Origin of the sequence: Photorhabdus khanii NC19, assembly GCF_000517265.1 — a bacterium.
Classification (GTDB): Bacteria; Pseudomonadota; Gammaproteobacteria; order Enterobacterales; family Enterobacteriaceae; genus Photorhabdus; species Photorhabdus khanii.
In genome coordinates, this window is the sequence record NZ_AYSJ01000015.1 from 1 (window position 1) to 51,205 (window position 51,205).

The following is a 51,205-nucleotide window of genomic DNA, read 5'->3' on the forward strand; positions in this document are numbered from 1 at the left end:
AGAAAGTAGGGCAAAATCGCAGAGGGTGATTTTGAACGTCGCGAAAAGCGGCGGTCCGAAGGGCGAATGGCAGAAGGGCCATTTGTAAACTGCCCTGATTGGCATTGAAATTTTATGTTGTGGTAACGACATAGAGGACAAGAAATTCGGTGGTGCGGTAGTTCAGTTGGTTAGAATACCGGCCTGTCACGCCGGGGGTCGCGGGTTCGAGCCCCGTCCGCACCGCCACTTAATTTCTAGAGAAACCCTGAGAGAAATCTCAGGGTTTTTTCTGTTTAATAAATATTAAAATCAATAATTCCCTCATTATATTTGATAGAATCAGATGGTTTTAATATTACGTTCTGCATTGAAGAGGTTTTTCACGTGATAAAGAAAACCTATGCAATAAGATATGTCGCAGGGCAACCTGTTGAACGTGTCTTTCCGATGTCAACTCATCAGCTTGGACGGTCATTACCTGTAGGTATCCCTTTGATTACTGATACAAATGAGCTTAGGGTTGTTGTATGGAATATTTATAAACAGCAGCGCCCTTCATGGAGAAAGGTTTTGAAGGAGCTTACTAATGAAAGCCAGTTAATTTTATTGCAAGAAGCGCAGACAACTCCTGATTTAGTTGAATTTGCTACTTCAAATTATCTGACAGCTGATCAAGTTCCTGCATTTTTATTGCCTCAACATCCCTCTGGTGTAATGACGCTAGCAACTTCTCATCCTATCTATTGTTGCCCATTGAGAGAGAAAGAGCCTCTTTTACGCTTATCTAAATCAGCTCTCATCACTGTTTATTCTTTACAGGATAATCGCCAGCTGATGGTTATTAATGTACATGCGATAAATTTCAGTTTTGGTGTGGATGTGTATAGCCGTCAGTTGAATAATATTGGTGCTCATGTTCGTTTACATAATGGCCCAGTAATTATGGCTGGTGACTTTAATGCATGGAGTAAGCAACGATTAAATGCTCTTAAGCGTTTTACCGGACATTTACATCTTAAAGAAGTATCTTTTGCTGATGATTGTCGAACAATTGTATTTGGAAGACCTTTAGATTTTATTTTTTATCGAGAGTTAAATGTAGCTAATGCTATTGTTATGCCTACGGATGCTTCTGATCATAATCCTCTTATTGCAAATTTTTATTAATATTTTAAAAATATGTTTATCTATTTTTTATGAAAGATCATTATTTGATTTTTCATTTAACTTATTGAAAGTAAATATAATTAATTTTTTGTTATGTGTAAATGGATTTATATTTCAAAAATAAAAAATCACTCTTATTAAAGTAATATATATCATCATTCCAATTTTGAAAATTTAATAATATAAATAGATTAAAATTATTTAATTTATACTGCTTAACAAAATGATATTAAAATATTAGTTATATCATACTCAAACAGATGAAAATAAATGCCAGATTATTCTGGCATTTATAAGGATGAATTATTTAATTTGGCGGGTTTGGGAAGTGTTTTTCTTTATGCCTAAGAAATAGGTAATTGACAATAAGGCTACCCATGCAATTCCCACAATTAATGCAATACGGGTTTTCTCAAAATAGCCCAGTAATATAATAACAAATACCATAAAGATAATTGTTAATATTGGTGCTATTGGCCACATAGGAACAGGGAATTTTAATGTTTTAACTTCTTCTTTACTCATTTTGCGGCGCATAGCTACCTGAGAAAGCAGGATCATCAGCCATACCCACACAGTGGCAAATGTTGCGATAGAAGCAATGATAACGAAAATTTCATTCGGAAGCAGATAGTTAAGAACAACGCCAATCAGCAGGACGGCTGACATAACTACCACCGTCATCCACGGTACACCATTACGGCTCAGTTTGGTGAATAATTTAGGTGCCTGTCCTTCTTGGGCCATACCATACATCATGCGGCCAGCACCAAAAATATCGCTGTTAATCGCAGAAACTGCGGCAGTAATAACCACAATGTTAAGAATATTAGCCGCAGAATTGATACCTAAACTGGAAAAAATCTGTACGAATGGGCTCCCTTCTTGACCAATTTGATTCCACGGATAGATACACATCAGAATAAACAGGGTCAAGACGTAGAACAGCAAAATACGGAAAGGAACAGCATTGATTGCTTTTGGAATAGTTTTTTCAGGATTTTTAGCTTCGCTGGCAGTGATACCAATGACTTCAATACCACCAAAAGCAAACATCACAATGGCAAGTGAAGCTATTACACCACTAATGCCATTAGGCATAAAACCGCCATATTCCCATAAACTGGAAATTCCGGTTACATGGTCTGTTTCCTGACCGAATCCATATACCATGATAGCCATGCCGCCGATAATCATAGCGATAATTGCGGTAACTTTTACAATAGACAGCCAGAATTCCATTTCACCAAAAATCTTCACATGGCAAAGATTAATTGCGCCAATGAAGCAGACAATACTCAGCACCCAAATCCACTGTTCTACATGAGGGAACCAGAGTTTCATATAAAAGCCGAATGCAGTAACGTCAGCCAGGCAGACAATCAGCATTTCGAATATATAATTCCATCCGGTTAGAAATCCGGCCAAAGGGCCAAGGTAATGGCTGGCATAGTGAGAAAAAGAACCGGCTACTGGGTGGTGAACAGCCATTTCACCTAATGCACGCATCACCATAAATACGGCGGCCCCGCCGATTAAATAGGCGAGTAATACGGCTGGGCCAGCTTGCTGGATAGCAGCTGCGGAGCCATAGAACAGCCCTGTTCCTATTGCGGAGCCTAATGCCATAAAGCGGATGTGCCGCCCGGTTAGACCCCGTTTCAGCTGAGTTTCATTATTCTGCATTATTTATTCCTGTCACTTTCTCAGTGCTAGATATATTTTAAGCACACAATGCCCCGATGAGCTTCATATTAGCCGAGCGAAGCAAACCCTGTACCTTACCATAAAGATTGATGTCCGCGGGATAGATATCTGTAATAATGCATTCCTATCTAATGAAACCAGAGATTTTTATGTTTTACCCGATTAACGAAATATTCCAGACATTGCAGGGAGAAGGTTTTTTTACGGGAGTCCCGGCAATTTTTATTCGTCTGCAAGGGTGTCCGATCGGTTGTAGCTGGTGTGATACTAAACACACCTGGGAAAAAGAAGCCGAAAAGCAACGGGCATTGGAAACAATCTTACTGAAGACGAGTGAAAGCGATAAATGGGGTGAAGCATCACCTAAGCAAATTGCAGCACTGTTTGTTCAACAGGGATATACCGCGCGTCATGTTGTTATTACTGGTGGTGAGCCTTGCCTTTATGATCTTACTCCTTTGACTGAAGAGTTAGAAAGCCTTGGCTATCAATGCCAGATAGAAACCAGTGGTACGTATCATGTTAAATGTTCTGCTGCCACTTGGGTGACAGTTTCGCCAAAAGTTAAAATGCGTGGTGGTTATCAGGTATTGCAGCAAGCTTTGCAGAGAGCTAATGAAATAAAACATCCAGTTGCACGTGAAAGAGACATTGAAGCACTGGATGAGTTATTAGCGATATTGGATGACAACTCATCGCGTATTATTGCATTGCAACCGATTAGCCAGAAAGAAGACGCTACCCGTTTATGTATTGAAACTTGTATTGCGCGCAATTGGCGGCTTTCTATGCAAACACATAAGTATTTGAATATTGCCTGAGAGATTACTGCACTGGAGGTTTCCTGGTGCAGTAATTTGTTTCACTTTCCGCGGAAAATACATCCTGCGTTACAGGTTTCTTTCACCATAACGGCACTGAGTTGTGGAATTGAGGGTTTAACTTTAGCCCAAATCCAGGCTGCCAGTACCTCGCTGGTTGGATTTTCCAGCCCAGGGATATCATTCAGGTAGTGGTGATCTAGCTGTTCCCAAATGGGTTTAAATACAGTTTTTAGATCAGCAAAGTCCATAATCCAACCACTATGAGGATCGACCTCCCCGGTAATTTCCAGTCGAACCATAAATGAGTGCCCATGCAGGCGTCCGCATTTATGACCTTCTGGAACATGTGGCAGGTGGTGGGCGGCTTCAAACTGAAAATCTTTAAAAATAGTTGTGCGCATAGTGGTTCTCCCTGACTTCAAAAAACCCGCTATTCTACCTGATCCTCTGAATTAAACCCGGTTTTTTCCTTTTTTTGCCATTGCCCTTATTAACTGTTTTATAGATATATTAAATCTGTAAATATGGTTAGGCGTTTTGGTTATTTGATATTGCGATAGTTTCTTTAAATAGTGACAAGTCGCTGAGATAACCTTACTAACTACCCCTATTTATTTTCTTGACTAAAGATAACAGACATTGGTAATCGTAAAGGGCAGCACAGGATAATGAGCATAAAACCACCTTCAATTTCATTTCTGCCGGTTTCGCCTGAACAGCTAGCGCGTTTGCAATCGGCAATTGGGGATTTTTCACCGAATCAGTTAGCTTGGCTGTCTGGTTATTTTTGGGGAATGACGAATCAACAGCCAAAGGTTCAGTCTGTGGCTCCAGCGATTCCGGCACAGGAGACGATTACATTAATCTCAGCTTCACAAACAGGTAATGCCCGTCGTTTAGCTGAACAGCTTCGTGATGATCTGTTGGCAGAGAAGCTCAATGTTAATCTGTTCAATGCCGGTGATTATAAATTCAAACAAATTGCTCAAGAGAAAATGCTCATCGTTGTTGCTTCCACGCAAGGTGAAGGAGAACCCGCCGAAGAAGCGATTGCATTATATAAATATCTCTATTCTAAAAAGGCGCCGAAGCTGAGTGATACTGAGTTTGCTGTTTTTGGTCTGGGTGATACTTCTTATGAGAAATTCTGTCAGGCAGGAAAAGATTTTGATAATCGTCTGAATGAATTGGGGGCTAAACGGCTTCTGGATCGTGTCGATAGTGATGTGGAATATCAGGAGGCGGCGGCTCAGTGGCGTAAGCGATTAACTGAAATCTTGAAACAGCGTATTCCTGCGCAGACAAATACAGCGATTACTTCTGTACAGAGCGAATCGGTACATGAAGTTTTTTCAACTTCGTATACTAAGCAGGCACCATTGACAGCGGCCTTAGCAACCCGTCAGAAAATAACGGGCCGTGGTTCTGATAAAGATGTTCGCCATATTGAAATTGATCTGGGAGATTCAGGTCTGCGTTATCAACCGGGTGATGCTTTGGGGGTCTGGTTTAAAAATGATCCGGCTCTGGTGGATGAATTGTTGAATCTACTCTGGTTGGCAGGAACCGAGCAGGTTGAAGTTAATGGTCAGACATTACCATTAAGGGAAGCACTGATCAGCCATGTTGAGCTAACCCAAAACACCAGCTTGATTGTAGAAAAATATGCTGTGCTGGCAAAAAATGAAAAATTACTGTCTCTGATTGCCGATAAACAGGCATTACAGCAATACGCTCACAATAAACCTATTGCCGATATGGTCAGAGAGGCTGCTTCTCAGCCAGAAGCTCAGCAGGTTATTGATTTATTGCGGCCTTTAACGCCAAGGCTTTATTCAATTTCTTCCTCTCAGGCTGAAGTAGAAAATGAAGTTCATATTACCGTCGGTGTTGTTCGTTATGAAATTGATGGCCGGGCCCGCACCGGTGGCGCATCCGGCTATTTGGCAGATCGCTTACAGGAAGAGGGTGAAATTCGTATTTTTATCGAGCATAACGACAATTTTCGTCTGCCTGTTGATCCGCAAACACCTGTCATCATGATTGGGCCGGGAACTGGAATTGCGCCATTCCGGGCATTTATGCAGCAAAGAGATGCAGATGGTGCTGAGGGGAAAAATTGGCTGTTCTTTGGTAATCCACATTTTACGGAAGATTTTCTCTATCAAGTGGAGTGGCAGCGTTATGTCAAAGATGGCCTGTTGACTCGTATTGATCTGGCGTGGTCCCGTGATCAGCAGCATAAAGTTTATGTTCAGGACAAATTGCGTGAGCAGGGCGAAGAAGTGTGGCGTTGGATAAAGGAAGGGGCACATCTGTATGTATGTGGTGATGCAAACCGCATGGCGAAAGATGTGGAACATGCGTTGCTGGATATTATTTCTGAGTATGGTGGCATGGATACCGAACAGGCAGATGAATTCTTAAGTGAACTGCGCCTTGAGCGCCGTTATCAGAGGGATGTGTACTAATGAGTGATAAACAACATGGTCCTTTGATTGTCGAAGGTAAACTGGCTGATAGTGAGCGTATGAAGCAGGCGAGTAACTTCCTGCGAGGTACAATTAGTGAAGATTTAACCAATGGCTTAACGGGCGGTTTTGCAGGGGATAATTTCCTGCTGATTCGTTTTCATGGCATGTATCAGCAGGATGATCGTGATATCCGTGCTGAACGGGCAGAGCAAAAACTGGAGCCACGCCATGCGATGATGTTGCGCTGTCGTCTGCCGGGTGGCGTGATTACGCCACAGCAATGGTTGGGTATTGATAAGTTTGCTGAAGAGAACACTCTGTATGGCAGCATCCGGTTGACTAACCGTCAGACATTTCAATTTCATGGTATTTTGAAAGGGGATGTAAAACCTGCACATCAATTACTGAATCAGGTTGGTCTGGATTCGCTTGCGACAGCGAATGACGTTAACCGAAATGTGCTTTGTACTTCGAATCCTATTCAATCAGAGCTGCATCAGCAAGCCTACGAATGGGCAAAGAAAATTTCAGAACATTTGCTGCCACGCACCCGAGCTTATGCTGAACTCTGGCTGGATAAAGAAAAAGTCGCAACTACTGATGAAGAGCCGATTCTTGGTGCTACTTATTTGCCTCGTAAATTTAAAACCACGGTTGTTATCCCTCCCCAGAATGATGTTGATCTACATGCTAACGATCTGAACTTCGTTGCCATTTCAGAAGGTGGCAGACTGATTGGTTTTAACGTGCTGGTGGGTGGTGGTTTGGCGATGACTCACGGCGATAAAAATACCTATCCACGAATGGCGAGTGAATTTGGTTATATTCCGCTTGAGCATACATTGGCGATTGCTGAATCTGTGGTGACCACTCAGCGTGACTGGGGTAACCGGACCGAGCGTAAAAACGCTAAAACCAAGTATACGTTGGAGCGGGTTGGCGTTGACACTTTTAAAGAGGAAGTGGAAAAACGTGCGGGCGTGAAATTTGAAGCAATCCGGCCTTATGAATTTACTGGCCGTGGTGATCAAATTGGCTGGCTAAAAGGAATCGATGATAAATGGCATTTGACGCTGTTTATTGAGAATGGTCGCCTTTTGGACTATCCGGGCAGGCCACTGAAAAGTGGCGTTGCCGAAATTGCAAAAATCCACAAAGGGGATTTTCGCCTGACAGCCAACCAAAACTTAGTTATTGCTGGTATTCCTGAAAGTGAAAAACAGCGCATTGAAACTATCGCCCGAGAACATGGGCTGATTGATGATAAAACCACCGTTCAGCGTGAAAACTCAATGGCTTGTGTCTCTTTCCCAACTTGTCCATTGGCAATGGCTGAGGCTGAACGTTTTTTGCCGGAGTTTGTCACTCATGTTGAACAACTGATGAATAAACACGGTATTGATGATGAACATATTGTTTTGCGGGTGACGGGTTGCCCGAATGGTTGTGGCAGAGCTATGTTGGCGGAAGTGGGGTTGGTGGGTAAAGCGCTTGATCGCTATAACCTTCATCTTGGTGGAAACCGGATCGGCACTCGTATTCCACGAATGTATAAAGAAAATATCAGTTCTGAAGCGATCTTATCCATCATGGATGAACTTATCGGGCGCTGGGCGATAGGGAGGCAACTAAATGAAGGCTTTGGCGATTTCCTGATCCGTACCGATATTATCAAACCGGTATTGGATGCGGCCCGCGATTTTTACGATTGGCAGGAGGCGGTATGAGCCAACTCAGCTTATCACAATTGGTTGGAGTGGCGACAGAACAGCAGGAGGCATCACTGGTTGAAATTAATCAGCGACTTGAAATTATGGATGCTCATCAGCGGGTAAATTGGGCATTGGAGAATTTGCCGGGGGAGTTTGTTCTTTCTTCCAGTTTTGGCATTCAGGCGGCGGTATGTCTTCACTTAGTGGCACAGGAATACCCGGATATTCCTGTCATTCTTACTGATACCGGCTATTTGTTCCCTGAAACTTATCAATTCATAGATAAATTAACAATGCAACTGAAACTGAATCTGCAAGTATTCAGTGCTGAACACTCTCCAGCCTGGCAAGAAGCTCGTTATGGAAAATTGTGGGAACAAGGTGTAGAGGGAATAGAACGTTACAATCAGATTAATAAAGTTGAACCGATGAATCGGGCTTTGAAAAATCTGAGAGCACAAAGTTGGTTTGCTGGTTTACGCCGCCAGCAATCTGAAAGCCGATCAAAATTACCGGTTTTGTCTGTACAGCGTGGCGTATTTAAGATCTTGCCGATTATCGACTGGGATAACAAACATGTGCATCAATATCTTACAAAGCATGGCTTGGAATATCATCCATTATGGGAACAGGGTTATCTCTCTGTTGGTGACATCCATACAACCCAAAAATGGGAACCGGGCATGAGTGAAGAACAAACCCGTTTCTTTGGCTTGAAGCGAGAATGTGGGTTACATGAAAATTAAAAAACCGGATATTTCCTAAGTGGAATTAATGATAAAGCCCTCGCTTTGTTTTAGGGCGAGGGTGATTATTAATATAAATAACAGCCGGTTGCCCCGCTACTGTCATTATATTTTGTTCTTTCATTTTCATCCTCATGCAATCTAATGAAAAGTTATTCTAGAGAGGTTACCTATATTCCATTACAGAACAATTAATTCCTTTTTGTCATTTTATAACTTTACCACCGACTCATATATTCATTCGAAACAGTTTCAGTACTTATAAATATTTCACTGGATACCAAGGGCAATTGTGGATTACTTACCGATATTTGTTGAGTTAAAAGGGCGGCTTGTATTACTTGTCGGTGGTGGAGAGGTGGCCGCACGTAAGGCGACTCTACTACTACGGGCAGGTGCATTATTACAGGTTGTAGCGCCTGAATTATGCTCTGAATTACAACAGCGTTATCAAGCTGGTGAACTGGAATGGTATAAGAGAGCGTTCCAGCCTGAATATCTTGATGGCATTTTTCTGGTGATTGCAGCGACTGATGATTACGGTCTAAATCATCAGGTTTTTACCGAGGCGGATAAGCGCGGTATTTTGGTCAATGTCGTTGATGATCAATCTCATTGCTCATTTATTTTTCCATCAATTATCGATCGTTCTCCTGTTTTAGTGGCGATTTCATCGGCAGGAAAAGCGCCGGTATTAGCGCGTTTAATCCGCGAGAAACTGGAAGCATTACTGCCTTCCAGCCTTGGTATGATGGCAAACATTGCCGGGAAGTGGCGCGAGCGGGTGAAACAGCGATTAACTTCCATGCGCCAGCGTCGTTCTTTTTGGGAACAGGCTTTTAATGGTCGTTTCGCTATGTTGGTTGCAAACGGTCAGATCCAACAGGCGGAAGAGCAACTTGAGCAACAGCTGGAACAGCCTGATTCACCGGGAGAATTGGCTCTGGTCGGTGCAGGTCCAGGTGATCCGGGATTACTGACGTTAAAGGGATTACAGGTTATTCAGCAGGCTGATGTGGTGCTTTATGATCATCTGGTCAGCAGTGAAGTGCTGGATCTGGTTCGCCGGGATGCAGATAAAATTTGCGTTGGTAAAAGAGCGGGTAATCACTCGGTTTCTCAGGAAGAAACTAACCAATTGATAATGAAATTTGCCAGACAGGGGAAAAAAGTGGTTCGCCTTAAAGGTGGTGATCCCTTTATTTTTGGCCGTGGTGGTGAGGAGTTACAGGTTGCGGCATCAGCAGGGATTCCTTTTCAGGTTGTACCGGGAATTACCGCCGCTATTGGAGCGACTGCTTACGCGGGAATTCCGCTGACTCACCGGGAGCACTCGCAGAGTATCACTTTTATTACAGGTCATTGCCGGGAAAATGGTAATGAGCTGGATTGGCAGGCTTTGGCCAAAGGCAATCAGACTCTGGCGATTTATATGGGGACGGTGAAATCCGCCTTGATAAGTCATCAATTAATTTTACATGGGCGGGCGGAAGATACACCCGTAGCTGTTATCGGTTGTGGTACTCGTCCAGAGCAGCAAGTGTTGACAGGCACTTTGCTGGAACTGGAACAGTTAGCACAGCAGGCACCGTCACCGGCGTTACTGGTAGTGGGGGAGGTAGTTCAACTCCACCATCAGATAGCCTGGTTTGGGCAACAACCTATTGCCAAGATAAGCCGTCCGACAGTAGTCGATTTTGCATAAGGAGTGGTAATGGACGAGAAAAGATTGACACACTTGCAGCAACTTGAAGCTGAAAGTATCCATATTATACGAGAAGTGGCCGCAGAGTTTGAAAACCCAGTGATGCTTTACTCTATTGGTAAAGATTCTTCGGTCATGCTTCATCTTGCACGCAAGGCGTTCTATCCGGGAACCTTACCATTTCCTTTGCTGCACGTGGATACGGGCTGGAAATTCCGCGAAATGTACGAGTTTCGTGATCGTACCGCGAAGAATTACGGCTTTGAACTATTGGTGTATCGCAACCCGCAAGGGGAAGCAATGGGAATCAATCCATTTGTGCATGGTAGCGCCAAACATACCGACATCATGAAAACGGAAGGGTTAAAACAGGCACTGGATAAATATGGTTTTGATGCGGCTTTCGGTGGTGCCCGGCGTGATGAAGAAAAATCACGTGCTAAAGAGCGTATTTATTCATTCCGTGATCGCTCACATCGTTGGGATCCTAAAAACCAGCGTCCTGAATTGTGGCGCAATTACAACGGCCAGATTAACAAAGGTGAAAGCATTCGCGTATTCCCACTTTCCAACTGGACTGAACTGGATGTTTGGCAATATATCTATCTGGAACAAATTGATATCGTTCCTCTTTATTTTGCTAAACCGCGTCCGGTAATAGAGCGTGATGGCACGTTGATTATGGTTGATGACGACCGGATCAATTTGAAACCTGGCGAAGTTATCAGTCAACGCAAAGTTCGTTTCCGCACTCTTGGTTGCTGGCCGCTGACGGGGGCCGTGAAATCTGATGCTGAAACATTGCCGGAAATTATTGAAGAGATGCTGATATCCACGACCAGTGAGCGGCAAGGGCGGCTGATTGACAGTGATCAATCTGCTTCTATGGAACTGAAAAAACGTCAAGGTTATTTCTAAGGAGAACAACCATGCCTGCACTTGCACAAAATGAAGTTATTGCTGATCAAATTAAACAACAGGGTGGTGTGGAGGCCTATCTGCGTGCTCAACAGGATAAGGGATTATTGCGTTTCCTGACTTGTGGCAGTGTGGATGATGGCAAAAGTACCCTGATTGGCCGTCTGTTACATGATACCCGTCAGATCTACGAAGATCAGCTTTCAACCTTGCAGAATGACAGTAAACGAATCGGTACTCAGGGTGAAAAATTGGATTTGGCTTTGCTGGTGGATGGTCTCGCCGCGGAGCGCGAACAGGGCATCACCATTGATGTCGCTTATCGCTACTTTTCCACCGAAAAACGCAAATTTATTATTGCCGACACGCCGGGACATGAACAATACACCCGCAATATGGCGACAGGTGCATCGACCTGTGATCTTTCGATTCTGTTGATTGATGCCCGTAAAGGTGTTCAGGAGCAGACCCGTCGTCACAGTTTTATCAGTACCTTGCTGGGGATCCGCCACTTGGTGGTTGCGGTGAATAAAATGGATCTGATGGAATACAGGCAGGAGGTTTTTGACCTGATAAAACAAGATTATTTGAACTTTGCCGCGCAGTTGCCGACAGATTTGAAAATTTATTTTGTTCCGATCTCTGCACTTGATGGCGATAACATTGTCACCAGAAGTACCAATATGGTCTGGTATGAAGGACCCGCATTGCTGGATATTCTCGAAACCGCAGATGTAAAGAAAGAAGCTTCGAAGCAGTTACTGCGCTTCCCGGTACAGTATGTCAGCCGGCCTGATCTCGATTTTCGTGGTTACAGCGGTACACTTTCATCTGGGATTTTACGCAAAGGGCAGAGGATTAAAGTCATGCCATCTGGTGTCACCTCGCAAGTAGAGCGGATCGTGACTTTTGATGGTGATTTGGATTTTGCTGTCCCTGGTGAAGCAATTACCGTGGTGCTGAAAGATGAAATTGATATCAGCCGGGGCGATCTCCTGATTTATGCTGATGATGAGATGACGGTTACCCGGCATGCGTTGGTGGATGTCGTGTGGATGTCTGAACAGCCTTTGGTGCAAGGACAAAATCTTGATATCAAAGTGGCGGGTAAAAAGAGCCGTGGGAAAGTTGAGAATATCCAGTATCAGGTGGATATTACGAACCTGACACAACGGGTGGCTGTTGATTTACCATTGAATGCCATCGGATCAGTAGAGTTTTCTTTTGAAGAGCTATTAATGCTCGATAGTTATCAGCAAAATAGTGACACTGGCGGCATTATCTTTATTGATCGGCTGACTAATGTCACGGTTGGTGCTGGTTTGGTGCGTGAAATTCAGACAGATGTTTATGAAGGGCCAAAAGAATTCAGCGAATTTGAACTGGAGTTGAATCGGTTAATTCGCCGCCATTTCCCCCATTGGGGGGCCAGAGATTTACTGGGAGGTAAATAAATTGGCAGAAGGAATTGAAAATTTGGCGTCAGAAAATGTTGTCTGGCATCCATATCAACTGACCAGAGAGCGACGGGAAGCAGAAAATGGGCATCCCGCATTGGTTATTTGGTTCACTGGCTTATCGGGTTCAGGTAAATCCACGGTGGCTGGGGCTTTAGAGCAAGCCCTGTTTCAACGGGGAATAAAAACGTATCTGCTTGATGGTGATAACTTGCGTCATGGTCTTTGCAGTGATTTAGGTTTTTCAGAACAGGACAGGCAGGAGAATATTCGCCGTGTGGGTGAAGTCGCCAATCTGATGGTAGATGCGGGTTTAGTCGTACTGACCGCTTTTATTTCTCCTCATAAAGCAGAAAGGCAAAAGGTTCGTGAATTGCTGGAACCGGGGCAATTTATTGAAGTTTTTGTCGATACACCATTGGAAATTTGCGAATCCCGTGATCCTAAGGGATTGTACAAAAAAGCCCGTGCGGGTGAAATCCGTCATTTCACAGGGATTGATTCAGCCTATGAGATTCCCGATAACCCGGAAATTTATCTTTCAGGCCAACAACCTATTGAAGTATCAGTGGAGCAGTTGCTGGTGGAGTTGAAAAAGAACGGCATTATACGTTCAGGGGTTAATGGCGTATAACATCAACATAAGCACATTATTGAATCTTCGGTGATGTGCTTATGTCATAACTTTACTCTCAACTATTTTTCCCCCATCCTGTTTTGTGATAGTAGCGTCGCTCTTTGAGTTATGGGATGATTGACGGATATTTCAGGGGGCGGAAATGGGTAAGCTGACGCTACTATTAGTGGTTTTACTCGGATGGTTACAGTATTCACTGTGGCTTGGTAAAAATGGTATTCATGATTATGTACGGGTTAAGAATGATGTTGCTATGGAAGAGAGCAAAAACAGCAAACTTAAAGTGCGTAACGATCAGTTATCGGCGGAAATTGACGATCTTACTGGTGGACAGGAAGCCATTGAAGAGCGATCCCGTAATGAATTGGGTATGATCAAACCAGGTGAAACTTTCTATCGTTTAGTCACTGATAAATCTAAAGAAAATAATTCACGTCCCTCGACTCCAAATAATACTCAATAATTAAAATGAACGATCTATTATTGCATTCCTGTGCTGATATTATTGCTTTGGTACCCGCAGCGGGCATTGGTAGCCGAATGAATTCGGATTGCCCAAAGCAATATCTGTCTATTGCCGGAAAAACTGTTATTGAACATACTCTGGCTGCATTACTTGATCATCCCCGCATTCAACGCGTTGTGGTTGTTTTAAATCCGGCTGATACACTGTTTCAATCTCTTGAGGTTGCATCAAATCCGCGCATTACGACGGTAATCGGTGGGAAGCAGCGGGCAGATTCTGTATTGGCTGGTTTAAATTATCTGGCTAATTTGGCCGGGAATGATAATCGCTGGGTTTTAGTGCATGATGCGGCCCGTCCTTGTTTACACCGTGACGATCTTGAACGTTTGCTACAATTGGCAGAAGCGGATGAACAGGGAAATAGGGCATGTGGTGGTATTCTGGCATCTCCGGTCAGCGATACGATGAAACGTGGACGTGTTGGTCAGGTTATTGACCATACGGTAGAGCGCCAAGATCTCTGGCATGCGCTAACACCGCAGTTTTTTCCACTGGTGTTACTGAGGGATAGCTTATCAAAAGCACTGTCACAACACGCTAATATCACTGACGAAGCTTCTGCACTGGAATATTGTGGCTATCAACCGGTATTGGTTAACGGGCGTTCTGACAATATAAAAGTTACGCGACCCGAGGATTTGGTATTGGCAGAATTTTATCTGTCCAGAAAATGAAGGAACAGACATCATGAGAATCGGACACGGTTTCGATGTGCATAAATTTGGTGGTGAAGGGCCGATTATTATCGGTGGTGTCCGTATCCCTTATGAACAAGGGCTATTGGCGCACTCTGATGGTGATGTTGCTCTCCATGCAGCGACTGACGCCTTGTTAGGGGCGGCGGCATTAGGTGATATCGGGAAATTATTTCCGGATACTGATCCGGCATTTAAAGGTGTGGATAGCCGTAAGTTATTGCGTGAAGCTTATCGTCGTATCAGAGAAAAGGGTTATCGGATCGGTAATTTGGATATTACGATTATTGCTCAGGCACCAAAAATGCTGCCCCATGTCCCACAAATGAGAGTCAATCTGGCGGAAGATCTGCAATGCCACATTGATGATATCAATGTTAAAGCTACAACGACCGAAAAATTGGGATTTGTTGGACGTAAAGAAGGTATTGCTTGCGAAGCGGTGGCTTTGCTGGTTAAGGAATAATTGATGGCATTAGCTGAATTAAATTGGCTGTATGGGCAACCGGAAGCGACGGGGATATTAAAAGCTTCACCGGATGATTTTATCGTCCGTGAAGATTTAGGTTTTTCTCCTGATGGGGAAGGTGAGCACTTGATGGTGCATGTCCGTAAAACGGGTTGTAATACCCAATTTGTTGCAGATAATCTCGCCCGTTTCGCGGGTATACCGCCTAGATCGGTCAGTTATGCAGGTTTAAAAGACCGTAACGCAGTAACAGAACAATGGTTTTGCTTACACTTACCGGGTAAACAGGATCCTGATTTTGCATCGTTTCAGCTTGAAGGATGTGAGGTTCTGGTGACAGATCGTCAGAAACGTAAACTACGTATTGGAGCGTTGAAAGGAAATTCATTTACTCTGATCTTGCGGGAAATCAATCATCACCAGTTTGTTGAAAACAGATTACAACTGATTCAACAAGGTGGGGTTGCTAACTATTTTGGTGAACAGCGTTTTGGGCGGGATGGACAGAATCTGGTTCAGGCGCAACGCTGGGCGGATAATGAAATCCGGGTAAAAGAGAGAAATAAACGCAGCTTTTATCTTTCAGCCAGTCGCAGTGCTATGTTTAATGCGGTGGCGAGTGTGCGGATTGCTCTTGGACAGCAGCAGCAGGTCATTAATGGTGACGCCTTACAATTAACGGGGCGTGGTAGTTGGTTTGTTGCTGACGAAGCCGAGTTGCCTTTATTGCAGCAGCGGGTCACCGACGGAGAGCTACAGATAACCGCGCCACTGCCTGGCAGTGGTGAATTGGGAACACTGCATCAATCTGCGGATTTTGAACGGCAATATTTACAGCCTTATGAATCATTGTGGGAACTTATCAAACGGGAAAGAGTGGATTGCACCCGTAGGGCTATTCTGGTTCGGCCTCAGGATCTGTGTTGGGAATGGCTGGATAATAGCACGGTAAAGATCAGTTTCTGGTTGCCTGCCGGCAGTTTTGCTACCAGTGTGGTCAGGGAAATCATCAATCAGGATCAAAATAATGTTACGAATATTGCTGAGTAATGATGACGGTGTAACTGCACCAGGTATTCAGGTTTTAGCGACAGCATTGCGGGAAAGCTATCATGTACAGATTGTTGCGCCTGATCGTAACCGGAGCGGTGCATCTAATGCACTGACACTTGATCGTTCATTAAGAATTCATACGCTGGCGAATGGGGATATCTCGGTGCTGGATGGCACGCCAACAGATTGTGTTTATCTCGGTGTTAATCGCTTAGTCCTTCCGCGTCCGGAAATTGTTGTTTCTGGTATTAACCGTGGACCCAACCTTGGGGATGATGTGATTTATTCAGGTACTGTTGCTGCCGCGATGGAAGGCCGCCACCTGGGTTTGCCGGCATTGGCCATTTCACTTGATGGCCAATCGCATTATGAAACGGCGGCAGAAATCACATGCCGTTTGCTGCAAATGTTACAAACAACACCTTTGAGAGCGGGTAATATTCTGAATGTGAATGTGCCTGATCTGCCTCTTGAGCAAATTAAAGGTTTCCGGGTGACGCGTTGTGGTAGCCGTCATGCAGCGGAAGAAGTCTACTCTATGCAAGATCCGAAAGGAAACATGCTTTACTGGCTGGGGCCGCCGGGAGATAAACATGATGCGGGGCCTGAAACAGATTTTGCGGCTGTAGAACAGGGATATGTCTCTATTACGCCATTGCAGGTCGATCTGACTGCGTATAAAGCGCAGGGGTTAGTCAGAGACTGGTTAGCTAAAGCTGAGGTTGATGGAGCATGCTAAGTCGGGCAATGAAAAATTTGCTGACACAATTACGCCAGCAGGGAATAGAAGATGAACGTTTACTGGCCGCCATTTCTGCTGTGCCCAGAGAACGTTTTGTCGATGAAGCACTGGCACATAAAGCGTATGAAAATACAGCTTTGCCTATTGGTTATGGGCAAACGATTTCTCAGCCTTATATTGTCGCCCGTATGACTGAACTGCTTCAGTTAACACCTGATGCTAAGGTACTGGAAATTGGTACAGGCTCTGGTTATCAGACGGCAATATTAGCGCATTTAGTCAAACATGTTTTTTCGGTAGAACGGATAAAAGGTTTACAGTGGCAGGCTAAGCGCAGATTAAAACAACTTGATTTGCATAATGTCTCAACCCGTCATGGGGATGGTTGGCAAGGATGGCCATCGCGTGGGTTATTTGATGCGATTATCGTGACTGCGGCTCCTCCATATATCCCACAAGAACTGATGCTCCAGCTTGCTGATGGTGGTGTTATGGTTTTGCCCGTTGGTGAACATACACAAATTCTTAAATCTGTGAAACGTCATGGCAATGGTTTTCATAGTGAAGTGATCGAAGCTGTACGTTTTGTGCCTCTTGTGCAAGGGGAACTGGCTTAAATTCGTAGTCTATTGCAACTATTTTTCAATTAATGGTTATATGCGCTTTAATAAGCGAAATTATTTTCGTTTGGAAATTTTTATGGTTATGTATAACCTTTAAGAGTTATTGATTTTTACGCTTATTATTTGCCGTTATGGGGGAAGAAAGTATGAATTCGGGAAGCCCAATGAAGAAAATACAGCGGATTGTAATTTGTTCATTGATGGGAATCTGGTTAGTCGGTTGTACAAATCCGCCAACTCGCCCAGCGCCTATCACCAGTATTAATCAGGAACAAAGCAGGGGGATCAGTCGCCCGGTAATCTCTTCAGACAGCTCTGCTATATCTACACCAATGCCATCTTCACCTTCGTCAATGAGTGCTACCGGCAGCAATTCACAAGGGAGAATTATTTATGACCGTGATTATGAAAGTATTCCTAAAGGTAGCTATAACGGCAACACTTATACCGTAAGGCACGGTGATACTCTGTTTTATATTGCTTGGATCACGGGGAGTGATTTTCGTGATCTTGCGAGCAAAAATAATATTTCAGAACCTTATAGCCTGACTGTGGGACAGACTTTGAGGACCGGCAGCGGCAGGATGTTAACCACTTATAGCCATAATCAAATTCAAACAACGCTGGTTGATTCTCAATCAACTAATGCGTATCCTGCAAATTCAGGAAAACAGAAAAGTGTAAAAATGTTGCCACAGGCAACTACGTCAACCGTAAACAATACGTATGTAAAATCACCGACGACAACCGCAAGCAGTGGAAACAGCGCTGTCAGCAGTTGGATGTGGCCTGCAGAAGGCAAAGTGATTGAAAATTTCTCTGATACCCAAGGGGGTAACAAAGGGATTGATATTGCTGGTAGCAGTGGTCAGTCAGTATTTGCAACAGCAGGTGGTCGAGTTGTTTACGCCGGAAGCGCCTTACGTGGATATGGAAATCTGATAATTATAAAACATAACGATGACTACCTGAGTGCCTATGCTCATAACGATACAATGCTGGTTCGTGAGCAACAGGACATTAAGGCGGGGCAAAAAATCGCCACTATGGGTAGCACGGGTACCAGCTCTGTAAGATTACACTTTGAAATTCGTTACAAGGGAAAATCCGTAAACCCGCTGCGTTATCTTCCGCAGCGATAAACTGGGCAGAATGCTGAATTCTGCCTGCATTATCATGGGTAGGGGCAGCTTATGAGCCAAAATACGCTGAAAGTTAACGAGTTGTATGATGATGCGGATTTAGATGAAAGTGGTATTGAAGCTGACGACTTCGATGAGAAATTATTGAAGAATGGTGAGGATGACCTAACTGATCTTGAGCATGACTTAGATGTATTGCAGGGTATGAACCAGCGGGTTCTTGATGCGACACAGCTTTATCTCGGCGAGATTGGTTTTTCTCCTTTGTTGACCGCAGAAGAAGAGGTTTTTTTCGCCAGGCGGGCATTACGTGGTGATGTTCTGGCCCGCCAGAGAATGATTGAGAGTAACCTGCGGTTGGTTGTCAAAATCTCCCGTCGTTACAGTAACAGAGGGTTAGCGCTTCTTGATCTGATTGAAGAAGGCAATCTTGGTCTTATCCGTGCTGTTGAAAAATTTGACCCGGAGCGCGGGTTCAGGTTTTCTACCTATGCAACATGGTGGATTCGGCAAACTATTGAACGGGCGATTATGAATCAAACCCGTACTATCCGGTTGCCAATCCATATTGTTAAGGAGCTCAACGTCTATTTGCGTACGGCAAGAGAACTCGCCCATAAATTAGATCATGAACCTAGCCCGGAAGAGATAGCGGAACAACTGGATAAATCGGTTGATGATGTAAGCCGCATGTTGCGGTTAAATGAACGTATCATTTCGGTTGATACACCCATTAGCAGCGATTCCGATAAAGCATTATTGGACGTTTTATCTGATGAGAATGAAACAGGGCCAGAGGGAACAACGCAGGAAGATGATATGAAAAAGAGTATCGTCAAATGGTTGTTTGAGTTGAATTCGAAACAACGTGAAGTATTAGCGCGCCGCTTTGGTCTTTTGGGGTATGAGGCTGAAACTCTGGAAGATGTGGGCAAAGAGATCGGTTTAACAAGGGAAAGAGTGCGTCAGATCCAAGTCGAAGGTTTGCGGCGTTTGAAAGATATTATGCAAACCCAGGGTTTGAATATTGAAGCGTTGTTTCGTACTTAGTTGTTGAATAGTTTGGCTACTTGGGTTCTGAAGAACTATTGTCCATATTTTTGCGTTATTAGTGCTCGGTATTACCAAGTTCTTCAGTACCCGGTAAAATTATCCTAACCCTGTCTGGGATGATGGTGAATCTTAATCAAGGGCTTATAATGACTCCTTTTTCAGGAGTAATTTCATTACTCCCGCTAGTACTACAGCCATAGAACAGGTTCTACAGCCGGTATTAATGTCATGCAAGCTCCAAAGATTGCTACCCGTCTTGAGGTGTTGAATAGAGCTGTAAAAATTGAAGATGTAGATATCCCTGGCTTTTTCTTACACCCACTTGCAGGAAACCGGAATGGTGTGTGGTCTATTACTGTGACAGGGAATTGGCGAATTACCTTTGAGTTGTATGATGGTGATGTCTACATTGTGAACTATGAGGATTACCACTAATGGCTATGATGTTGGTTGTTGGCAAGTCTGATGTTTCGCTAGAAATGGCACTGAAATTATCTGCCGTTATTGGCAGTTCACCTCAAGTTTGGATGGGAATGCAGGTGGATTACGATTTATGGCAGGTAAAACGGCATATTGATGTATCTCACCTTCATCGATTGCAAATAGCTTGATTAATAATTTTAGTGCCCCTAATTTTGAATCACCTCAATTGCTTCGTCATTGGTTTAAAGGTGAGTATAAGCTCACCTTTTTTAATCAATGTTATATTCAAGTTACAGGGATACCACTGTGGAATTTAAAATCGCTATCTGGATTTTGAATCAATTCAGCTTCAACACGGCCAAAATAGTTCACCCGCTCGGTAATATCTTCATTAGCAATAGATTGTGCTAGTGAAAGATAGTCTTGGTAATGGCGAGCTTCAGAGCGAAGTAGTGAGATATAAAATTTACTCAATTCTTCATCAAGATGAGGTGCCAGTTTGGCAAAACGCTCACAGGAGCGTGCCTCAATATAGGCACCAATAATCAGTTTATCCACCAGTGTATAAGGCTCGTGGTTGATGATATGGCTAAGAATGCCTTTAGCATAACGGCTGGCACTGATACTTTCATAGCTAATATTGCGTGCATCCATGATCTCTAGCACCTGATAGAAGTGATGTAATTCTTCTTTAATCAGCAATACCATTTTATCAATCAGATCTTGGCTATATGGTGAATTAGCTTTGGCGGTGATCTGTTTGGTTGCCTGATTTTGGCCTCTTAGTGAATTGAGATCGCCCATTTTCTTGTAAGCAAAATCTTCATAAGGTTTAAACCATGCCAGAAGTGCATCCGCACTTTGCTGATCCACTGCATACTTGCGGATCAAATACATAGCACTCTGTGCTGCTTTCAATTCACATAACAGGTGATCGCGCAGAAGCACAGGTAAATTTTCCGGTTGTTTTGCTTTATCTACCCACAAATCCGGGGTTTCACATTGCAAAAAACGGGATATTGGTTGTAAAAGGTTTTTATCGAACACTTTTTTACACCATATCTTTCAGCCGATAAATCCATTCCAATGCCTGACGGGGAGTCAGAGAGTCTGGATTGAGATTTTCCAATGCTTCAACCGCCGGTGAGGTTTCTTCTGTTAACAACGCAAGTTGCGGTGTATCCACATGACTTGCAGTTGCATTATTGGACAGGGATTCCAGCTCTTTAAGTTTCTGGCGCGCCCGTTTAATCACTTCACGGGGAACGCCAGCGAGGGAAGCAACGGCCAGCCCATAACTCTTACTGGCTGCACCCTCTTGTACACTGTGCATAAAGGCGATGGTATCCCCATGTTCTACCGCATCCAGATGAATATTAACTACACCTTCGAGTTTTTCCGGCAACGTGGTCAGCTCAAAATAGTGAGTTGCAAACAGAGTCATTGCTTTAATGCGGTTTGCCAGATTTTCTGCACATGCCCATGCCAGAGAAAGACCATCGTAAGTTGATGTTCCTCTGCCAATTTCATCCATCAACACCAGGCTTTGTTCGGTCGCATTGTGCAGGATATTGGCAGTTTCCGTCATTTCCACCATAAAGGTTGAACGGCCAGATGCCAGATCATCGGAAGCGCCCACACGGGTAAATATGCGATCAACAGGGCCGATTACCGCTTTTTCAGCAGGCACAAAGCTGCCGATATAAGCCAGAAGTGTAATAAGTGCGGCCTGACGCATATAGGTACTTTTACCGCCCATATTTGGACCGGTAATAATCAGCAGACGTCGCTGCGAGGATAAAGAGAGCGGGTTGGAGATAAATGGCTCACGCAGAACTTGCTCAACAACCGGATGACGACCACCGGTGATTTGAATTCCCGGTTTATCACTCAATGTTGGGCAAACATAATTCAGGGTTTCAGCCCGTTCTGCCAGATTTGCCAGTACGTCAAGTTCAGCCAGTGCTTCGGCACTGGTTTGTAATGCGGCTAAGTGAGGCAGTAATAGATCGAATAATTCTTCATACAGGGCTTTCTCTATTGCTAGGGATTTGCCTTTCGAAGTCAGAACCTTATCTTCATATTCTTTTAACTCAGGGATGATATAACGTTCAGCATTTTTCAGTGTCTGGCGGCGGACATAATGAATGGGCACCAGATGGCTCTGCCCACGACTGACTTGAATATAGTAGCCATGAACACCATTAAAGCCGACTTTCAGAGTATCAATACCCAGTTTTTCTCGTTCGCGGATTTCTAGCTGTTCCAGATAGTTACTGGCACCATCAGCCAGTGTGCGCCACTCATCCAGTTCACTGTTATAACCCGGTGCGATTACGCCACCATCCCGAATCAATACCGGTGGTGTTTCTACAATCGCTTTTTCAAGCAATTCCTGTAACTCATCAAAATTACCAATATTTCGCTGTAATTGTTTGATATATGGCGAATCGGATGAATCCATAATCTGATGGATATCTGGTAGTTGCTGGAATGCATGGCGCATTCTTGCCAGGTCTCGTGGCCGGGCAGAGCGTAGAGCCAAGCGGGCCAATACACGTTCCAGATCACCGACTTGCAGTAAAAATGGCTGCAACTCCAACCCAATTTCCTGCAAGGTAGCAATGGCCTGCTGACGGTTTTCCAGTATCTGGCGATCCCTGACGGGAGCATGCAACCAGCGCTTCAACATTCGGCTACCCATTGGGGTAACACACAGATCAAGAACAGAAGCGAGGGTATTATCAGTACCGCCAGACAGGTTTTGTGTCAGCTCCAGATTACGGCGGGTTGCCGCATCCATAATAACCGTATCTTGCTGACGTTCCACCGTGATGCCACGGATGTGAGGCAACGCTGTGCGCTGAGTATCTTTGACGTATTGCAACAGGCAGCCCGCGGCGCGCAGAGCGAGTGTTGCTTTTTCCACACCAAAACCGACCAGATCACGGGTACCAAATTGCAGATTAAGTTGCTGCTTTGCTGTATCCAGTTCAAATTCCCATAAAGGGCGGCGGCGCAGGCCATGATAATTTTCAATCAAAGCCATATGCTCAAAACTTTCAGGATAGAGCAATTCAACAGGACGGCTACGTTGCAATTCGGCTGACATCGTTTCTTGTTCTGCCGTTTCGGATATTTGGAAACGGCCGGATGTTAAATCCAGCGTGGCATAGCCAAATCCCTGATTATCGTGCCAGATGGCTGCGAGCAGGTTGTCTTGCCGTTCCTGTAATAAAGCTTCATCTGTCACGGTACCGGGGGTAACGATGCGAACGACTTTACGCTCAACCGGGCCTTTGCTGGTGGCAGGATCGCCAACTTGCTCACAGATAGCGACTGACTCACCTAATTGAACCAGTTTAGCTAAATAGTTTTCTACTGCATGATGTGGCACGCCTGCCATTGGAATAGGGTTACCAGCCGATTGGCCTCGCTTGGTCAGCGAAATATCCAGCAATTTTGCGGCTTTTTTAGCATCGTCATAAAAGAGTTCATAGAAATCCCCCATTCTATAAAACAGCAGGATATCGGGATGCTGTGCTTTAAGACGGAGATATTGCTGCATCATGGGCGTGTGGGTATCAAAAGTTTCTGTGTTAATCATGCAGTTGTCTTACGTTAAATTTGTGAATTAATTCTTTTGTTATGGTATCGCACCAAGCTTTAAACTTACACAAGTAAAATCTGGAAGTCATTCGCAAATTGGACTGGATAAATTGTAAGGATTTGAATAGAGCGGAAATAAGGACAGAAAAAGGATTTATTTTGGCCTTTGCGACTTAGGAATAGGTAAAAACGAATGATCGATGAAATGATTGCTCAAAAAATTGACACTTTAACCACCCAATGGTTTACTATTTATTATATTGTTACACCAAGGGTGAATCTATGTCATCAAAATTAAACTGGCTTTTGCAAAACACTACGCCGGGCTCCTTAGTGTTGCAATCCTGGCTAACAAAGCACAGCATCAGTCCCTCTTTAGCGAATAAGTATATGAATAGCAATTGGCTGCAAAAACTGCGGGCCGGCGTGTATGTACGAGCAGGGCGTAAGCCAGAGTGGAGTGATGCTGTACAGTGCTTGCAAAACCAGCTTTCTATCCCGGTTCATTTAGCGGGGCTCACCAGTCTGGTGTACCAAGGCCGTTCTCATTATCTACAGTTAAAGCAGCAAAGGATATGGCTCTGCGTGAAAGATAAAGCTGCGTTGCCGAAGTGGTTTAAAGAATTTCCCGATGTTGACTGGTTTTTGCTTTCTAATTACACAATCTTGATCTTATGTCAAAAGGTAAACATATTCAGGCGTTGGATAAACTAGAAAAAGCGTTGACTGAGTGGCTGGATTAATACAGCCCTATTATCCCCCTATCTGGCCCGGTGAAGCGCAAGTAGATGTTTTCCTTTTGCACCGGGCCAGCAGCTCACGATCGTCTAGTGCGAAGCTGGCTCCTTCCAGATTACTTGATCACTGAGGCATCGATCAAGGTGATGCCGCCGAGGAGAGCCCAGGTGGTCCACGATGATGTGGCTGATGAGGTTGTTTGCCAGAGGTGCCAGAGTGCCTTATCAAGGCCAAGCACAAAGACCTCAATCCGGCCGTCTGAATTCTTCGCTACCGTTGGGGCACTGGCGATAATGCCTGTAAATGAGCTCCAGTTAGACCATGGGCCGTTATGGGAAGTTTGCCAGGTGCGCCAGAGCGTGTTATCAGCGCCGCGAGCAAAGACCTCAAGCCGACCAGAGATATTCTTCACCACCGCTGGGGCGCTAGTGATCACACCATCCAAACACTGCCAGTTTGACCACGAAACGGAATCAGAACCGATCTGTGAAATGTGCCGGAGTGTGTTATCGGCACCGCGTGCAAAGACTTCGAGCCGATCATCGCAGTTGTCGATGATTACTGGGTCGCTAGTGATTATACCTTTTAGTGACTGCCAACTTGACCATTGATCAGTGTGAGCGGCTGTTTGCCAAATGTGCCAAAGGGCATTATCGGCACCACGTGCAAAGACCTCAAGCCGGCCGTCGGCATTGATATGTGCAGCCGGGTTACTCGTGAGTGTGCCACCCAGAGATTTCCAGCTTGACCACGAATTGGTATGGGCCGCGGTTTGCCAGATGTGCCATAGCGCGTTATCTGTGCCGCGTGCAAAGACCTCAAGTCGGCCGTCAGAGTTGATACATACCTCAGGGTTGCTGGTGATACCTCCATACAGCGGCTGCCAGCTTGACCAGGTATTGGTATCAGCGGCGGTCTGCCAGTTATGCCAGAGTGCATTATCCGTACCACGCACGAATACTTCCAATCGACCGTCTGAATTACGATGAACGGCGGGTTTGCTGGTTACTACACCGTTAAATTTGCTCCAGCCGGGCCAAGAGGAGTTTGGGAGCGGTATTGTTTGCCAATTGTGCCACACTGCGCTATCAGTGCTTACACCGAAAACCTCAAGTCGATTATCGGCATTGTTTGCTACTGAGACAATTCCAGATAACGCTATCGCAGAGTTCTCGATTTCTACCTCACCTGCAACATATGACTCGATATTATTTGGATTTAATGTTTTGATAGATTCTTGTTTCATATTACATATCCTCTTTAGAAATAACTTTTCAGGTTCACCAAATAGTAATTTAATAAGTAAGATATTTAATTTTTAGATTACTATTTTTTACTCCTCCACTCCTTTATTATGTTATTAATTGAATAAATAATTAATATTTTAATTGGTGCTGGCTTCTGGACGGTAAAGATTTAAGCAAATATAATTATATACTATAAATCTCCTTATGTTGATATATATTTTTACATGCAATAATTTAATCGTTATTAATTAAATGTAAATTATTTTTTATTTTAAAATTACCTTTAGTTTCTATTATGAATGTATTTGTATCGTAGTTGTTTTGTTTGAAATAAAAAGTTATTTGTCTAAATATTTAATCATTTTTTGATGTTTTATTTCAAATTATTATGATTTTTATAAGAAATTTACTATTAAGATTAAATTTTTTGAGATGAGGTTGGGTTATTTGGTGGGTTTGTTTGAAATAATGTTTGTTAATATTCTTATTATAATAACTTGAATAAACTAATTACTTTTGCGTTCTATACCTAATAGATTTCGAGCCGCAGCGCGGCGGTAAGTGAACGAATCCCCAGGAGCATAGATAACTCGGTGACTGGGGTGAGTGAAAGCAGCCAACAAAGCAGCAACTTGAAAGATGAAGGGTATATAAACTGACAGGTAAAATATGGAATTAATTTGCAAATTGGCTTGAGTAAATTGTAAGAATCTGAATAGAAATAATGGGCAATATTTTGCGATGGCGCTATAAAATTAAAGGTAAAAAATGAGAAGAATGATAGAAAAAGGATTTATTTTGGCAACTCAAAACCTTTTTCCCATCGCCTTAGATTTGGCTCAAGCGCGTAGCTGCCATCCTCGTTATATGCCACTGGCCCGATGCAGTGCAGTGGATGTTTTCCTTAAAATGCATCGGGCCAGAAGGTGACGCTTATCTTATGCGAAGCTGGCTTTTTCCAGATTATTTGATCGCTGAAGTGTCGATTAAGGTACCGCCGAGGGATGACCAAGCAGACCACGATGATGTGGTTTGCCAGATGTGCCAGAGCGCGTTATCACCGCCGCGTGCAAAGACTTCAAGCTGGCCGTCAGCGTTTTTCGCCACCACTGGGGCGCTGGTAATTACGCCATTCAATGAGGCCCAGTCAGACCATGAACCAGATGCTACCGTCTGCCAGATGTACTGGAGTGTGTTATCGGCACCACGAGCAAAGACTTCAAGCCGGCCATCGGCGTTGATATATACCGCTGGATTGCTGGTTATTTCACCAGACAGTGACCGCCAGTTTGTCCAACCTGAATTGGGAGCGACCTGCCAGATGTGCCAGAGCGCGTTATCAGAGCCGCGCGCAAAGACCTCAAGCCGACCATCAGCGTTGCTAATCACCACCGGGTTGCTGGTTATCACGCCACTCAGTGACTGCCAGTTTGTCCAGGGATAGGTATGAGAAGCCGTTTGCCTGATGTACCAGAGAGCGTAATCGTTGCTGCGCGCAAAGACTTCAAGCCGACCATCGACGTTGACATGTACCGCTGGATCACTGGTGAGCACGCCATTTAGTGATTGCCAACCAGACCATGGACCGGAATGGGGGGCTGTTTGCCAGATGTGCCAGAGAGCATTATCAGAGCCGCGTGCAAAGACCTCAAGCCGGCCATCGGAGTGGGCATATATCACCGGGTTGCTGGTGATCGCACCACCCAAAGACTGCCAGCCTGACCAACCGTAATTGGGCGCGATTTGCCTGTTGTGCCATAGCGTATTATCTGTGCCACGTACGAATACTTCCGGTCTGCCGTCTGAATTAATGTAAACGGCGGGTTTGCTGGTCACTCTGCCATTAAGCGAGTTCCAACCTGACCAGGAAGAGCCGGTGTTTGGTGCCGTTTGCCAATTGTGCAACACCGTATTGTCGGTGCCCACACCGAAAACCTCGAGCCTGCCATCGGCGTTGCCTGCTACTGAGATAATTTCGGATAATGCCATCCAGGAACTTTCGTTGGATATTTTTATTTCGTCTGTAACATATGACTCGGTATTATCTGGAATTGATGTATTAATAGATTCTTTTTTCATATATATATTCTCTTTGGGAATGGTTTTTTTAGACTCAATAAATAGTCATGTAATAAGCAATATATTTAATTTTTATATTAATATCCTTGCTTGTGTTTTTTATTAAGAAAAAAATGGTAAATATTTTATTTGATACTGATCTCTGATCTTTAAGGTGCCTGGCAAATGTGATATTACATTATAAAATTCCATGCGTTTATATATATTTTACATACAGTAATTAAAAAATAATAAATTATAAATGAATGGTGGATTCACATGAAAAGTGCCATTTTTCAAAAGACCGTTAATTAAGTTTAATCCTAAGAAAAAAGAAGAAAACAGAGAGTTAAACAATCAACAAAAAAAACCATATTATCCAAATAGACTGATAAGAAAGGTACTTTTCTACCATTATTCTTTGAAAAAACCATAAAATTGATGAAACGGTTAAACTCGCAGGATTTAAGCTCTGAAAAAGGTATTGATTATTAGAAAAATATAAAGTGGCATCTTTATACCATCAAGCTATTTATTGGTTGATTTATGAAGATAAAAGAAATGAGGGTGACTTAAAATAACTGTTCCCAATTACCCTGGAAACAACATGCTCAAAGATAAAAAACGGGTATGATTAATGTTGATAAAATGTAAAACACAAATATACCCGGTGATTAAAAATGGATAAAATCGTGGGTTGATAAACACTTTAGTCGCGACCACGTGGATGATTATGNNANNTTCGTATTCCGGTAAATAATTCATTCGGTGTTTTTCCCACCCACGTGTTTTCCGGAGGCGATTATTTAATCGGTTTACCACAAAATTTATTTCCTGATCAGAGATTTCATTAAAATCGGTTCCCTTTGGAAAGTATTGTCTGATTAACCCATTGATATTCTCATTGATCCCTCTTTCCCAAGGCGAATAAGGGTGAGCAAAGTAAATTTGGGTTTCTAATTTTTCACTGATGATTTCATGATCTGCGAACTCCAGACCGTTATCGAACGTGATGGTCTTAACCTTTTGTTTTAACGGAAATAATACTTTCACTGCCGCTTTCGCGACTTCTGAAGCTCGCTTGCTATCAAGTTTAACGATAATTGTATACAGCGTCTTGCGGTCAACCAATGTTAATAAGACACTTTTTTTTCCTTTCCCTATTATCGTATCTCCTTCCCAGTCGCCAATACGTTCTTTTTTATCAACAATTTCCGGGCGTTCATCAATGCTGACCCGATTTTAAATTTTGCCTCTTCTTTCATAGCAATCATAACGTTTTCGATTTGGTTTTCTGGCAATTAGCCCATGGTGCCATAAATCACCCCCCTATATTTTATCTTTATAAATCAGTCTATAAATTGTCTCATGATGCAAAGATATCCCTTTATGTTGCTTTAAATAATCAGCCACCAGTTCAGGATTTAAGTCTTTCCAAATTAACCGTTTTATCCATTTTTTTACTTCTGGCGTTATTTTCACGGCATTCTTAGCAAAATGCCGACGAGCCAATACCTTCAAATGAGCCTGTCAGGGCAGTATGTCTGAACTTCNTGATTTNTCTTCAATTCTCTGCTGATGGTCGACGGGCTTCGCTTAAGTGACTCAGCAATGAAACGCTGTGAAAAACCCGCTTTTTTTAAACTGGAAATCTGATATCTTTCTGTTTAAGTCAGGTGAGTTTAGGCCCTTGAGCAATTTCATGGGGCGGGAAAGGTGCCCACTATAGCAAGTGGCCGCCTTTCTCAAAAATTGCACTTATTAGTCGAATCCGCCAATTGTTTTTACCGGTTTAAAATTTCATTTTTCTTATGTTTGAAAATATATTTTTGTCGTAATTATTATGTGAATCTACCTTTTAATTTTATTAAAAAAACTGACAACCAAGCGGTTACTCTGTGAGAGAAGCTTATCAGACATATCAACCAAGAATCTATTTTAAGTACCACTGGCCCGATGCGACTCAGTAAATGTTTTCCTTGTGCACCGGGCCAGAAGGTGACGCTTATCTTATGCGAAGCTGGCTTTTTCCAGATTATTTGATCGCTGAAGCGTCGATCAAGGTACCGCCGAGGGTTGCCCAAGCAGACCACGATGATGTGGTTTGCCAAATGTGCCAGAGCGCGTTATCACCGCCGCGCGCAAAGACTTCAAGCCGGCCGTCAGCGTTTTTCGCCACGACTGGGGCGCTGGTAATTACGCCATTCAATGAGGCCCAGTTAGACCACGGGCCAGTGTGCGCTGTTGTCTGCCAGATATGCCAGAGCGCGTTATCGCCACCGCGTGCAAAGACTTCAAGCCGGCCGTCGGCGTTGGCATATACTGCTGGGTTGCTGGTGATCCGGCCCCCCAGTGATTGCCAGGCTGACCATGGGCCGGCATGGGGAATGGTTTGCCGGATGTGCCAGAGAGCATTATCGCCGCCGCGCACAAAAACCTCGAGCCGACCATCAGAGTTGCCGACTACCACTGGATCACTAGTGATCCCGCCACCCAGAGAGTGCCAGCTCGACCACGGACCGGCATGGGGTACGGTTTGTGAGATGTGCCAGAGAGCGTTATCGGCACCGCGTGCAAAGACTTCAAGCCGGCCATCGGAGTTGATATGTACCGCTGGGTTGCTGGTGATCGTACCACCCAGAGAGTGCCAGCTCGACCACGAACTGGAATGGGGTACGGTTTGTGAGATGTGCCAGAGAGCGTTATCACCGCCGCGCACAAAGACTTCAAGCCGGCCATCGGAGTTGACATATACTGCCGGGTTGCTGGTGATCCCACCACCCAGTGACTGCCAGCCTGACCAACCCGCATTGGGGGCGGTTTGCGAGTTATGCCATAGCGCATTATCTGTGCCACGTACGAATACTTCCAATCGACCGTCCACATTGAGGTAAACAGCGGGCTTACTGGTGACTCCTCCACCAAGCGAGCTCCAGCCGGACCAGGAAGAGTCGGTGTTTGGTACTGTTTGCCGATTACGCCACACTGCGTTGTCAGTACCTATCCCGAAAACCTCGAGCCGACCATAGGCGTTGCCTGTCACTGAGACAATTCCGGATAATGCAGTGACATAATTTTGGGCATTATCTAAATTTAATGTATCTACAGAGTCTATTTTCATATGTATGCCTTATTAAAAAAGTAATTTTTCAGGTTAACTTGATAGTAATTTAATGAACGAGATATTTAATTTTGTAGATTGATATTCTCATTTATGCATATTGTTTTTTATTAAGAAGAGAAATGATTAATACTTTATTTGAAGCTAATTTTTAATTTATTAAGTGTCCAATAAACGTGATTCTATTTTATAAAACCCTATGTGTTAATATGTATTTTTGCATACGATCATCTAAGAATGATTAATTACACATAAACTATTTCTTATTTGAAAGTCACCCTGCATTTCTATTAATAATATATTTATACCCGTTATCTTTCAAGTTGCCTCTTTGTTGGTTGCACTCGCTCACCCCGGTCACATAGTTCACTATGCTCCCGGGGATTCGCTCCCTTGCCGTCGCGATGCATCTTGAAATCTATAGGGTATATATCATGGTTATTCTGTTTTTATTCGAAATAAGAGTTGTCAGATACAGGAAACGGCTAATGAGGAGGGGAAATTTATCCAATCAGGGAAGAATGGTTTTCCTATATTGATAAAAAAATTTTGATACATATTAAAATTAAGCGGGAATGGTTAATGGCAAAACGAAATTATTTGGTATATTCATTTGAAATTATATTTATTAATGGCTTGATAATAATAACTTAAATAAACTAATTACTTGTGCGTTCTATAATCTTATATAGGTAGAATTTGGATTTAATTTGTAAATTTGGTTTTGATTTTCAAATTTATTGCTATGTAGTCCTTTAAAAATTTAGTAAAACTTTTATTCTATTAAGATATTTATAAATAAGCCATTTGTGTGTGTTTTCCGTATTTTCGGGAATGGACCTTATCTTTTATGTATTAAGGATAGAATCGAAAAGTGTTCCCTGTGTTCACGGGGATAAATAGGGTTCTGTCAGAAAAAGGCATATCAGCTCAGTGATATGCCTTTATTTTAACTAATTGATTTAAAAGTAAGTTGTGAGCCCGGCACGGAATGTCCTTCCCGGCGATGGAATATAACCCAGGCTGAGAGGCTGGATATAATATTTGTCGAAGATATTATCCACACCAAACTCAAACTCGACATGTTTATTCATTCGGGCGGTCAGAGAGATATCTGCCACCGTTGCGGGTCGCCAAATAATGGGGGCCAGCAGGGGAGCGGAACCTTGCCCCGGTTTTGCTGCGGGTACAGATCGTTGACCATAATGTGAGACTCTTGCATTGAGGGACATTTTGTCATCTAGAAATTTTCGTGTCAGATCGAGTGATACAGCATATTTAGGCGGAATATGGTTAGTGGCATAATCCGAAGGGAGGCTGCGAGCGACACAACCTTCATTTTCAGTACAGAATCTGACTTTCGTATAGTAATTCATAGATAAACGCGCATCAAAATGATCACTGTGGTAAACACTTGCTAATTCTAATCCTGCGAATTTCGCGGCTTTAATATTGCTGATATGCATACTCCAGTAATCATCCATCCATGACCGGTTGATATAGTCTTTCACCCGATTATCGAAGTAGGATATTTTGATATCGAAACTGTCATTGTCAGCAATCACACCCGGGAAACGTGATGTCAGCCCGAATTCTATATTTTTTGAAATTTCAGGTTTTATATAATCGTCAACACTCATCATGTAGCCACGAATACCTTCAACCATTGATGGAAAGCGTGGCGCATAGGTATATTTGGCGTGTAGCGCAGTTTCATTATTCAGTTCAAATTTAGCGCCTGCCCAGTAACCATGAGCGTGATCCTGCTTGTTGTTTACTTTTCCTGAGGCCAGTTTCCGACGAAGAGAAGGTACTGGACTATAATCTTCGACTTGATAGGATTTGTAATCCCATCCACCCATTAAGGTAAGGCGTCCAGTAAGCATATAGCTGCCGTTTAGGAAAAGATGGCCTTCCTTACGCTCTCCTTCCCGATTAACGGCATACTCCCATTTTCCTTCGCTTGGGCCTGTGCGTTCACGAATAAAGCTGGCCCCGTAATTCAACTCAATATCTTGCATTGAAAGCTCAAATAATGAGGTGTTACTCAGATTCATCCCTACTGTGCGCATGAATTTCTTATCACCGAGGGTATTATTTGAGGTTCGGGGGCGATCGTTAACCCGTGTTTGCCACACGCCTATGTCCAAATTAATCCAGGGATTTGATGACGGCTCCCATTTATAATTGAGGCTGTGCCTGTTCATGTTGAGCCGTGTCAGTGGACCCTGATCTAAGATCATGAATGTTTGGCTCAGGTTTGCCATATCTGCAACATAAGATTCTCCGTAGAGATTTTGATAATGACTAACGATAGCGGAGATTTCATGACCATCACCAAAACGAATTTTGCCTTTACCCAGTAACGATTGGCTATCTTCAGAAGTGTTAGGTACGGCATCTCCCATTGCATATAGCGAATAACCTGCCATCTGTTCACTGAATTGTGGAATGAGGCAATCCTGTGGATCGCTTTGACACAGGTAACCCGGCATCCCACGTTCTTTGGCCCCTGGCCCGTGTTTACCCGAATGGTAATTGCCACGCTTGCGCTGAGAAGCACCAAACAGCAATTCATAGGAAGGTTCAGCCACTGCGAAAACAATACTCCCGGTTCGATTCCTGGCATCAAAGAAAGCGTTTTTTGATGGGGATGGCCAGTCATTACGTTGATAATCGTCAGGATTAGAATGGTTGTTCAATAGACTTCCCTTCAAACGAAGTCCGATTTTTTGTCCATCAAGCAGGATATCGCTGGCTTCGATGGTTTTTATCTCCACGACACCGCCAATGGCCCCGATACCACCTTTTCCTGTCGGGCCTTTGCTGATATCTACCCGGCCAATGAAATCGGGATCAATAAAGGAACGGTTGGAGACACCTTGATAACCACGATACAGGGCAGTCTGGTTAGATGCGCCATCAACGGTGGTTAAGACCCGGCCTTGCCCTTGCAGACCCCGTATATTCACATCCAGGCTGCCTGAACTGCGTGCTTCACCAGACAATACGCCTGGGGTTGTTTTAAATATATCAACAGGATGGATCACACCAAATTTTTCGATATCTTTACCTTTGATGGTGGTGCTATCGAAACGCAATGGCTCATTACCTGAGTACCCGCGACTGCCTGTTACCGCAAGGGGACTCAGTGTTATTGCACCTTTGCTGGTCGTATTTTTTGCTATTTTTACTAACGTATAGCTGCCATCGGCGCGTTGGGAAAGTCGTAAATGGCTGCCTGTGAGTAGTTGTACCAAACCTTCATGGGCGGTAAAGCTGCCATTTAATGAAGGTGCTGTCAGTCCATTGGTTAAATTCGGATCAAAGGAGAACGCCGTACCTGTTTGAGCAGCAAAACGGGACAAAGAATTTCCCAATGCCCCCGACGGAATATTAACGGAATAAACGGTCGCGGTTTGTGTGGCGGCATAAATGGGCTGTGCCGACAGCAGAATCAATGGAAATAACAATGTGGTTAAGGACTTTTTTTGCCAGCGTGGTTGTGATCCCTGGCAGTTAACATGATGTGGCATAGGCAATTTCTCCATGCTTTTTAAGCTTCTTTTGTCTCTATGCCGTATGAGATTGAAAAAAGTGTCAGTAAAAATAATTATTTTTATTCATTGGGTGGGTAGAGGGTAATCCAATAGCGAGTCAGGCTGTGCATTGAGAGCGGATAGGTTTGTAATAGCATATGCAGCGCCAGATCCGTATCCCGTATAGGAAAGGCACCAGAAACCCGCAGATTTGCTACTGCATCATCACAGCGGATCGCGCCGGAGCGATAGCGATTCAGTTCTGCAATCACCGTTGCCAGCGGTAAGTTATCAGCCACTATCATACCTTGTAACCAACTTAGTGATGTTGCTGATCTGAGATGTGGTGGAGCAACGGCAAACGGAGTGAAATATGTTGCTTTTCCGGCATACAATATTTGTGGTGAACCATTATCTGGAATAATACGAACTGCCCCTTCTGCTATTTCCACCTGAGTGTGGGAGGCTTGCTGGCGGACACTGAATTTTGTTCCCAACGCCACAATGGTGCCTTGTTTAGTTCGTACTTTAAATGGGCGTACCGGCTGGTGGCTGTCTTTATGGGTTTCAATATACATTTCCCCCAATTTTAAATGAACAAGCCGCTGGGTATCGTCGTAATGAACATCCGCTGAACTTTGTGTGTTTAACGTTAGCTGACTGCTGTCTGGTAATGACCAGTGCTGTATTTGTCCTGTAGCGGTGTGATAATCGCCAATCAGAAGCTTAAATTGATCGGATTGCCAGAAGAACGATGCTCCAGTCGGAATTAACAACATAAGAGTGAGTTTTCTGATAGCTTCCCGGCGGGCAAGGGGGCGTTTATTGTTCAACAAGGGTGATGCGATATGAGGTGGCAGATGATGTAACCGTGCTAACAGGCATTGTGCCCGCTCCCAGGCTTGAGCATGTTCTGGGCTTTGTGCACACCAGGCGGCACAGGCGTTCCGGTCAGCTTCGCTGACATGACTGTCATTCAGAATGGTCAGCCATTCTGCGGCTTCTGCAAGTATCGTTTCAGAGGTTGTACTTGATGAATGAGATGTATTGGTGGAAGCCATGGATCAATCTCTCTATGTCATAGCGATCAGGCACTGATAAAAGCCTTGTTTCATATAGCGTTTGACCGTAGATAGCGAAATATTCATGTGATTTGCAATATCTTCATATTTCATTCCCTCTATCTGGGAAAGCAAAAAGGCAGTCTGTACCGGCGTGGGGAGTTGACTGAGCATCATATCAATTTCTTGAAGCGTTTCGAGAATAATAAGCCTCTGCTCTGGAGCAGGAATAAGCTGCTCGGGCAGGCTGGCGAGCAGCTCCAGATAAGACTGTTCAAGTGATCGACGGCGATACCAGTTAATCATCAGCCCCTTAGCGATAGTGACGATATAGGCACGAGGTTCATTTAACTGCTGTGGCAGGGGCGAGCGAAGTAATTTGACAAAAGTATCCTGAGCCAGGTCTGCGGCGGTTTCATCGCAGTTAAGACGATGCTTAAGCCAACGGAATAGCCAATCATGATTGTGGACGTACATCCACTGGATCTTTTGAGTGTCTAAAGCATTAACGATCATTTTCATGCCATTTCACAATGTAAATGCAAATCATTATCATTTTTGGTATGTTACAGGTAATTACTCTCCGTTACCAATAAATAATTTTCGGAGATATGTTGTTCAGATGGGATTTTATTTATCATTAGCAGGGTTAAATTATAAAAGTGCTCAATAGGCGATCGGGAATTTAAGATAGGTATTGTTTTTTAGTGTGACAGAATTAAATTATTTTCCTCTGAAAACTTATTGTTTTTTTTGAATTATTTTAGTTTGGAATATTTTTCATAAATTAAATTAATTACACCGAAGGGTAAAATAAATATAATAGTAAAATCTATAAAAATAATTAGAAAAAACACGTAAATTATTGCTGTGAATTATGCTTTCCCTGAATGTATTCATATTGCCTTGAACTCTAGCTTAATGATTCATTCAATGATATCAGTAGGGCCTATCTCGGTTATTTCACATTAAACGAGATAGGCTAGTTTATTTAATAAACTTGCTGCTCTTCATTGCTATCCGTGAAACCTATCCGATCAGTCAGAAGGTTCATATTATCCTTGACGGAGCCAGTTACTATCGAAGTGAGCTGGTGAAAGACTGGGCTTATGTGATGAATATAGACTTTCATTATTTACCGCCCTACAAGCCCGAATCTGAACCCGATAGAAAGGCTATGGAAGGTGATGAACGAAAAGGTCAGAAATAACCATTACTTCGCCTCGACGACCTTGTTCAGGCAAGCAATACATCACTTTTTTACGGAAGTATTATCGGAGCTTGCCGGGAACCGGTCGTGCCGTATTAATGACAACTTCCAGGTTCTGAATCCTGCATCTTCAAGTTAAGCGGGTATATCACTATTCAGTTTTAACTAAAAGTGCGAAACTAATAGAGCTGAATTTCTACTTTAAAAAGTGGTCAAATTACGATGATTTTAAGAAAATTTATATTTTAAATGAGTGAATAATAAACTATGATATTGAGCATTTAATATCATATAAGGCTATAAAAATGAATAGAAACGAATGGAGTGAAGGATGGGATGATGGATGGATATACAGGAACAAAAACGGAGAACTCATAGATCCGTTAGATGTAGCTAATAGTGGATTGGCAGGTACAATCAGTGATATTGGGGAAAGTGTTTATTTAGGTGCTAAACGAGCAGTTAAAAGGACAGCCCATTGGTTCTTACCTCGTGATATCTTAGGTGATTCCTATGCAGAATTCGAAAAAGCAGTTTATAATCAATATGGCCGGGAAGTAAAAGAAGAAGACCGCAGAATATTTAATTTATTAATAAGCATTATATCAAAGCCAGAATATATTGAATTTGCAGTAGAGGTTATTATTGATGACCTTATTGATTCCTCAACATAAATAAGGAAACAGAAAGTAGAAAATTATGCAAGAGCAGTACAAAAACCTATTGTAAGTTTTATTGGGAAGTATGCAAAAACTAAAGCTATTGTATATGCGATATCATATTATATAGCTCAGAAAATAATCAAAGATATAACAAAAAAAGAAGCAGTAAAAAAATTTGTTGCTTGGCCGTTATCAGCTTTTTCAATTTATGGATTAGTTGATAAAGTTAGCTCTGCTTCAAAAAGACTAAGAAGAAAATGTCCTAAATTATATTATAAATTAAGAAAAGATAATTTAGATATGATGTATTATTTTATTGAACCATACTTAGGAAACTTAATTTAAATGTATTGCTCCGGTGATTTATCTACCGAAATGGACGAGAGGATAATTTATGAGCTCAACAAACAGATCGAATAATGATAAAAATTTTTTTTATTTTATTAAAAATTTCTTTGTTTTTCTTTACCGTGAATTTAGGGAAGTAATGCATATAGGAATAACCTTATGTCTTTGTATATTTTGGATTTGGCTATTCCCTTTTGAATTTATAGCAGTAATAGGATGTGTTGTTATTATTATAGTAATGTTTATTCTAAGCATGTTTTTCCTACCATGATTTCTAATTGTACATGTAAATATAATTGAATATTTACATGTACTTTTTAAATATATTATTCTTTTATTGATATATCTAGACATTCTAGTTATATAATATCAGTGTGTACCAAATCGACATGAAAATAATCTATCCATAAGATAAATATTTATATGTCTAAAGATTCATTTTCTAGACAATTCCAATCATGAAATAAGATTAGATAAATATCATGATAAGTCACGTATTTTATTATCAATGGTCAGATTGTTATAATTATTTTCTGTAAAATTTTTTAGATCCATCGATGAGTTTATAGCATGGGAGGATTTTACTTCTTCTTTTAATCCTGAGAATTTTTCAATCTGCGTTCAGGCGGCATCGAACAAACGATGAGATTTACGTTTGCGGGTGTGAAGAGCTGTGTTTCGGTGTTTCTCTTTGCAATATGGCGTGTTGAAGAAGATATAAGATAGTACGAATAAATCCATATGTTAATATATATACACTGGGGGCTAACTCCCAGAAAATATACGTTACCTTTTTGTGTAAATTTAAAAGGATTTTGACTGTCATAAAGCCAGGAGCATAGTGTCTTAACATCGTGTTTGATAGGAAGGAATAATGCCGAAACTAATTTATTATGTCGCTGCGACAATAGACGGTTATATTGCTAATAATAACCACGGTCTGGATTGGTTGGATGAGTTTGTGCTTGGAGATGACGCAACACCTTATGATAATTTTTACCAAGGTATTGGTGCTGTGATTATGGGTTCGGGAACATACGAATGGATAATGGCAAATTCATCGGATGATTGGCCATACAAAAATGTTCCCGCATTTGTTCTTTCTCATCGGGCATTGCCAACGCCAGAAGGGCTGAATATCACCATAACCGATAAAACAGCGGGAGATATTGTTGCTGTGGCGAAAAAAGCGGCTAATGGTAAGAATGTCTGGTTAGTGGGAGGTGGTAAAACCGCTGCGTATTTTGCCGAAATTGGTGAATTACAGCAAATATTCTTAACCATGATCCCGGTATTTTTAGGCACAGGTATTGAAGTTCTTCCTGTGAGTGAAAAAGTGAGTGTTACACCTAAAACTCAACGTTTTTTACGTAGCGGTGCCATTGAAATCCTGTTGGATGTAAATATCGATGAAGTCGCCTCCTACAAATAAGGAAAGCTGCCGTAAGAAAGAGTGAAGTTCTTATCGCGCCATATTGATGGCACAAAAGTGGCGCGATTATCTGAATTGCGCCATAATCGCGCCATATTCTTACTGAAATTTGTCGTTTACTATGAGTTCAATTACTAATATTCATAAGACCTTGTGTGTTGCATCACAGCCTATGTCTGTTTCGGATTTATTAGTGGAGCATCCTTCTGTTCCCAGAAGGACTGTCCAACGTTGGCTAGGACAGCTTGTTGAAGATGGAAAAGTACACGCTTTGGGAGAAGGACGGGGTCGTCGCTATGTTATTTCTGAGCGAGAAACATTAAAGCAGGTAACAGAAAAATCCGGCGATTTCCCGAGCTATATTCCATTGTCTGAAGATAGTAAGGATGTTCTCCGTTATATTGATCAACCCATGAAAGCCAGGGTGCCAGTTGGTTATCAACGAGAATTTCTGGAATCGTATGAACCCAATGTGACTCATTATCTGTCAGTTCCAATTCGTAATCAGCTTTGGAGAATGGGAGGAACAAAACAGACCTCACAGCCAGCGGGAACTTATGGTAGAGCTATTCTGGATCGTTTGCTCATTGATCTATCATGGGCCTCAAGTCGTTTGGAAGGAAATACTTACAGTCGATTAGATACGATCGAATTAATTGAGTATGGAAAGGTTGCTGTAGGAAAAGATGCGATTGAAACTCAAATGATCCTCAACCATAAATCCGCTATTGAATTACTTGTTGATGGTATAGTTGAAGCTGATTTTAATCGATATACCATTCTCAATTTGCATAGTACATTATCTGAAAATTTACTGCCCAATCCTATAGATGAAGGACGCATCCGTCAGCATCAGGTTGAAATAGGAAAAAGTGTTTTCAGACCGTTATCAGGAGAGGTTCATATTAGTGAGGTTTTTGATTCGTTGCTTGCGAAAGCACAAGTTATTTCAGATCCATTTGAGCAATCGTTTTTTATCATGGTTCACTTGCCATACTTACAACCTTTTGCAGATATAAATAAACGAACTTCCCGCTTGGCTGCTAATTTGCCGTTGCTCCGTTCAAACCTATGTCCGTTGACTTTTCTGGATGTATCAGAAGAGGCATATAGCCGTGCAATGCTCGGTATTTATGAAATGACCAGAGTTGAATTGCTACGAGATCTCTACCTATGGGCTTACGAACGTTCTACCCAAGAATATTTGGCTCTTAAACAAGAAATAGCAGAACCAGACCCATTAAGATTGCAATATCGAAATACCGTTAAACAAATTGTTTATCAGGTTGTTGTGGCTCCGGAAATGGATTCGATTGAGGTTATAGATAAATTAATTTCCAATCAATTAAGTCAATCTGAACGTGACACGTTAAAGGCATTGGTTATTGAGGAGTTACGACGATTACATGAAGGTGTTCTGGCAAGGTATGGTCTCCGGCCTTCGCAATTTGAAGAATGGAGGAGAAAACGCAGATAATCTTTGCGTTAACTTCATTAAATAGTCGTTCGTCCGTGAAAATATCTATATTAATCATTCTATTAAATTGTTTTTGTTAGTAAATTAGCCTTTTCGCTATGTTATCCCATCAGGATTTACGCTTGCACCGCTAAAGACTGAAAGCAATTCGCATATGATTGTATTGACATCGCTAAACACCCATCAGTATTTTCATCTCAACTCGGTCAGACATTATATATGCAGGGTTGCTGGCATCAATGAATCCTTGATGAAATGGTACAAATATTTTACTTACTTATCAAATGGATGGATAAGGTTAGTCACGTTATCAAGTTGTTCTTTGCAATACGATGTCGCTTTAATTCTGGTTTGTGCTTAAACAGATAAACCGGAAGTGTATTTGTTTAAGTAAGGCATCTTTATACAGGATTATCCTAAAAAAACAGAAAGTAGTGTTTTTTTGATCTAAATTTTCGCATTATGTTCTAAAAGTAGGCAAAAGAAATGTTTAAGTAAGGATTTTAAATGGAAATACCAATTTATTTTCAATACTGGGGTAAGGCGAAGCGAACATCAGAATCTGAGAGTACAGATTATCATCTACTTCCTTATCATTGTTTGGACGTGGCTGCTGTTGGCATGCAGTTACTTTCTTTAGAAAGATCGCTGATTAAAGATCTCACTAATTTTTTAGCATTATCGACAAAGCAGTTACAAAGTATTGTCTCTTTTGTACTGGCGTTGCACGATATTGGTAAATTCGCATCTGCTTTTCAAAAATTATTGCCTGGTCAGTCAGCCGGTCTGTATCGACCTTATTGCTGTAAAGGCTATGATGGACGTTATTTTTGTCATGACCGTATGGGGCTGTATTTTTGGGAAAATATCAAACCGAAGCTGCTTAAAAATCTGATTAATATTGAGGATGTTAAACGGAGAGAACAGCAAGAGATTTTCGATACCTTAATGGTGCTGATGGACTGTGCATTAGGACATCATGGTCAGCCAATAGATAAAACAGACTATAAAGCTATCGAATATTTTACTGAGCCTCATAATCTCAATGCCGCCACACTCTTTGTTCATCATTTAATTGAACTACTCCAACCTGAGTTTCCTATTGAAAAATTGCAATCCAAAGAATGGCGACGGCGATTAGAGCAAGTAAGCTGGCAGTTTGCTGGTATTGCGATATTGGCGGATTGGATTGGTTCTGATAATCACTATTTTGTATATCAATCCGAACCTATGCCATTAACAGATTATTGGCAACATGCTAAAGCCATGGCAAAAAAAGCGGTGATGGCGACAAATTTAGGCAAAGCGCCGGTAGTAAAGCCATTTATTTCTATTCAGGACTATTACGGTTTTGCTGCGACGCCATTGCAGCAGTGGGCTGAATTAATACCTGTAGATGATTCTCCTCAACTCTTTATTTTAGAAGATGTTACCGGGGCAGGAAAAACAGAGGCGGCATTAGCGCTGACACATCGTTTAATGCAAATAAAAGCAGCCGATGGTTTTTATTTCGGTTTGCCTGATATGGCGTCTTCCAATGCAATGTTTCACCGGATTGCTGAATATTATCAGCAAATGCTATTAACAGATGATGGCAGCAAGCCAGGTATTATTTTTGCTCATGGTGCACGAGAGATGAATGATCAATTTCGTGGAGCCATTCTGGCGCTAGGCCACTTAGACAGAAATTATGGTGAAACAGATATCACCACTTCAGCGCAGTGCAATCAATGGCTGGCGGATCCACGCAAGAAAGCATTGTTAGCGCCTGTTGGCATAGGCGCTATTGATCAGGCTTTATTGGCTGTATTACCAAGGCGTTATCAGGCACTGAGATTATTTGGGCTTAATCGTAAGGTATTAATCGTTGATGAAGTTTATGCCGCTGATGAGTTTATGTTTAATTTATTGGAAAATTTATTAGCTCTGCATCTTTATCAAGGTGGTTCGGCTATTTTGCTGACAGCGACACTGACCCTGAAACAGCGTCAACGTTTAACGGATATTTGGTTGAACGCCGGTGGATTAAGCTCACAACTATTGCAAAAAACGGATTTTCCTTTAGCGACAAAAATAAGCTTGAATGCCATATCGCCTGTTATTGAACAACCGTTATCAAGTCGAAAAGATGTTAGCCGGGAAGTTAAAGTTGATTTCTTAAATAGCTTTGTCTGTTGTGTTGAAAAAGTATTGGCTGCGATTGTACAAGGGCAATGTGTTGTTTGGATCCGAAATACAGTAGACGATGCCATTGAGGCTTATCAGACGCTACGAAGCTTGCTCACTGAACCTGAACGTTGTCTGTTATTTCATAGCCGGTTTGTATTGCAACACCGGAAAGAAATTGAAAATCATGTCATGACGATTTTTGGTAAAAATAGTCATAGTGAGATACGCCGCGGTAAAGCGTTAATTGCTACACAAGTATTCCAGCAAAGTTTGGATGCTGATGCCGATGTGATGATTTCAGATATTTGCCCTATTGATGACCTGATTCAGCGAGCAGGGCGTTTGCAACGCCATACTCGTGATAGTGATGGCGTTTATCAACATGGAATTAAAGATTCACGTTCTGCGCCAATACTCTTTATCCACGCGCCTGAGTGGAGGGAGCAACCCGAATCAGATTGGTTAAGCCATAATTTCCGTAGCACACAATATGTTTATCGCTCGCCTGCTCGTTTGTGGTTAAGCATGCGTGTGTTGAGAAAGCTGGGTGCAATACGCATGCCTGCGGAAACCCGTAAGTTAATTGATGAGGTTTATGGTCATGCTTATGAGCAAGCGCCTGAAAAGTTAAAGCGTCAGGAAAATGTATTAATTGATGAGGAACGAAGTCAGGAAGCCAAAGCGAAGTCTTATTGGTTACAGTGGCAGTTATATGGTTATTGTGATCGAAGTGCTGATAATTGGTATGAAGATGATGCCGATATTCATACCCGCTACAGCGATATTGAAACCGTTGAGGTGTTATTACTGAAAAAGACTGATTCTGGACAACTTGTACCTTGGGTAAATTCCGCCGAATTTTCAGTGTTATTGAGTACGGTTACATTATCTAAAAATAAATATGCGGATAAATTAGCGCCAATTCCAAGGAAGTTAATTCCCGCTCTCCATGCATTACAACAGAGATATCGCCAAATTAAATACTTGCAACCTTGGTTGCCAGAACAGGACCCAAACTTTACTTATTCTTCAACAATGGGCTTTTGTGAAAAATAAAAGCAGGAGGTGTTATGAACTTAGTTCAGGACCCGTGGTTGCCTTTCCGATTACGTGATGGCAGTGAAAAAGTACTGCCCATTAATGCGATATGTGACCATGATGTTATGGACTTTGCTTTACCGAGAGCTGATTTTCAGGGAGCGGCTTGTCAATTCGCTATTGGCTTATTGCAAACTGTTTTTGCGCCGGAAGATCAATATCAATGGCATTCCCTGTATGAAACATCGCCTGATAAGAAAGCATTACAACAGGCTTTTGATAAAGCTGAACATGCTTTCAATATTACCGGTACAGGGCCCCTTTTTATGCAGGATTTTGATCCTCTGCGAAAGGTAAAATCAACCACTGTCGCTGGACTGTTAATTGAAGCGCCAGGAGCCAATGGTTTAAGACTGAATACTGATCATTTCATTAAGCGTGGCATTGGTGATGTGATGTCTCTTGAAATGGCCGCTTTGGCGCTTTTTACCTTACAAATTAACGCGCCATCGGGTGGGGTGGGACATCGGGTCGGGTTGCGGGGGGGAGGGCCATTAACTACGTTAATATTGCCAGGCCAGGCTGATGTAACACTATGGCAAAAACTGTGGTTAAACGTCATTAATCGAAATGGATGGCGTTATGTCGAACCTGATTTAACCAGTGCTCAGGTTTTTCCCTGGTTAGCGCCAACAAAAGCAAGTGTTAAGGAAGGAACGGAAATTTATTTTTCAGATGTTCATCCCTTACATATGTATTGGGCGATGCCAAGACGTATACGTTTTGTGGTGGAAGAGAAGGAACAGGTTTGTAAAATTTCAGGCAAGCATTCTGCATTAACTGTTTCTGAATATCGCACACAGAATTATGGTGGCAATTATTCAGGTGATTGGTTTCATCCATTAACGCCCTATAAATGGGACCCCAAAAAATCAGCGGAACATTTATCTGTTAAAGGTCAGCCAGGAGGCGTGACCTACAAAACTTGGGATACTTTGGTATTTAGCAATCATGAAAGAGGGCAACGCTGTGCGCCGGTAGTGAGCCATTTTTATTCTTTATGTCGTGATTTTGCTGAACTTCAAAGTGCCATGCCTTATTTGTGGGTGTTTGGCTACGATATGGATAATATGAAAGCACGTTGCTGGTATTCCGTTATCATGCCGCTGTTTTTTGTCTTACCTGAACAGCAGGAAGATATTCTGTGTCAAGTTAAAGATCTACAAAAGCTGGCAACCACAATAATTTGGTTATGCCGAAACCAAATAAAAGCTGCCTGGTTTGAAAAGCCCGCAGAGGTGAAAGGAGACACTTCTTTTATTGACCTTGCTTTTTGGCAACAAAGTGAATCGTTATTTTTTTCAGTGGTTCATCAAATTATCGACAATGCACGTTCGAATGATCCTTTTCTTACCCCGGAACAGGCCAAACATTGGCTCAATACTTTGCGTCATCTCTGTCTGGGTTTATTTGATGAACATGCTGCTTTATCTGAACTTGGTAATGAGCGCTCAATGGCGAAACGTATAAGAGCGCGTCAGCAGTTAATCATGGGGTTATATGGGCAAAAAGCTTTAAAAGAGATCAAAACATTTATTACCAATAATCATATTAACTCTGGCAAAGAGGAGGCGTAATGGACAGTAAGACTGAAATGATATTATTGCGTTGGTGGCAAAGTATGTTTCTGTCACCAAAGCAGTTAAAAGAGAAAGATATTATTCCAGTTCCTTCTACTTATAGAGCCCAGTTAAAGCGCTGTGAAAATGTTGAAATGGCGATGTTAACTGAAGGTTTTCGGGCTTTATGGCTCAGTTTACCTGACGAGATTAGTTTATCTGATAACCCGGTAAAAATAGAATATTGGGCTACGATGGCGGCGGTATTAGTTTATGTCAGAAACAACAATGGCATTAAATTGGCGGTCGCGGCGGGTAAGAAAGGGGGGGGGAATAAACCGGTTGTCAGTGAATTGCGATTCTCACAGTTACAAAATGCGAAAACACCGAACGAATTATTACGTCGATTACGTCGGATCCTACAGCAAGTAAAAGGCAATATTTCTGTTCTGGCTTTAGCTCAGGATATTGAGGAATGGTTTGCTGAATATGGACAATTACGGCCATGTAAAGCGAATAAACGTATCAATGTAAAGTGGGTGATGGATTATTACTGTGCTGCCAGTAGTAAATGGGTTGATTTATCAGATTCTTATTAATCAAATTTAGGAGAATGACTATGAGTCAGTTTATTCAATTACACCTATTAACCTCCTATGCACCATCTAATCTTAATCGTGATGATTTAGGCCGGCCTAAGACCGCGAAAATGGGTGGTTTTGAACGTTTACGTGTGAGTTCTCAAAGTTTGAAACGTCACTGGCGCACTTCTGAATTATTTGAGCAAGCGTTATCAGAGAATATTGGTATTCGCACAAAGCGCTTTGGTATCAAGGTATTTGAAGCCTTGATCAGTGCCGGCGTGAAAGAAAAATCAGCTAAGGCATTGGCTGCAAGTATTGCCGGTGTTTTTGGCAAAACTAAAAAAGATGCTTTAGAGACTGAACAATTGGCACATATCAGCCCGGCAGAGCAGCGGTCTGTCATGTCGCTGGTCGCCGTGCTGGCAGAAGAAGGCCGGGCACCAACATCGGAAGAGCTTAATCTGTTAAAAACTGAACAAACCGCTGTGGATATTGCTTTGTTTGGTCGAATGTTAGCTTCAAGCCCTGCATTTAACGTCGAAGCCGCTTGCCAGGTTGCTCATGCGATTAGTGTGCACAGTGTTGTCGTTGAAGATGATTATTTTACGGCGGTGGATGATTTAAATGATGGTAAGGAAGACACCGGTTCGGCCCATATAGGGGAATCGGGTTTTGCGGCTGCGTTGTTCTACAGTTATATCTGCATTAATAAAACGCAATTAATAGAGAATTTGGATGGTAACAAAGCACTTGCTAATAAAGCGATTAAAGCATTGACAGAAGCGGCGGTGAAAGTCTCGCCGACGGGTAAACAAAGTAGTTTTGCTTCCCGTGCTTATGCCAGTTTTGCTCTCGCTGAAAAAGGCGAACAACAACCGCGTTCTTTATCCGTCGCATTTTTAAAACCGATTCATGACAGTGACCAGGGCCCATCGGCAATTCATGCATTAGAAAGCCAAATGCACAATATTGATCTGGTTTACGGTACATGTGCCGATGCCCGCTATAAATTCAACACATTTACAGGGGAAGGAAGTTTGATCAAGCTGCTTGAGTTTGTTGTGCAGTAATGGGGGCATAATGAAAGCGTATTTAGTCTTTCGATTATATGGCCCGATGGCAAGTTGGGGCCAGCCTGCGGTTGGTGGGGAAAGGCCAACGGGATTATATCCTGGTCGTTCTGCGATTTTGGGGTTATTAGGGGCAGCGTTAGGTATTCGGCGGGATAATGAGTCTGAATTAACCAAATTACGAGAAAGTGTGTTGATTGCAATTAAGCAAGTTGTTCCCAGTTCTTTAATCCGTGATTACCATACGACGCAGGTACCAACCCACGAGAATAATGTGATTCATCAGAGCCGTAAAAGTGAATTAAGTTCAGATAAACTGAATACCATATTGTCTAATCGTGACTATCGTTGTGATGGTATTTGGATCGTTGCCATTGCATTAACCCGACATGCTTCTTTTACTCTGGAACAATTGCGGGATGCTTTACTTAAACCGGTATTTGTCTTGCATCTTGGACGTAAATCTTGCCCACCTGCTTTACCTCTCTGTCCTAAGTTAACTGAGAGAACGATATTAAAAGCGGCGTTGGATATCTCTTTTCCACCACTGATTCATTCTAATGAAGAAGATAAGTTATGGTTGGGAGCAAATGGTCTTGTTACTTATTTTTGGGAGGGAAAGAGAGATGAAATTATCTCTTCAAATATCTTAATAAGCCATCCTTGGGATGAGCCGATCAACCGGGGGCGTTGGCAATTCAGGCAACGTACTATGTATCAACTTTCTGTCGAGGAGGGTGTTAATGTATTTGTCTAAAATTACACTTCGGCAATCAGGCCAGACTGCAAACATATTGGCGAAGCTTGGTGCAAATGGAGTTTATACCTCTCATCAATTGCTATGGAAATTATTTTCGGAAGACGTACAGCGTCAATTTCTATTCCGGCAAGAAATCGGAATAATGGGATTACCTGTATTCTATGTTTTATCTAAAACATCGCCTCAAACGCAGTCACCATTGTTTGATGTTAAAACGAAATCATTTTACCCTCTATTGTATGAGGGACAGCGTTTAGCTTTCAAATTACGTGTTAATCCAACAATCTGTATTACCGATATTTCTGGAAAACGTCGACGTCATGATGTCTTGATGCATGCCAAATTTCAGGCAAGACGGCAAGGTGAAATTGAACAGGGAAAAATAAAGATCATGATGGAGGATGCTGCCCGTAATTGGCTCCTGGATAATCGTCGTATGCAACAATGGGGTATCCAGTTTGATGATTTACTGAATATTGAAGGTTATACTCAGCATCGAAGCGTAAAAAAGAAGGGACAAAAAATCCAGTTCTCCAGTGTCGATTTTCAGGGGCTTTTGACGATTACCAATGGTGATTTATTCTTGGCACAGTATGCAAGAGGTTTTGGTCGATCTAAAGCGATGGGATGCGGATTGATGTTAATCAGAACAGTATAATGGTATTGACTTCATTTAAATCTATTTCTGTTGGGGATCGTAATATAATCGCCTTAAGGGGATTGATTGTTGAAGATAGTTCATTTGTGCTATTAGGTGTTCGTGTTATGCTTTGAAAGCAGGGTAAAAGGCGATATTGTTAATTAATGTATTCGTGCCGCGATATTCTGTCGCGTTGGGTGCAGTCGCTACTCTAAAAGTATTGATAAAATGATTACTGTGTTCCTCACATCTGTGGGGATAAACCCGAATTTTGGTATGCATTTAAACCAGGAAGAATATGCTCCCTTTGCTTAATGGGATAAATCGCTATAATTAACCATAAGAAGGTCGTGTTGGTGAATGTTCCTTGTGCCTACGGGGATGAACCTAACTCGATAAATCTTATCAATGAACGAATTTATATGTTCCCTGCATTGGCGGGGATAAACCGCGTCATGAGTGATGCTTTAGTAAATTCACTAAACGTTCCCTGTCATTACAGGGATGAACCTAGCAGTGCTCCGAATAGCATAAAAGCCAGGAATAAGTTCCTTGTAACCTGCGGGGATAAACCGGACAGTAACAGGGGCGTAATGGGCGGTAATCGGTGTTCCTTGTATCTACAGGGATAAGTTGTTTTGGATATTACCGCTAAAGGCAGTTAATAAAGTATCCCCGTTTACGGGGATGAACCGAACTGATACTGTTGTATATCTGGTTTGGAAAAACGTTCCCGGTATTTACTGGGATAAACCGAACAGTTAGCGGTTGAGTTAGCGGAAACATACATGTTCCCTGTTGCTACGGGGATAAACCGCTAAATACAGAGTCATTTTCGTCTGTTGTCACTGCGTTCCCTGTAACTTGAGGGGATGGACCGTCATCGGGGAGGGAAATTCCCGCAATAGTGCTGAAGTTCCTTGTATCTACGGGGATTAACCAGATTCTGGTTTTGTGGTGGTAGTAGAGTAAAAAGGTTCCCCGTGCTTGCGGGGATAACCCCGATAATAGAAACAATTTGGGCAACGAGTATGACATGTTTCCTGTACTTACGGGGATAGCGTAGTTGTGTGTTGTTCATTGAGCGCCTGCGAATAATCCTCACTGGTCAGGTTGCTAATGTCATCGCCGTTTTCTAAATGCGCTTTCAGCCAATGAATAATCTGTTCCACTAACCGCCCCTCTGGCTCATCCAGTTTTTCAGCTAATTCTCCGTGGTTTTCCCATAAATTATCACCAATCACAGATGCCATCCCTTTAAGGGCGTAATCGGAATGATGCCAGGCATGTAGTAAATGACTACCCAGAACGAAGGGTTGTTCATTGCCACCGTGACCACAATTTTCAGGACGGGAATACCACTGGGGCTCAGGTGCGTCGATCATTAACTCACTTACCGGTGTCAAAAATGCTGACCAATCGCTGATTATCATTGCCGGTAATAACTGACTGAGAATTCGAGGATCCATACTGCGTAAAATCATCTGCTTCTCCCGCAATATCACCTGCTGGCGTGAACGCCAGTGATTAAGCTGTTGGGTCCATGAATCATCACTACGGTAAGCCCACCCCCAACTGTTATCACTCAGGGTATGGTTATCAAGCAGATGACCGATGACTGACAGATAGCCTGACTTGGGCTGAACCAGCCAGGGGCTTTGTGCCAACAGGTGATCCATCGGTGTACTGCTGTATAGCGGAAAAGCCTGTTCTACCCAGTTGTTTTTGTAAAAGCGACCGATTGGGTTAGGTTCTGCCAGTGAATTGAGCATAAAGAAAACAGGCGGCTTATTAGGCGTGGTCAGCCATTGTTGCCAGTTTATGGAAGTGTTCATTTATCCTCCTGGTTATTGATAGTCAAATTAACGTCCCTCTGGGCTTGTAAGGCACAAATCGGTTTGACTGGAGATTTCACATCAGGCAGCGGTTCTACACCTTCTGGTAATTGCAGAGACAAACCACGTCCGACACCGGCAGCGCCTTGCCCGACGGATAAATTTGGGGAGGTTAGAATACCGCCGGGCGTTAACCGGATAAAATGGCCGCCGATTTTCAAGGTAATTTCTGACGCTGCTTCCAACACAATTTTACCGCCGCTTTTCAGGTGCGTTTCCTGACCGCTTTCAGCGATCAACGCCTCCCCGGTCTGTAAATGCTGACTACCAGTGATACGGTGCGACACATCTCCATCGGTACTGTATTTACCGGAGCCGGCGATTTTTCGGTGGTCATCGGCACTGATTTCACTGTACCGGTTATTATCGATCCGCTGTTTATGGTCGTGTTTAATATGCCAGTAAGCATCGTGCTGAATATGGGCGGTCAGATCTCTCTGTCCGTGCAGGTAAATCTCTTCCTGATCTTTAGCATCCTCAAACCGCAATTCGTTAAAACCGTCACCTTTGTGGGTCCGGGTTTTAAACGTGGTGCGGGTTTTCTCGGCGGGTAAATCCAGCGGGGGCCGGTTTAAGCCGTTGTAGGTGCAGCCAGTGACAATCGGGCGATCAATATCGCCGTTCAGATAGGAGACGATCACTTCCTGACCGATACGGGGAACCGCCATAAAACCGTAACCACTGCCATTCCAGCCCTGTGCGAACCGGACCCAACAAGACGCGTTTTCATCGGCCTTATCATAGCGATCCCAGTGAAAATGGACGCGAATACAACCCTCTTTGTTGACATAAATCTCTTCCCCTGCCGGGCCCACCACGGTTGCCACTTCATCACCATCCGCCAGCGGTTTGTAACGATAGAGCGCTCGCCAG

At 42.8% G+C, this 51,205-nt stretch carries 41 protein-coding genes, 1 tRNA gene and 3 pseudogenes; 32 read left to right on the forward strand and 13 right to left on the reverse strand.

Going from position 1 to position 51,205, the window contains the following annotated elements; all coding sequences use genetic code 11:
- Positions 1-151 precede the first annotated feature (151 nt).
- A tRNA-Asp gene (locus tag PTE_RS18875) sits at positions 152-228 on the forward strand.
- A gap of 138 nt (positions 229-366) precedes the next feature.
- Positions 367-1,149, forward strand: a complete 783-nt coding sequence (locus PTE_RS18880; RefSeq protein WP_051477460.1) for an endonuclease/exonuclease/phosphatase family protein — start codon at positions 367-369, stop codon at positions 1,147-1,149.
- A gap of 303 nt (positions 1,150-1,452) precedes the next feature.
- On the opposite strand, the gene PTE_RS18885 is transcribed toward PTE_RS18880, so the two are convergent.
- Positions 1,453-2,835 carry an amino acid permease gene (locus tag PTE_RS18885; protein ID WP_036849622.1) on the reverse strand — a complete coding sequence of 461 codons (1,383 nt, stop codon included), beginning with the start codon at positions 2,833-2,835 and terminating at the stop codon, positions 1,453-1,455.
- 170 nt (positions 2,836-3,005) lie between these two features.
- On the opposite strand from PTE_RS18885, the gene queE reads away from it, so the two are divergent.
- On the forward strand, positions 3,006-3,677 hold the full coding sequence (queE, locus tag PTE_RS18890; protein WP_036850163.1) for a 7-carboxy-7-deazaguanine synthase QueE: 672 nt from the start codon (positions 3,006-3,008) through the stop codon (positions 3,675-3,677).
- A 41-nt stretch (positions 3,678-3,718) separates the two neighbouring features.
- Here queE and queD read toward each other — a convergent pair whose 3' ends face one another.
- A complete protein-coding gene (gene queD / locus PTE_RS18895; protein WP_036849623.1) occupies positions 3,719-4,081 on the reverse strand; it encodes a 6-carboxytetrahydropterin synthase QueD in 363 nt (120 codons plus the stop codon).
- A 267-nt stretch (positions 4,082-4,348) separates the two neighbouring features.
- On the opposite strand from queD, the gene cysJ reads away from it, so the two are divergent.
- The 17 genes from cysJ (at position 4,349) to PTE_RS24020 (ending at position 20,243) form a co-directional block, all read left to right on the forward strand.
- Positions 4,349-6,151 (forward strand): NADPH-dependent assimilatory sulfite reductase flavoprotein subunit, encoded by a 1,803-nt coding sequence (cysJ, locus tag PTE_RS18900; protein ID WP_036849624.1) that lies wholly within the window; start codon positions 4,349-4,351, stop codon positions 6,149-6,151.
- Positions 6,151-7,881 (forward strand): assimilatory sulfite reductase (NADPH) hemoprotein subunit, encoded by a 1,731-nt coding sequence (cysI, locus tag PTE_RS18905; RefSeq protein ID WP_036849625.1) that lies wholly within the window; start codon positions 6,151-6,153, stop codon positions 7,879-7,881. The genes cysJ and cysI overlap by 1 nt, the downstream gene beginning before the upstream one ends.
- Entirely contained in the window at positions 7,878-8,612 is a 735-nt protein-coding gene (locus tag PTE_RS18910; RefSeq protein WP_036849626.1) for a phosphoadenylyl-sulfate reductase, read from the forward strand. The genes cysI and PTE_RS18910 overlap by 4 nt, the downstream gene beginning before the upstream one ends.
- Positions 8,613-8,904: 292 nt before the next feature.
- Positions 8,905-10,317, forward strand: a complete 1,413-nt coding sequence (cysG, locus tag PTE_RS18915) for a siroheme synthase CysG (RefSeq protein WP_036849627.1) — start codon at positions 8,905-8,907, stop codon at positions 10,315-10,317.
- Positions 10,318-10,326: 9 nt separating this feature from the next.
- A complete protein-coding gene (gene cysD / locus PTE_RS18920) occupies positions 10,327-11,235 on the forward strand; it encodes a sulfate adenylyltransferase subunit CysD (protein ID WP_036849628.1) in 909 nt (302 codons plus the stop codon).
- 11 nt (positions 11,236-11,246) lie between these two features.
- Complete coding sequence (gene cysN, locus PTE_RS18925) at positions 11,247-12,689, forward strand: sulfate adenylyltransferase subunit CysN (protein WP_036849629.1); 1,443 nt, start codon at positions 11,247-11,249, stop codon at positions 12,687-12,689.
- A 1-nt stretch (position 12,690) separates the two neighbouring features.
- Entirely contained in the window at positions 12,691-13,326 is a 636-nt protein-coding gene (gene cysC, locus PTE_RS18930; protein WP_036849630.1) for an adenylyl-sulfate kinase, read from the forward strand.
- A gap of 145 nt (positions 13,327-13,471) precedes the next feature.
- Positions 13,472-13,792, forward strand: a complete 321-nt coding sequence (gene ftsB, locus PTE_RS18935) for a cell division protein FtsB (protein ID WP_036849631.1) — start codon at positions 13,472-13,474, stop codon at positions 13,790-13,792.
- Positions 13,793-13,797: 5 nt separating this feature from the next.
- Positions 13,798-14,529: a 2-C-methyl-D-erythritol 4-phosphate cytidylyltransferase gene (gene ispD, locus PTE_RS18940; protein ID WP_036849632.1), complete on the forward strand. Its 732-nt coding sequence runs from the start codon at positions 13,798-13,800 to the stop codon at positions 14,527-14,529.
- Positions 14,530-14,542: 13 nt separating this feature from the next.
- Positions 14,543-15,016 carry a 2-C-methyl-D-erythritol 2,4-cyclodiphosphate synthase gene (ispF, locus tag PTE_RS18945; protein ID WP_036841446.1) on the forward strand — a complete coding sequence of 158 codons (474 nt, stop codon included), beginning with the start codon at positions 14,543-14,545 and terminating at the stop codon, positions 15,014-15,016.
- A 3-nt stretch (positions 15,017-15,019) separates the two neighbouring features.
- Complete coding sequence (gene truD / locus PTE_RS18950; RefSeq protein WP_036849633.1) at positions 15,020-16,069, forward strand: tRNA pseudouridine(13) synthase TruD; 1,050 nt, start codon at positions 15,020-15,022, stop codon at positions 16,067-16,069.
- A complete protein-coding gene (gene surE / locus PTE_RS18955; protein ID WP_036849634.1) occupies positions 16,047-16,811 on the forward strand; it encodes a 5'/3'-nucleotidase SurE in 765 nt (254 codons plus the stop codon). The genes truD and surE overlap by 23 nt, the downstream gene beginning before the upstream one ends.
- Complete coding sequence (locus PTE_RS18960) at positions 16,805-17,431, forward strand: protein-L-isoaspartate(D-aspartate) O-methyltransferase (protein ID WP_021323170.1); 627 nt, start codon at positions 16,805-16,807, stop codon at positions 17,429-17,431. Before surE ends, PTE_RS18960 begins: the two co-directional genes overlap by 7 nt.
- Before the next feature lie 170 nt (positions 17,432-17,601).
- Positions 17,602-18,579, forward strand: a complete 978-nt coding sequence (nlpD, locus tag PTE_RS18965; protein ID WP_245219073.1) for a murein hydrolase activator NlpD — start codon at positions 17,602-17,604, stop codon at positions 18,577-18,579.
- A gap of 51 nt (positions 18,580-18,630) precedes the next feature.
- The gene (rpoS, locus tag PTE_RS18970) at positions 18,631-19,629 is read left to right on the forward strand and encodes an RNA polymerase sigma factor RpoS (protein ID WP_036849636.1); all 999 of its coding nucleotides are present in this window, start codon (positions 18,631-18,633) and stop codon (positions 19,627-19,629) included.
- Between the two features lie 222 nt (positions 19,630-19,851).
- Positions 19,852-20,067 (forward strand): type II toxin-antitoxin system RelE/ParE family toxin, encoded by a 216-nt coding sequence (locus tag PTE_RS18975; RefSeq protein ID WP_241826143.1) that lies wholly within the window; start codon positions 19,852-19,854, stop codon positions 20,065-20,067.
- Positions 20,067-20,243: a HigA family addiction module antitoxin gene (locus PTE_RS24020; protein WP_070974865.1), complete on the forward strand. Its 177-nt coding sequence runs from the start codon at positions 20,067-20,069 to the stop codon at positions 20,241-20,243. Before PTE_RS18975 ends, PTE_RS24020 begins: the two co-directional genes overlap by 1 nt.
- A gap of 97 nt (positions 20,244-20,340) precedes the next feature.
- Here PTE_RS24020 and miaE read toward each other — a convergent pair whose 3' ends face one another.
- Complete coding sequence (miaE, locus tag PTE_RS18985) at positions 20,341-21,102, reverse strand: tRNA isopentenyl-2-thiomethyl-A-37 hydroxylase MiaE (protein WP_036849637.1); 762 nt, start codon at positions 21,100-21,102, stop codon at positions 20,341-20,343.
- Between the two features lie 4 nt (positions 21,103-21,106).
- A complete protein-coding gene (gene mutS, locus PTE_RS18990) occupies positions 21,107-23,662 on the reverse strand; it encodes a DNA mismatch repair protein MutS (protein ID WP_036849638.1) in 2,556 nt (851 codons plus the stop codon).
- A 284-nt stretch (positions 23,663-23,946) separates the two neighbouring features.
- On the opposite strand from mutS, the pseudogene PTE_RS18995 reads away from it, so the two are divergent.
- Positions 23,947-24,357: pseudogene (locus PTE_RS18995) on the forward strand (AbiEi antitoxin N-terminal domain-containing protein); the annotation flags it as partial.
- Positions 24,358-24,517: 160 nt separating this feature from the next.
- On the opposite strand, the gene PTE_RS19000 reads toward PTE_RS18995, so the two are convergent.
- Complete coding sequence (locus PTE_RS19000; RefSeq protein WP_036849639.1) at positions 24,518-25,648, reverse strand: PLL family lectin; 1,131 nt, start codon at positions 25,646-25,648, stop codon at positions 24,518-24,520.
- Positions 25,649-26,447: 799 nt separating this feature from the next.
- Here PTE_RS19000 and PTE_RS26880 point away from each other — a divergent pair.
- Positions 26,448-26,579 carry a hypothetical protein gene (locus tag PTE_RS26880; protein WP_274534109.1) on the forward strand — a complete coding sequence of 44 codons (132 nt, stop codon included), beginning with the start codon at positions 26,448-26,450 and terminating at the stop codon, positions 26,577-26,579.
- 33 nt (positions 26,580-26,612) lie between these two features.
- On the opposite strand, the gene PTE_RS19005 is transcribed toward PTE_RS26880, so the two are convergent.
- The 6 genes and pseudogenes from PTE_RS19005 to PTE_RS19035 form a co-directional block, all read right to left on the reverse strand.
- Positions 26,613-27,728, reverse strand: coding sequence for a PLL family lectin (locus tag PTE_RS19005; protein WP_036849640.1), 1,116 nt, complete (start codon positions 27,726-27,728; stop codon positions 26,613-26,615).
- 688 nt (positions 27,729-28,416) lie between these two features.
- Positions 28,417-29,359 (reverse strand): annotated as a pseudogene (locus PTE_RS24680) (IS30 family transposase).
- Positions 29,360-29,742: 383 nt separating this feature from the next.
- Positions 29,743-30,828, reverse strand: a complete 1,086-nt coding sequence (locus tag PTE_RS19020; protein ID WP_036849642.1) for a PLL family lectin — start codon at positions 30,826-30,828, stop codon at positions 29,743-29,745.
- A gap of 962 nt (positions 30,829-31,790) precedes the next feature.
- Positions 31,791-34,364 (reverse strand): TonB-dependent receptor, encoded by a 2,574-nt coding sequence (locus PTE_RS19025; protein WP_036849643.1) that lies wholly within the window; start codon positions 34,362-34,364, stop codon positions 31,791-31,793.
- An 83-nt stretch (positions 34,365-34,447) separates the two neighbouring features.
- On the reverse strand, positions 34,448-35,428 hold the full coding sequence (locus tag PTE_RS19030; RefSeq protein ID WP_036849644.1) for a FecR domain-containing protein: 981 nt from the start codon (positions 35,426-35,428) through the stop codon (positions 34,448-34,450).
- A 12-nt stretch (positions 35,429-35,440) separates the two neighbouring features.
- Positions 35,441-35,950: a sigma-70 family RNA polymerase sigma factor gene (locus tag PTE_RS19035; RefSeq protein ID WP_036849645.1), complete on the reverse strand. Its 510-nt coding sequence runs from the start codon at positions 35,948-35,950 to the stop codon at positions 35,441-35,443.
- Positions 35,951-36,437: 487 nt separating this feature from the next.
- On the opposite strand from PTE_RS19035, the pseudogene PTE_RS25255 reads away from it, so the two are divergent.
- From PTE_RS25255 to cas6e, 10 genes and pseudogenes are all read left to right on the forward strand, one after another.
- Positions 36,438-36,777: pseudogene (locus tag PTE_RS25255) on the forward strand (transposase); the annotation flags it as partial.
- A 166-nt stretch (positions 36,778-36,943) separates the two neighbouring features.
- Complete coding sequence (locus PTE_RS19045; protein ID WP_036849646.1) at positions 36,944-37,312, forward strand: hypothetical protein; 369 nt, start codon at positions 36,944-36,946, stop codon at positions 37,310-37,312.
- A gap of 1,210 nt (positions 37,313-38,522) precedes the next feature.
- Entirely contained in the window at positions 38,523-39,080 is a 558-nt protein-coding gene (locus PTE_RS19055) for a dihydrofolate reductase family protein (protein ID WP_036849648.1), read from the forward strand.
- Positions 39,081-39,273: 193 nt separating this feature from the next.
- On the forward strand, positions 39,274-40,557 hold the full coding sequence (locus PTE_RS19060; protein ID WP_241826141.1) for a Fic family protein: 1,284 nt from the start codon (positions 39,274-39,276) through the stop codon (positions 40,555-40,557).
- Between the two features lie 507 nt (positions 40,558-41,064).
- A complete protein-coding gene (locus PTE_RS19065) occupies positions 41,065-43,782 on the forward strand; it encodes a CRISPR-associated helicase/endonuclease Cas3 (RefSeq protein ID WP_036849650.1) in 2,718 nt (905 codons plus the stop codon).
- Between the two features lie 14 nt (positions 43,783-43,796).
- A complete protein-coding gene (gene casA, locus PTE_RS19070) occupies positions 43,797-45,401 on the forward strand; it encodes a type I-E CRISPR-associated protein Cse1/CasA (RefSeq protein WP_036849651.1) in 1,605 nt (534 codons plus the stop codon).
- Complete coding sequence (gene casB / locus PTE_RS19075) at positions 45,401-45,982, forward strand: type I-E CRISPR-associated protein Cse2/CasB (protein ID WP_036849652.1); 582 nt, start codon at positions 45,401-45,403, stop codon at positions 45,980-45,982. Before casA ends, casB begins: the two co-directional genes overlap by 1 nt.
- Positions 45,983-46,002: 20 nt before the next feature.
- The gene (cas7e, locus tag PTE_RS19080; RefSeq protein ID WP_036849653.1) at positions 46,003-47,037 is read left to right on the forward strand and encodes a type I-E CRISPR-associated protein Cas7/Cse4/CasC; all 1,035 of its coding nucleotides are present in this window, start codon (positions 46,003-46,005) and stop codon (positions 47,035-47,037) included.
- A gap of 10 nt (positions 47,038-47,047) precedes the next feature.
- Positions 47,048-47,794 carry a type I-E CRISPR-associated protein Cas5/CasD gene (gene cas5e / locus PTE_RS19085; RefSeq protein WP_036849654.1) on the forward strand — a complete coding sequence of 249 codons (747 nt, stop codon included), beginning with the start codon at positions 47,048-47,050 and terminating at the stop codon, positions 47,792-47,794.
- Positions 47,781-48,455, forward strand: a complete 675-nt coding sequence (gene cas6e, locus PTE_RS19090) for a type I-E CRISPR-associated protein Cas6/Cse3/CasE (protein WP_036849655.1) — start codon at positions 47,781-47,783, stop codon at positions 48,453-48,455. Before cas5e ends, cas6e begins: the two co-directional genes overlap by 14 nt.
- Positions 48,456-49,486: 1,031 nt before the next feature.
- Here the strand turns inward: cas6e and PTE_RS19095 are convergent.
- The gene (locus PTE_RS19095) at positions 49,487-50,272 is read right to left on the reverse strand and encodes a DUF4123 domain-containing protein (protein WP_036849656.1); all 786 of its coding nucleotides are present in this window, start codon (positions 50,270-50,272) and stop codon (positions 49,487-49,489) included.
- Positions 50,269-51,205 (reverse strand): type VI secretion system Vgr family protein (locus tag PTE_RS19100; RefSeq protein WP_036849657.1); only part of this gene is annotated, 937 nt, incomplete at its 5' end. The genes PTE_RS19100 and PTE_RS19095, both read right to left, overlap by 4 nt.

Coding starts and splice junctions, on each gene's coding strand:
- PTE_RS19045 (WP_036849646.1), top strand. CDS start 36,944: ATGAATAGAAACGAATGGAGTGAAGGATGGGATGATGGATGGATATAC.
- cysI (WP_036849625.1), top strand. CDS start 6,151: ATGAGTGATAAACAACATGGTCCTTTGATTGTCGAAGGTAAACTGGCT.
- PTE_RS18960 (WP_021323170.1), top strand. CDS start 16,805: ATGCTAAGTCGGGCAATGAAAAATTTGCTGACACAATTACGCCAGCAG.
- PTE_RS19005 (WP_036849640.1), bottom strand. CDS start 27,728: ATGAAAAAAGAATCTATTAATACATCAATTCCAGATAATACCGAGTCA.
- rpoS (WP_036849636.1), top strand. CDS start 18,631: ATGAGCCAAAATACGCTGAAAGTTAACGAGTTGTATGATGATGCGGAT.
- ispF (WP_036841446.1), top strand. CDS start 14,543: ATGAGAATCGGACACGGTTTCGATGTGCATAAATTTGGTGGTGAAGGG.
- PTE_RS19095 (WP_036849656.1), bottom strand. CDS start 50,272: ATGAACACTTCCATAAACTGGCAACAATGGCTGACCACGCCTAATAAG.
- cas7e (WP_036849653.1), top strand. CDS start 46,003: ATGAGTCAGTTTATTCAATTACACCTATTAACCTCCTATGCACCATCT.
- truD (WP_036849633.1), top strand. CDS start 15,020: ATGGCATTAGCTGAATTAAATTGGCTGTATGGGCAACCGGAAGCGACG.
- PTE_RS19030 (WP_036849644.1), bottom strand. CDS start 35,428: ATGGCTTCCACCAATACATCTCATTCATCAAGTACAACCTCTGAAACG.
- cas6e (WP_036849655.1), top strand. CDS start 47,781: ATGTATTTGTCTAAAATTACACTTCGGCAATCAGGCCAGACTGCAAAC.
- PTE_RS24020 (WP_070974865.1), top strand. CDS start 20,067: ATGGCTATGATGTTGGTTGTTGGCAAGTCTGATGTTTCGCTAGAAATG.
- PTE_RS19025 (WP_036849643.1), bottom strand. CDS start 34,364: ATGCCACATCATGTTAACTGCCAGGGATCACAACCACGCTGGCAAAAA.
- surE (WP_036849634.1), top strand. CDS start 16,047: ATGTTACGAATATTGCTGAGTAATGATGACGGTGTAACTGCACCAGGT.
- ispD (WP_036849632.1), top strand. CDS start 13,798: ATGAACGATCTATTATTGCATTCCTGTGCTGATATTATTGCTTTGGTA.
- PTE_RS19055 (WP_036849648.1), top strand. CDS start 38,523: ATGCCGAAACTAATTTATTATGTCGCTGCGACAATAGACGGTTATATT.
- cysJ (WP_036849624.1), top strand. CDS start 4,349: ATGAGCATAAAACCACCTTCAATTTCATTTCTGCCGGTTTCGCCTGAA.
- PTE_RS19065 (WP_036849650.1), top strand. CDS start 41,065: ATGGAAATACCAATTTATTTTCAATACTGGGGTAAGGCGAAGCGAACA.
- casA (WP_036849651.1), top strand. CDS start 43,797: ATGAACTTAGTTCAGGACCCGTGGTTGCCTTTCCGATTACGTGATGGC.
- queD (WP_036849623.1), bottom strand. CDS start 4,081: ATGCGCACAACTATTTTTAAAGATTTTCAGTTTGAAGCCGCCCACCAC.
- queE (WP_036850163.1), top strand. CDS start 3,006: ATGTTTTACCCGATTAACGAAATATTCCAGACATTGCAGGGAGAAGGT.
- ftsB (WP_036849631.1), top strand. CDS start 13,472: ATGGGTAAGCTGACGCTACTATTAGTGGTTTTACTCGGATGGTTACAG.
- cysD (WP_036849628.1), top strand. CDS start 10,327: ATGGACGAGAAAAGATTGACACACTTGCAGCAACTTGAAGCTGAAAGT.
- PTE_RS19000 (WP_036849639.1), bottom strand. CDS start 25,648: ATGAAACAAGAATCTATCAAAACATTAAATCCAAATAATATCGAGTCA.
- PTE_RS18885 (WP_036849622.1), bottom strand. CDS start 2,835: ATGCAGAATAATGAAACTCAGCTGAAACGGGGTCTAACCGGGCGGCAC.
- PTE_RS18910 (WP_036849626.1), top strand. CDS start 7,878: ATGAGCCAACTCAGCTTATCACAATTGGTTGGAGTGGCGACAGAACAG.
- cas5e (WP_036849654.1), top strand. CDS start 47,048: ATGAAAGCGTATTTAGTCTTTCGATTATATGGCCCGATGGCAAGTTGG.
- mutS (WP_036849638.1), bottom strand. CDS start 23,662: ATGATTAACACAGAAACTTTTGATACCCACACGCCCATGATGCAGCAA.
- PTE_RS19035 (WP_036849645.1), bottom strand. CDS start 35,950: ATGAAAATGATCGTTAATGCTTTAGACACTCAAAAGATCCAGTGGATG.
- cysN (WP_036849629.1), top strand. CDS start 11,247: ATGCCTGCACTTGCACAAAATGAAGTTATTGCTGATCAAATTAAACAA.
- PTE_RS19020 (WP_036849642.1), bottom strand. CDS start 30,828: ATGAAAATAGACTCTGTAGATACATTAAATTTAGATAATGCCCAAAAT.
- nlpD (WP_245219073.1), top strand. CDS start 17,602: ATGAAGAAAATACAGCGGATTGTAATTTGTTCATTGATGGGAATCTGG.
- casB (WP_036849652.1), top strand. CDS start 45,401: ATGGACAGTAAGACTGAAATGATATTATTGCGTTGGTGGCAAAGTATG.